Consider the following 45,616-nt stretch of genomic DNA (forward strand, 5'->3'; position numbering starts at 1 on the left):
ACCGTCAAGCGTCTGCAGGATCACGTCAAGGCCATGATCGCGCCCTACAAATATCCGCGTTCGGTAAAATTCATCGCCGCTTTGCCCAAGACGCAGACCGGCAAGATCCAGCGCTTCCGGCTGCGCGCGGAGAAGGTCAATTGAGCAAGCCCTACGACCCGTCCGCCGAGGGCGCGGAAATGTCGTTCAAGGAGCGCATGTCCTACAGCGACTATCTGCATCTGGAAAAGGTGCTCGAGGCGCAGGAGCCGCTTTCGTCAGCCCATGACGAGATGCTGTTCATCATCCAGCACCAGACATCGGAGCTCTGGATGAAGCTCGCGCTGCACGAAATCGGCGCAGCAATCCGCTCCATCCGCGCAGACCGTCTCGAACCGAGCTTCAAGATGCTTTCGCGTGTCGCCCGCATCTTCGAGCAGCTCAACAATGCCTGGGACGTGCTGCGCACCATGACGCCCAGTGAATACACCGAGTTTCGTGATGCGCTCGGCCAGTCCTCGGGCTTCCAGTCCTGGCAGTACCGTGCCATCGAGTTCGTGGCCGGCAACCGCAATCTCGCAATGCTCGGACCGCACAAGCACCGGCCGGACCTCAGCGAGAAACTGGAGGCGATTCTGGCGCAACCGTCGCTCTACGACGAGACGCTGCTGCTGCTCGCCCGCAACGGCTTCGACATCGGCGCCGACGCAAGGCGTACGGACTGGCGCGAAACCCGGACCGAGAACGAAGAGGTCCTTGTCGCCTGGCAGACCATCTACCGCGACCCGCAGCGCTACTGGATGTTCTACGAACTCGCCGAGAAGCTGGTCGACTTCGAGGATTATTTCCGCCGTTGGCGCTTCAACCACGTCACCACGGTCGAGCGCATCATCGGCATGAAGCGCGGCACCGGCGGCACATCGGGCGCGTCCTACCTGAAGAAGATGCTGGAGGTGGAGTTGTTCCCGGAGCTGTGGAAGGTCCGCACCCGGCTCTGACGTAGCTTTGCCGACTGCATATCGTTATCCCGAACCCACTGCGCTTTTCTGAGCGACAGGCTCTTAAGTCACCGCCGCCTTGACGGCGAAACGCGCCTCCTGCCACGCGTCCGTGCGCAAAATGTCTTCCAGCACCTCGACAGCCTGCCAGACATCGACATAGCCGACATAAAGCGGCGTAAAGCCGAAGCGAATCGTGGATGGCGCGCGGAAATCGCCGATCACGCCGCGCTCGATCAAGGCCCGCATCACCTGATAGCCATGCGGGTGGAGGAACGAAACCTGGCTGCCGCGCTCATTGCCATCGCGCGGGCTTTCGAGTTCGAGGCCGTAGGCGCCGCATTTTGCCTCGACCAGTTGGATGAACAGATCGGTCAACGCCATGCTCTTCCTGCGCACCTCTGCCATGTCGACGTCGTTCCAGACATCGAGCGCCCCTTTGAGCGCGCGCATCGACAGCACAGGCTGCGTGCCGCAGAGAAACCGGCGGATGCCTGTGCCGGCAGCAAAACCCTGTTCGAAGGCGAATGGCCGCGCATGGCCCCACCAGCCGCTGAGCGGCTGGCGGACATCGCCATGGTGGCGCTCGGCCGCGTAGATGAAGGCCGGGGCACCCGGGCCGCCATTGAGATATTTGTAGGTGCAGCCAACGGCGAAATCGGCATTCGAACGGTCGAGCTCGACGGGCAAGGCGCCGGCGGTATGGCAGAGATCCCAGACAATCAGCGCGCCGGCATCATGTGCCGTCCGCGTCAGCGCGGCCATGTCGCGTAACTGCCCGGATTTGTAGTTGACGTGGTTGACCAGGATGACCGCGACCCGCTCGTCGATCAGTTCTTCTATGGTCGGCGCATCGACACCCTCGAGCCGCAGCACCGTGCCCGGCCGCGTCGAGGCAACGCCTTCGGCCATATAGAGATCGGTCGGAAAGCTGTCCCCCTCGGCGACGATGACTGACCTGTCCGGCCGCATCCCGAGTGCCGCATGCAGCACCTTGTAGATGTTGATCGAGGTGGTATCGCAGACCACCGTCTGGCCGGCGGCGGCCCCGATCAGGCGCCCGAGTTGGTCGCCGAGTTCGACCGGCATGTCGAACCAGCCGGCGGTGTTCCAGGCGCGGATGAGATCCTGCGCCCACTCCTGCGTGGCGGCCTTCTGCAGCTCGCCGAACACGGCGGGCGAGGCGGCGCCCAGCGAATTGCCGTCGAGATAGATCACCCCCTGGGGCAAGGTGAAGCGGTCACGCATGGCACGCAGCGGATCCGCGGTGTCCATTGCCTCGATCGCTGCGAGATCGGGAATTTTGCTCATGGTCGCGATGTTCCTCGGTGAGAAGAGCGCCCTGGAAACGGGCCGGCTGTTTTGCCGCCCGGGCAAGGGCTGGCCGCATAGAGGCGCAAGAACAGGGTGAACGCCCGGTTCGATCTTTGCTCGATTTCCGCCCGAGGCAGTTCCTCGAGCACCCCAACGATCCGGCGAACCTGGAGATCGCCGATCAAAAGACTGATGTAGATGTCGGCGGCTTCGGCAGGATCGTCACAGGCGATCAGGCCGGCCCGACTTGCGGTTCGAAGCAGGTCGCCAACAAGCGGCATTATGGTATTGCGGCCGAATTGCGCGATCGATTGGCCAAGCGTGCCTGTATCGTTGACGTCGCCGGCCGCGGCGCGATTGAGCGCCACCGCCTTGTCGCCCGTCACGAGGGTCAGCAGGACTGGCCCGAGCAAGTTCAGGGTTTCGAGCGGATCGCGCGCCTGGTGAAGGGCGTCCTCCAGCAGCTTCCTTGCCTCTCCCGCATTGGCTTCGATCAAGGATCGAAACAGGGTCTGCTTGTTGCCGTACCAGTTGTAGAGGGTTTCGTTCGAGGCCGATGCCCGCTTGGCGATAGCAAGCAGGGAGGCGCTCTTGTAGCCGGTTTCCCGGAGCACCGCATAGGCGGCCTCCTCTATCCGTTCGCGTCGCGCGGCCTGCTTCGGCGTGGTCATTGGTGTTCCTCTTCGAAAACCGTACATTATTATACGGTTTCGTCAAGCGAACGGGAAGCAAGGAGCGAGCGAACGCAGCCCATCGCGACCAGTGGTGGTGCCTCGTCGTTTTCCGGCGGGAAGTTGGCATTTTGGTTTCGTTTCGTTCACGAGCCGCAGGGGTTTCTAATCCGCCCAAACGCACCCCGCACCTGCCGGTCACCCAGCTTGCAGGCATGTGCCAAGAGTGGAGACCGGTCGGGCCACAGGCCATTAACCAAAATAGTTTCAAAGGGCCCGGGAGCGCATTGACGACGGACCGCGCTGGCAGGATGCTGGCTGCGGGAGGGCATTTCGTTTCCGTCGCCTTAACAAATTCATTAAACTTTAAATGGTTGCGGAACACAACTGGAACAGATAGTGTTTGTTCTGGGTTTGTTTTCTGATTCTGGTTCCAGACCCTTTGTGCAATGCCTTTGGGGGCCGCCATGCTCACGCGCAAGCAACATGAACTCTTGATGTTCATCCATGAACGGCTGAAGGAAAGCGGCATTCCGCCGTCCTTCGACGAGATGAAGGAAGCGCTGGACCTCGCCTCCAAGTCGGGAATTCATCGGCTGATCACGGCGTTGGAGGAGCGCGGCTTCATTCGCCGCCTGCCCAACCGGGCGCGCGCGCTGGAGGTGCTGCGCCTGCCGGACTCGATCGCGCCGGGTCTTAACGCGGCAAAGAAGTTCTCCCCGAGCGTCATCCAGGGCAGCCTCGGACAGGGCAGCAGCCCTAGCCGGCAGATCAAGCCGGCGACGTCTTCGCGTCTGCCCGCTGCCGGCAATGACGACGATGCGGTTTCAGCGGTGTCGATCCCGGTCATGGGTCGCATCGCAGCGGGTGTGCCGATCGACGCCATCCAGCATCAGACGCATTCCATTTCAGTGCCGCCTGACATGATCATGGGCGGCGAACACTATGCGCTGGAGGTCAAGGGCGATTCGATGATCGAGGCCGGCATTTTCGACGGCGACACGGTCATCATCCGCAATGCCGACACCGCAAGTCCCGGCGAGATCATCGTGGCCCTGGTGGACGAGGAGGAAGCAACGCTGAAGCGCTTCCGCCGAAAGGGTGCTTCGATTGCGCTCGAGGCTGCCAATCCGGCCTATGAAACACGTATTTTCGGACCGGACAGGGTCAAGGTGCAAGGCAAGCTGGTCGGCCTGATCAGGCGCTACTGAGCGGGGTCGGCGGTGGGCTTTTCGGGTTTACGGTAAGGCGGCAGTCCCCTTGCCTCGCGTGAGAATTTCCGCTGTTCGTGCCAAGGCCGATATGGCCTGTCGACGGCAAAGCTGACCCGTGCCGGTGCCGTCGCCGATTGCTGGTCGAAGAAGACGGCGGCACTTCCCTTACGAGCGAGCTGCCGCTTGGTGATGACGAGAACCAGCGGATTGTGGCAGGGATCGTAGCCCGCGGGGTCGTTGATGACGATCAGATCCGCATAGGAGCAGGCCCTCCAGGCGTCCTTGCGATCCTCCACCTGCGCGATGATCGCCCCCGAGGTATGCCGGGCCATGCACAGGCCCGTGAAGCAATAGAAAGGCGCTCCCGCCGGAAGTTGCGCGGAATCGAAGATGTCGAACTGTCGGTCTCCGCTGTCGAACAGTTCCGGCGCAACGATGGTTTCGGACTTCAGCGCGCGTTTCCAATTATCGACGGTGAATTCGTTCGGGCGCGCCCGGTTGATCGCGAGCTCACCGCCGCCGATCGGCAGTGCCACCAGGCGGGCATCCTCCGAAATCAGCACGTCCGGCGTGCGCGTGTCCGAGACGGTCAACAGGCCGGCGAGCGCGAAGGGAAGTGCCGCCAGCCGCAGCCATGTCGTGGCCATCGTCGCGATGACCAGGGCGATCGCCACCAGAAGGACGGATTGCTGCGAAATCAACCCGACCGCGTCGACCGGCGAGCGTTGCGAGATCCATCCTGATATGGCGATCATCGCGGTCAGTCCCTTGCCCATCAGATAAAGGGATGGTCCATCGAACCCGAACGGCATCAGCAGCGCACTGGCAACCGCAAGGAACATCACGACCGAAACGATCGGCATGACGGCAAGATTGGCGAACAGGCTGAGCGGCGACACGCGCTGGAAATGCCAGATGGCGAAAAGCGCCGTGGCGCTTCCCGCGATAATCGAGGTCATCGCCAGCCCACCTGTCGCCAGCAGCAATTTTCGCGTCAGGAGGCCAGGCAAGGTCCGTTGCGGCGGCGGGGTCCGCGCTTTGTCGGCTTTGCGATCCGACCAGCCGGCATAGGCGCCCACCAGGGCCGCGGTGGCGGCGAACGACATCTGGAAGCTCGGCCCTACCACCTCGTGCGGCGACACCACGATGACGGCGATCGCGGAAATAGCCAGATTGCGCATGGTGAGTGCCGCCCGATCGAACAGAACGGCGATCAGCATCACCGCCAGCATGATGAAGCTGCGTTCGGCGGCAACGACGACGCCCGAAATGACGAGATAGGCTGCGATCGAGAAAAGTGCCGCCGCGGCCGCGTATTTCTTGACCGGCCGGCGGGAGGAAAAACTCGGGAACAGCGCGAAGCCGCCACGCAGCAGACCCATGACCGTGCCGGCGACCAGCGCCATGTGCAGCCCGGAAATTGAGATGATGTGGTAGATGCCGGTGCGTCGCATCGCTTCATTGATCTCGTCGGGAATCCCGGCGCGCACACCCACGATCAGCGCCGCGGCGATCTCGCCCTCGGCGCCGCCGATGCTGCCCCTGATATGGTCGGCAATGCTTTCGCGAGCACTCTCGATGGCGGCTGAAAGGGCGGCCCACAGCGGCCTGTCATCGGCTGAGACGATTTTGGGGTTGCCGAGAAAGAAGCCGCTGGCGCCTATGCCGGCGAAGTAGCTGTCGAAGGAAAAGTCGTAGCTGTCCGGCCGCACCGGTCCGGTCGGCGGCAACAGCCTGGCATAGCCGGTCACGAGCGAACCGGCCGTCACTTCAGCCGGCACCTTGCGTGCCGAAAGGCGAACGCGCTCCGGCGCGTAGAGTAGTTTCGGCCGCGCGGTCGATGTCACATCGATGGTCAGCCGGATGCGCCCGGTCTCCATCTGGTCGACCGAAACGACGCGGCCGGTGATTTGCGTGGAGATTTCCGAGCCCAGCATCCGCGTTCCCGCTCGCCACGTCTCGACTTTGCCGGCGAGCATGCCGAGCGCGCACAACAGCGCCGCCATGAAGCACAGATGCGTTTTCGGCCATGAGCGTGAAACGAGCGCGCACAGCGACATCAGGATCGCGACCGCGACAGGCTTGGCAAAGCCCGGCTCCGCCGCCAGCGAAAAATAGGCGATCGATCCGCATGCCAGGAACACCGGCACGAGCAGGAAGGCTATGCCCCGATCGAGTTCGAGCTCGGACGCTCTGGCCACGCCGTTGCGCAGACGAGGCCATGAAGCACGGCCGAACTCACGGCGCAGACGCACGGCCGCGCCGGCTGCGGGAATGCCGGGCGGCGTGGAAACATCCGCCGGCGGCGACTTGCTCGGCTGCTGTAGGGGCGACAACGCCAGCGGCAATGAGGCGGGCGCGGGCGTGGCAAAAAAAGAGCGTTCGCTGACGCCGGCAACGACGTCCTCGCCTTCCTCCGCGCCCCTGCCCGCTCCAGCCATCGGGTCTGCCCCTTGCGCCCTCGACACCCTATGCTACATGAACGCGCGACGCGCGAAAGTGCGTGTGATCCGCACCCCGCTCCAGACGTTTCCCGAGAGTTGTATGTCCGACAAGGTTGTCACCCGTTTTGCCCCCTCGCCCACCGGCTACCTGCACATCGGCGGCGCGCGTACGGCGCTCTTCAACTGGCTCTACGCCAAGCACACCGGCGGTACGATGCTGCTGCGCATCGAGGACACCGACCGCGAGCGCTCCACCGATGCGGCGACAGCAGCCATTCTCGAAGGACTGACTTGGCTCGGCCTCACCTGGGACGGCGACGCCGTCTCGCAGTTCGAGCGCGCGCCGCGCCATCGCGAGGTGGCCGAGGAGCTGGTGCGCATGGGCAAGGCTTACTACAGCTACGAGACCCCTGCCGAGCTTGAGGCAATGCGCGACGCGGCGCGGGCCAAGGGCTTGCCGCCGCGCTATGACGGAAGCTGGCGTGACCGCGACCCTTCGCAGGCGCCTCCTGGCGTCAAGGGCGCGATCCGCATCAAGGCGCCGACCAAAGGCGAGACGGTGGTGCATGACCGTGTCCAGGGCGACGTGCGCTTTCCCAACAAGGATCTGGACGACTTCATCATCCTGCGCTCGGACGGCAATCCGACCTACATGCATGCCGTCGTCGTTGACGACCACGACATGGGCGTCACCCACATCATCCGTGGCGACGACCACCTGACCAATGCCGCCCGCCAGACCGTGATCTACAACGCCATGGGCTGGGATGTGCCTTCAATGTCGCACATACCGCTGATCCACGGCGCCGACGGCGCCAAGCTGTCGAAGCGGCACGGCGCGCTGGGCGTGGAGGCCTACCGCGCCATGGGCTACCTGCCCGAAGCGCTGCTCAACTACCTGGCTCGGCTCGGCTGGAGCCACGGCGACGACGAGATCATGTCGATCCAGGACATGATCGCCTGGTTCGATATCGGCGATGTGAACAAGGGCGCCGCCCGCTTCGATTTCGCCAAGCTGGAGGCGCTAAACGGCGTCCACATGCGCCGCATGGGCGATGCCGAGCTGTTCGACATCTTCATCGCCACCTTGCCCTATCTCGAGGGCGGCCCGGCAATGGCCGCACGCCTCGACGACCGGAACAGGGCACAGTTGCTGGCAGCGTTGCCGGGGCTGAAGGAGCGCGCCAAGACGCTGGTCGAGCTTGTCGATGGCGCCGCCTTCCTGTTTGCCGCGCGGCCACTGCCGATCGACGAGAAGGCAGCCCTGCTGCTCAATGACGATGCGCGCAAGGTCCTGCGTGGCGCTCACGACGCCCTCGAGGCGGTTTCAGGCGACTGGACGGCGGCCTCGACTGAAGCCGCGATCCGGGACTATGCGACGGCCGGCGGCCACAAGCTCGGCGCCGTCGCCCAGCCCTTGCGCGCCGCCTTGACCGGCAAGAGCACCTCGCCCGGCGTGTTCGACGTTCTCGCCGTGCTTGGTCGCGAGGAGAGCCTGGCGCGCATCGCGGATCAAATCGATTAGGAGCAATCTGGCCCAAGAAGATTGGCATTGAAAGGCGCGTTTCGCAGTGCAACATTGAGCCTTGGCCCAATCTGGCACGCACTTCCTAAAATGCGGTCGCGAATACGCGCATTCGGTGACTTCGACGTGTCGCTTTGCAGAATTTGCCTTTGCCGGCATGAGGAAACAAGAAGGAGTTTGCAATGACCGAAGCTGCGACAAGACGGGAACTGGGCGGCAAGACCCAGGAAGCCACGGCAAAGCTGGAATTCGCCGGCAAGACGCACGAATTCAAGGTGCGAAGTGGTTCGGTCGGGCCTGACGTCATCGACATCGCCACGCTGTACAGCACCACCGGCGCCTTTACCTACGATCCCGGCTTCACTTCGACGGCAAGCTGCGAGTCCGAGATCACGTTCATCGATGGCGACGCCGGCATTCTCCTGCATCGCGGATATCCGATCGATCAGTTGGCCGAACATGGCGACTTCCTCGAAGTCTGCTATCTCCTGCTCTACGGCGAACTGCCGACCAAGGCGCAGAAGGACGATTTCGACTACCGCGTGACGCGCCACACCATGGTGCATGAGCAGATGTCGCGCTTCTTCACCGGCTTCCGCCGCGACGCGCATCCGATGGCGGTGATGTGCGGCGTGGTCGGCGCGCTGTCGGCCTTCTATCACGACTCCACCGACATCTCGGATCCTTACCAGCGCATGGTGGCGTCGATGCGGCTGATCGCCAAGATGCCGACGATCGCGGCCATGGCCTACAAATACCATATCGGCCAGCCCTTCATTTACCCGAAGAACGAACTGAATTTCGCCGCCAACTTCCTGCACATGTGCTTTGCCGTGCCGTGCGAGGAATACAAGATCAACCCGGTCCTGGCGCGCGCCATGGAGCGCATCTTCATCCTGCACGCCGACCACGAGCAGAACGCTTCGACCTCTACCGTTCGGCTCGCCGGCTCGTCTGGCGCCAATCCGTTCGCCTGCATCGCCGCCGGCATCGCCTGCCTGTGGGGCCCGGCGCATGGCGGCGCCAACGAAGCGGCGCTGAACATGCTGGGCGAGATCGGCCATGTCGATCACATTCCGGAATTCATCGCCCGCGCCAAGGACAAGGACGATCCGTTCCGGCTGATGGGCTTTGGCCACCGCGTCTACAAGAACTACGATCCGCGCGCCAAGATCATGCAGAAGACCGCGCATGAGGTGCTGGGCGAACTCGGCATCAAGGACGATCCGCTGCTCGACATCGCCATGGAACTGGAGAAGATCGCGCTCACCGATCCCTATTTCATCGAGAAGAAGCTCTACCCCAATGTCGACTTCTACTCCGGCATCACGCTGAAGGCGCTGGGCTTCCCCACCACCATGTTCACCGTGCTGTTCGCCGTCGCCCGCACCGTCGGCTGGATCGCGCAGTGGAAGGAGATGATCGAGGATCCGCGCCAGAAGATCGGCCGCCCCCGCCAGCTCTATACCGGTGCGCCGGAGCGAGACTATGTGCCGATCGCGAAGCGGTAAAAAGGAAGAAGTGAATAAGTGAGTAGTCAGTAGTCAGTAGGGAAAGAGCGGTAATCCTACTCACTACTCACTACTCACTCTCTTGATATACCCCATCACCACTTGCGCGGCGATGTCGCCTGACGGCTTGGCGGTTGTCATGCGCCGCGCGATCTCGGCGAACCCGTCCTTCTGCCATCTGCGCATGCCTGTGTCGGCGAACAGCGCTTCGAGTTGGCGGGCCAGATTGTTCGGCTTGACATACTCGTTGTAGAATTCCGGGATCAGCGCCCGATCCGATATCAGATTGGGTAGCAGCGCCGACCAGACCGAAACGAGATATGGCGCCACGATGCGCGCAACAGGGTCAAGCCGGTAGCAGGAGATCATCGGCACATCGGACAGCGCCAGTTCAAGCGAAACCGTGCCGGACGCGATCAGCGCCGCGTCAGCCTTGCCGAAGGCCTGCCACTTTCGCTCAGGGTCGAGGATGATCTCGGGCTTCTCGTCCCAGCGAGCGACCGCCGAGCGCACGACATCGGCGACATGCGGCACGGTCGGCAACATCAGCCGCAGGCGATGCCCGCGTGCCCGCAGCATCGACACGGTCTCCCCAAACGGCTCGAGCAGCCGCCGCACTTCGCTGCGTCGCGAGCCGGGCAGGACGAGCAGCGTCTTCAGGCGATCCGGCGAAAGATCCCGCGGTTGGGCCTGCGTCCTGGCTGCCGAGAGCACGCCCGCGTCATGGGTGAGGCGATGTCCGACATAGGTCCCTGGCGGTCCGCCGAGCCTGCCTAGCTCCTTCACCTCGAACGGCAGGATGCAGAGGATGTGGTCGACATAGGGCTTCATCGCCACCGCCCTGCCCGGCCGCCATGCCCAGACGCTGGGACAGACATAGTGGATAATCGGGATGGACGGGTTGGCCGCGCGCACTTTCCTGGCCACGCGCAGCGAAAAGTCGGGGCTGTCGATGGTGATGAGGCAGTCGGGCTTCGCATCCGCGACCGTGCTGGCCAGCTGGCCGATCCGCCGCATCAGCCGCGGCAGGTCACGCAAGATGGCGCTGAAGCCCATGAGGGCGATCTCTCCGGCGTCGAACGGCGAAACCAGCCCGAGCGCCTGCAGATGGCGGCCGCCGAGACCGACGATCTGCACCTCGCGCCCCGTCGACTGCTTGATCGAGCGCACGATGTCGGCGCCAAGCAGGTCGCCGGATTCCTCGCCGGCCACGATTGCGATCTTCAGCGCCTTGTCAGCCATGCGCCGGCTCCGCCGCTGGCAGGCCGACGATGAACAGACCGAGCGCGTTCGCCCGCGACAGCGTTGCCGACCCTTCCAGGATCAGCGAGCGCCCCGCTTCGACGGCAATGCCGGCAAGCCCCGCCGCATACGCTGCTTCCACCGTTTGCGGCCCTATCGACGGCAGGTCGGCCCGCAGCTCCTGGCCGGGTTTGGCGCATTTGACCAGCACTCCGCGGGTCTTTCCGGCAAGCCTGCCATGGCCGCGCAGCGCGCGCGCTCTTTCGAGCAGGCCGCTCGTGCCTTCGATGCCTTCCAGCGCGATGGCCCGGCCTCCGATCGCAATCGCCGCCTGCCCGATATCAAGCGCGCCGATGGCCTTGGCGGCCAGCCTGGCCGCCTCGATGTCGCGCCAGTCCGATTGCTTTGGTTTCGCAGCGGTCAGCGTGCCTTCGCCGGCGGCCAGTTCGGGAACGACTTCATGCGCGCCGACCACTTTGATGCCCCGCTTCTCCAGGCCGCGTGTCACCACCTTCAAAAGTCCGTCATCGCCGCGCGCCAGCGCCATGATCACCGACGGCACGATCGCCAGCAAGCCGAGGCTAGGACGGATGTCGGTCAGCCGGGGCCTGCGTCTGATTTCGCCGGCAAGGACCACATGAGTGATGCCGTGGCGCTTCAGCGTCGCCACCAGTGAACCGATCTGCTCAAGGGCGAGGCTGTCGTGTTCGTATCGGAGCAACTCCTGCCGGCGGTCGGCCTCACCTTCCATCAAGAGGATGAAGGGCGGGTAGCCATGCGCGGCCAGGCCTTGCGCGACTTCCACCGGCAGGCTGCCACCGCCGGCGACGATGCCGACCCTGGCCCCCGGCGAGAGAACGAAATCCGCTGCCGCCGCCTCAGTCTTCGTCATCGCCGTCATCGCCATCGCTCCCCTTGAGCGATGGCACAGCATAGTGCCGCTTGCCGCGACTGGAGATGAAATCGATGATCTTCATGGCGGTCGGTGACGTGGCGAATTCCGCCTTGGCGAATTCGATGTTCTCGCCAACGGTGCGCGAGCGGTCGAATATTGTCTTATAGACCCTGCGCAGCAGATAGATCTCGGATCTTGGCAGACCGGAGCGCTTGAGCCCGATGATGTTGAGGCCGCGCAGGCTGGCCCGATTTCCCGCCGCCATGGCATAGGGAATGACATCACCCACAAAAGCCGAGCACCCGCCAAGAAAAGCGTTGTCGCCTACCCGCACGAATTGATGAACGGCGCTGAGACCGCCGATATAGACGTTGTCGCCGATTTCGCAGTGTCCGCCCAGCGTCGCGCCGTTGGCGAAGGTGGCGTTCTTGCCGACGACGCAGTCATGGGCGATATGGGCGTAGGCGAGAAAATTCCCATTGTCGCCGACCGTCGTTTCGCCGCGGCTGGTATCGGTGCCGACATGCATGGTGACGCCTTCGCGGATCGTGCAGTTCTCGCCGATGACGAGCGTGGTGCGGCCGCCCTTGTGCTTGGTGTTCTGCGGCGGCCCGCCCAGTATCGCCATCGGATAGACCTTGGTCGACGCGCCGATCGTCGTCGCGCCTATCACCGAGACATGGCTGACCAGTTCAACGCCGTCGCCAATCACGGCATCTGCGCCGACATAACAGAGCGGTCCTATGCGGACGCCTTGGCCGATTTGAGCGCCTTCCTCCACGACGGAGGAAGGATGGATGGATGTCTTGATTTTCATAAGCATTCGATTGTCAGTCGCCGGTGACCATCATGGCTGAGATCTCAGCCTCGGCGGCCTTGTTGCCGTCGACCAGGGCTTCACAGGCGAATTTGAGCAGGTTGCCGCGTTTCTTGATTTTCTTGACATGGATCTTCAACTGATCGCCGGGAACGACCGGTTTGCGGAACTTGGCGTTGTCGATGGTCAGGAAATAGACCAGCGACGGCTTTTCAGTGCGAAGACTGCGGATGCAGATGGCCCCGGCAGTCTGTGCCATCGCCTCGACGATGAGCACGCCCGGCATGACCGGCTGCTCGGGGAAGTGACCCTGAAAATGCGGCTCGTTTATGGTCACGTTCTTGATGCCGGTGGCGGATTCGTCGCCATCAATGTCGACGATGCGGTCGATCATCAGGAACGGATAGCGATGCGGCAGGAGCTTCATCAGCCCCAATATGTCGACTGCTTCCAGCGTCGTCCCGGTGATGTCAGCCATTGCTCCCCTCGCCCTGTTTGCGGGTCCTGGCGAGCTTGCGCAGCATGGCTATCTCGCGCATGGCTTCCGCCATCGGCTGTGCCGGATAGCCGCCCCAGATCTCGCCCGCGGGCACATTGCTCATGAATCCGCTTCTCGCGGCAAGCTTCGCGCCCGACCCTATGGTCAGGTGATCCGCAAGCCCGACGCCGCCGCCCATGGTGACATTGTCGCCCACGACGACGGAACCGGAGATACCCGAAAGTCCGGCCACGATGCAGTTGCGGCCGATGCGGACGTTATGCGCGATCTGCACGAGATTGTCGATCTTGGTGCCCTGGCCGATGATCGTATCGGACATGGCGCCGCGGTCGACCGTGGAATTGGAACCGATCTCGACGTCGTCCTGGATGATGACGCGGCCGATCTGCGGAACACGTTCCGGCCCCTTGGCGCCGGCAACGAAGCCAAAGCCGTCCTGGCCGATCCGGGCGCCGCCATGGATGATGACGCGGTTGCCGATCAAGGCATATTGGACGCTGGCGCCCGGGCCGATATAGCCGTCACGCCCGATCTGGCAGGAACGGCCGACGACGGCGTGAGGCGCGATGACGGTGCCGGCGCCTATGGACACCGCAGGACCGATCACCGCGCCGGCTTCGACGACGGCACCTTCCTCGACATGTGCGCTCGGATCGATATGGGCATGCGGCGAGATACCGGTTTCACCGGTCATTGGCCCCGGGGTCGCCGCCGTCGGAAACAGCAGTCGTCCGACCAGCGCGAATGCCTGTTGCGGACGGGGATGTACAAGGACGGCGATGGCGGCAGGCGCCTTGCCGGCGAACTCCGCCGGGCACAGCACAGCGGCAGCCCGCAGCGACGGCATCAGCACGGAATTGCGTTTGCCATCGACGAAAACGAGCGCATTCTCGCCGCCTTCGTTGGCAGGCGCCAGCGCGTCGATGAAAACGCCGGACTGGCCGGAATCGACAAGCACCGAGCCGGTCAGATTCGCGACTTCGCCCGCCGTATACCGGCGTGATGGCGCGAAGAACACCGGATCGGTCATTCCAGAAGCTATATCCAGCTAGATCGGAACATTTTCTCCCGGATCTCAACGACCCGGGAGCATCGTCATCCGCCGGTCAGAAGCGGGTCGATATGCCGAAGTTGAATTCCTGCACGTCGTCCCTCGCTTCCTTCTTGACCGGGATCGCATAGTCGATACGGATCGGACCGAACGGCGAAGCCCACATCAGGCCGACACCGACCGAGGCGCGCCATTTCATGCCCACGGATGATTGGTCAACCAAATCATTGGCAACCTTGCTGCCATAGAGTGTTGCCGCGTCTGCAAAGACCGCGCCGCGCAGACCGAAGCTTTCTGGAACGACCGGCAGCGGGAATTGAGCCTCTGCCGACGCGTTGAAATAAGTGGTGCCGCCAAGGTGGTCACCCGCACCGTCGCTGTCGACTGGGCCGATGCCGCCATAAGCGAAACCGCGGATCATGCGATCGGTGCTCTGGAAGTGATCGAAGATGCGCAGATCGCCGTCGCCGCCGTAGCCTTCGACATGGCCGGCGCCGCCCGAAATGAGGCCGACAAGATCGAACTGCTCGGACAGCGTCTGATAGACGCTGCCGCGTCCGGTGACCTTCACGAACTTGGCGTCGCCACCGAGGCCGGCCACTTCAACCGTGGAGGTGGCATAGATACCCTCATGCGGGTTCTTCATGTCGTCGATGGTGTTATAAACCAGTCCCAGACTGACCGACGACTTGATCCAAGGGCTTTGCTCGATGCCATCCAACACGGCTCTGGAAATGTCGCAGGTGCCGCTGGGATCTACATCGGTGGCATCGCAACCGTCGTCTACCTCATACTTCTCCCGGGAGATATTGTAGGCCAGCTGGGTCGAGATGCTGTCTGTGATCGGCAGGCCGAAGCGCACCGTCGCGCCCACAGTATCGCTGTCGTAGTCGTCGTATTCCCTGGTCCGCTTGTAGATGTCGAAGCCGGCGGCGATACGGCGCCCGAGGAAATAGGGCTCGGTGAACGAAAGGCTGTAATCGCGCGAGTTCTTGCCGCCACCCGCCGACACCTTGATGAACTGGCCGCGGCCGAGGAAGTTGCGCTCTGTGATCGATCCTTCGACGGACGGACCGGCGGTGTCGCCACCGGTCGAATAGCCGGCGCCGACAGAGAATTCACCGGTCGACTTTTCGACCACGTCGACCACCAGCACGACCTGGTCCGGCGCCGAACCGGGCACCGTCGAAACCTCGACTTTGTCAAAGTAATTGAGATCTTCCAGCCGCTTCTTCGCGCGCTGGATCAGCACTTGGTTGAACGCATCGCCTTCGCTGACGTCGAACTCGCGGCGGATGACATAGTCGCGCGTGCGGTCATTGCCGCGGATCTCGATGCGCTCGACATAGGCCTTGGTGCCCTGGTCGATGGTGTAGACCACCGAAATCGTATGATTCTCGAAATTGCGGTCGCCACGCGGCGTGACCTGCGCGAAGGCGTAGCCGGAGCCGGCCACCTTCTCAGTCAGGGCAATGATGGTGTCCTCGACGTTCTTGGCGTTGTAGACGTCGCCCTTGTGGGTCTCGACCACCGATTCCAGCGCCTTCGAGTCGACTTCCGGAATCGTGCTTTCGACGCTGATGTCGCCGAACGTATAACGCTCGCCTTCCTGGACGGTTATGGTGACCGTGTACTTGTTGGTCGCGTTGTCGAGTTCGCCGACAGCGGACACGACCTGGAAGTCGGCATAGCCGTGATTGTAGTAGAAGCGCCGCAGCAGCTCCTGGTCGGCGCGCAGCTTGTCGTCGTCATAGACGTCGTCGCGCAGGATGAACGAAACCCAGGACGAGCGCTTGGTCGTGATCACATCTGACAGGCGGCGGCTCGAATAAGCGCTGTTGCCGACGAAATTGATCGCCGCGATCTGCGTGCGATCACCTTCATTGACATGGAAGACCACGTTCACGCGGTTGTCGCCGAGCTGCATGACCTCGGTGGTCACGGCGGCATCGTCACGGCCGATACGCCTGTAGGCGGCCTTGACCGACTCTACATCGGCGTCGAGCGCCGCCTGCGAGAACGTGCCGCGCGGCTTCAACTGCACGGCAGCCGCAAGCGCGTTGTCCTTGAGCTTCTTGTTGCCCTGGAACAGCACCTGGTTGACGACCTGGTACTCGGAAACCTTGACCACCAACGTCGAACCGACCTGATTGATCTGCACATCCGAGAACAACCCGGTTCCGAAGAGCGCCTTGACCGCGCTGTCGATGTCGGAGCTGGAGAAGGATTTGCCCGGCTTGATGGTGATGTAATTGCGGATGGTATCGGCGTCGACACGTTGGTTGCCGCTCACCTCCACCCTGCTGACGACAGCGGCTTCGGCCGCCGATATGGCAACGAACTGCACTGCGAGCGCACCTGGCACGACCAAAGCCGCGGACAGGGCTGCCGCGGAAGCGGCGCTCAAAAACTTGGATGCTGCCTTCATCGGGCTTAATAACCTTTTCTCGTAGTCCCCACGGCGAGAAAACCGGACGTGCGGTAATTTCTCGTACCGTATTAACCGGATTTTCCCTACACGCAAGGCTTCTGGTTAATTTGTATTTACTTAACCCTGGTGCGTGGCTTTCGCGTCACTCATATCCCCGTGCATGGTAAACGGCGTCTCAACATCGACCATCCCGAAGCCAAATTTCTTCATGATTTCAGCATCCAAACAGATCGTTCCAGAATACGAAACCCATGAAGCCCAAAACCAGAAGCAGACCGGCCCGATAGGCCATTTCCATCATCCGTTCCGACACCGGCCGGCGGATGACGGCCTCCACGCCGTAGAACAGGAGATGGCCGCCGTCGAGGGGGGGAATCGGCAAAAGATTGAGGATGCCGATGCCCACGGACAGCAGCGCAACGAGCTGCACGAGCCATTCGAAGCCGAGCTTCGCCGCCTTGCCGGCCATGTCCGCGATCTTCACCGGGCCGCCGAGCTGGCACTTGTCCTCGCGCCCGACGACGAAACGCTGCAGGAACTGGCCGGTGCGCTGGATGACGTGCCCGGTTTCCTCCACCGCCGCGGCCAACGCGCCGGCGGGGCTGTAGGTGATCAGCCTGGGCTGGCCGAGTTCCTGGTTGTTGACGACGCCGATCACGGCCACCTTGACCTTGTTGCCAAGCGCGTCCTGCTGCTCCATCAGCTGCGGCGTGGCCGTCACGGTCACTTCCTTGCCGTCGCGCAGCATGACGAAGGTGATGCTGTCGCCGGCCCGGCCCGAAACCAGGCGTTGGACGTCACCGAAGGTTTCGATCTTGCTGCCGTCGACGCTGACGAAGCGGTCGCCGGGCAGGATGCCGGCTTTCGCCGCCGGACTGCCGGCGGTCACCTCGGCCACCATGGGTTCCGCGACATAGCGGCCATAGGCTGAAAACAGCACCGAAAAGACGACGATCGTCAGCAGGAAATTGAACAGCGGCCCGGCCACCACCGTCGCCGCCCGCTTCCAGATCGGCTGGGTGTGAAAGGCGACCTTGCGTTCCTCGTCGGTCAGCGTTTCGATCTCTTCCGTCGACGGCTGGCTGGAGGTGGCGTTCATGTCGCCGACGAATTTGACATAGCCGCCAAGCGGTATGGCGCAGAGCTTCCAGCGCGTGCCGTGCCTGTCGTTGAAGCCGAAGAGTTCCGGGCCGAAACCGATCGAAAAGGCCCTGACGCCGATGCCGCACCAGCGGCCAACGAGATAGTGGCCCATCTCGTGGACGAACACGACCACGGTCAGCACGAACAGGAAGGGCACGAGCGTGCCGAGAAGGAAGCCTTCCATGCCGAAGATCGCGTGAAGAATCTCGTTCAACTCAAATCCTCAGTTCTTCCGCGACACCGTTGCGCCGCGACTGTGACATCAATCCAGGCGAATCCAAGGCGCGCCCGCATCGATCGTGGAACGATGCCGTTCAAATGGGAAACAGCCCCTGTGCCGGCTGATCGGCGCCCGCCGAAATCCAGCCGATGACGTATAGGGCGAAAGCCGCCGCGACAAGCCCGTCGACACGGTCCATGACGCCGCCATGGCCCGGAATGAGCGCGCCCGAATCCTTGCGGCCGTGGCGGCGCTTGATCCAGGATTCCAGGAGGTCGCCAGCCTGGGAGACGATTGAAAGCGCGAGCGCGACGAGACCGAGCATTGGCAGGTTGCCCGCACCGGCGGCGGCGGCCAGGATGAGCCCCGCAACGACCCCGCCCACGGCGCCGCCGAGCGCGCCACTCCGTGTCTTGCCGGGAGAGATGGACGGCGCCAGCCGCGGGCCACCGACGGCCCGGCCGACGAAATAGGCAAAGATATCGGTCGCCCAGACCACCGCGAACAGGAACAGGATGGCGACGAGGCCGGAATGGTCGCCGTCACGCAGAAGCGCAAGGGAAAGACCCGAGACGGCTGCATAGGCAAGGCCGGACGCATCCCACTGCCCGGCCCCGCGCAGTTGGGCGGCAATGGCCGTGACGGCGACCAGTGCAGCCACCAACAGCAGCAACCACAAGGCTGGCAGGCCGGCGATCATGGCGCCGAGGAACACCAGCAGCAGCGCTTCCGGCAAAAAACCCAGCCCGGTCGTCCCGGAGGGGCGGGACATGCGCGTCCATTCGTAGAAGATCACCGCCGAAATCGCGGCTGAAAGCAGCCGGAACGGCAGGCCGCCGAACCAGGTCAGGCCAAGCGTCGCGATGGCAAGCACGACCGCCGAAAGAACGCGAAGCTGAAGGTTGCTCATCCCGCGGCCGGCCGCGAAGCGACATCTTGCGGATCCAGCCCGCCAAAACGGCGTTCGCGCCCGGCGAACTCGCGCAAGGCCTCGGCGAGATGCTCTCGGCTGAAATCGGGCCAATAGCAGGGCAGGAAAACAAGCTCGCTATAGGCAGCCTGCCACAGAAGAAAATTGGAAAGGCGAAGCTCACCGCTGGTGCGTATGACCAGTTCGGGATCGGGAATGCCTTGTGTGTCGAGGCAGCCGGCAAAGGATTCGGCGGTGATCGCCTCGCTGTCGAGCTCGCCGCGCGCGACGGCCGAGGCAAGCTTGCGCGCCGTGCGCACGATCTCGTCGCGTCCGCCGTAGTTGAAGGCGATGATCAGCGTCAGCGCCTCGTTGGCCGAGGTCAGCGCTTCGGCTTCTTCCAGCAGGAGCCCGATATCCGGCTGCAGCCCAGCCCTGTCACCGATGATCCTCACGCGCACGCCGCTGCGGTGCAGTTCGGCGAGATCGCGGCGGATGAACAGCTTCAACAGACCCATCAGGTCGCTGACTTCGGATTTCGGCCGCGACCAATTTTCCGAAGAGAAGGCATAGACAGTCAGGTAGGAAATGCCGAGATCGGGCGCGGCGCGCACCGTCTTGCGCAGTGCTTCTACGCCCGCGCGATGGCCGGCGAGCCGCGGCATGCCGCGCGCCTTGGCCCAGCGTCCGTTTCCATCCATGATGATCGCGACATGCGCGGGCGTTGCCATGATCTCGCTTTCGGGCCAGCCGCCGGCCAGACCCTAAACCTGCATGATTTCAGCTTCCTTGTCGGAAAGCAGGTGGTCGATGGTGCTGATCGTTTCGTCGGTAAGCTTCTGGACCTGGTCGGAGCGCTTGCGCTGATCGTCCTCGCTGATGACGCCGTCCTTCTCCGCCTTCTTCAGGAAGTCCATGCCGTCGCGGCGCACATGGCGCGCTGCGACACGGGCGTTCTCGGCGTAGCCATGCGAGATCTTGACGAGTTCCTTACGGCGCTGCTCGTTGAGTTCCGGAAGCGGAATCCTGAGATTGGTGCCGTCCACGATAGGATTGAAGCCCAGATTGGATTCGCGAATGGCGCGATCGACCGCGCCCACCATCGACTTGTCCCAGACCGACACCGAAATCATGCGCGGCTCAGGCACCGTGACATTGGCCACCTGGTTGATCGGCATGCTGGTGCCATAGGCCTGCACCTGGATAGCGTCGAGCAGGTTGCTGGAAGCGCGACCGGTCCGCAGCGAAGCCAGGTCATGCTTGAACGCGGCGATTGCCCCATCCATGCGCCGCTTGAGATCGTCGTACTCACCACTCATCTTAGTCTCCTCGACCCGTCTGACGCGGGTTCACTGCTTTCGGGGCAAGGCCCCGTGTTCGAGCCTGATTTCGAAACCGGTTTTCGCCTTTTCCGCGATCAGGCCCCGGATCAATCGTCCGCGACGACCGTGCAGCGGCCGCCGCCCCTTAGAATATCGCCGAAACCACCTTTTTCGTGGATCGAATAGACGATTATCGGAATGTTGTTTTCGCGCGCAAGTGCAATCGCTGCCGTATCCATGATGGAAAGGCCGCGATTTATCACTTCGGCATGGCTGATGCGCTCGAAACGCGTCGCGTTCGGGTCCTTCTTCGGGTCGGCAGAATAGACGCCGTCGACCTGTGTGCCCTTGAACAGCGCGTCGGCGCCGATTTCAGCGGCGCGAAGTGCCGCGGCCGAATCAGTGGTGAAGAACGGATTGCCGGTGCCGCCGGCAAAGATCACCACCTTGCCCTGGTTCATGTAGGCGGTTGCCTGGCGCTGCGAAAAGCTCTCGCAAAGCTCAGGCATGGCGATCGCGGAAAGAACCACCGCATCGACGCCGATCTTGTTCAGCGAGGTGCGCAGCGCTAGCGAATTGATGACGGTGGCGAGCATACCCATATGGTCGCCGGTGACGCGGTCGCCACCCTTGGAGGCAACCGCCACACCGCGAAAGATATTGCCGCCGCCGATGACGACGCCAACCTCGATGCCGAGCGCGCGGGCTTCGGCGATGTCGCCGGCGATGCGGTCGACGACCGAGACGTCGATGCCGAAATGCTGTTCGCCCATCAACGCTTCACCAGACGCTTTCAGCAAGACACGTCGGTAGAGGGGCTTCACCGTCATCTGGTCCTCGAAAATCTCGGCGCGGCAAATCAGGAGGCGAAACTGCCCCGCTTCGCCTGGCGGCGCTGGCATGATGGTTCGACCCGATACACGAAGGGCGCGGCGATGTCACGCCGCGCCCTTGCGCAAAATCCCAGGCTTTTTCGATCAGTTGCTGCTGATGCTGACCGCCTCGCCTTCCACCAGAACCTGCGGCGAATAGCCGGAGGGCTTGTCGCCGGTCACGACACCGCCGGCCACCCTGACCTGGATCTCGGGCCCGAAATAGGAATGCGGGAACGGCGCCGGCATGCTGCTCACCGAATCCAGCCGCTTGCGGAGTTCGGGGGCAATCGAAAAATCCAGCGCCGCGAGGTTGTCCTGCAGTTGCGCGAGCTTGGTCGCGCCCAGGATGACGGTTGCGACGCCGGGCTGCGTCGCCACCCAGTTGAGTGCCACCTGGGCCATGCTGCGGCCGAGTTCGGCGGCCACCTTTTCGAGCTCGGCCACGATCGCCCAATTGCGGTCGCTGAATTTCCGGAAGCTCGGATGCGTGGTGTTGCGGAAACCGTCGAGCCGGCCGGCATTGCCGGCTTGCGTCGGGCGATATTTGCCGCTGAGCAAGCCGCTGGCCAGCGGGCTCCAAACCATGACGCCGGCGCCATGATGCGTGGCGAAAGGCACGAACTCATGCTCGATCGAGCGTTCGGCCAGCGAATATTCGAGCTGCAGGGCCGAGATCGGCTCATAGCAGCGCAATTCTGCGATCGCCTGCGCCCGCCCCGCATACCAGGCCGGCACATCGGAAAGGCCGACGTGGCGCACCTTGCCCGCGCGCACCAGGTCGTCCAGCGTGCGCAGCACCTCCTCGGCCGGCGTCAGCCTGTCCCACACATGCATGAGATAGAGGTCGATATAGTCGGTTCCGAGCCGCTTCAGAGAGGCGTCCACGGCGCGCATTATGTTCTTGCGGCCATTGCCGCCGGCGTTCGGATTGCCCGGTTCTGAATTGAAGGTGAATTTAGTGGCGATCACCGCCTTGTCGCGCAATCCGCGCTCGGCGACGAATTCGCCGAGCCAGGTCTCGGCGGTGCCGCCGGTATAGAGATCGGCCGTGTCGAAGAAATTGCCGCCCGCCTCGACATATTCGTCGAAGATTGCGCGGGCTGTATCCCTATCAGTGCCCCAGCCCAATTCGGTGCCGAAGGTCATGGTGCCCAGCGCCAACCGGCTGACGCGCAAGCCGCTATTGCCAAGCGTGTAGTAGTTCATGGTCATGATATTCTCCGATCGAGTTTGATGTTGGGTTATTGGCCGGGTGTCGTCTTGACCCAGGGATTGCCGCGCTCATGGGTCACGCGGAAGGTGAAGCCGTCGACCTTCCAACCCGCGCCGGAGCGGGTCAGGTGGTGCTCATATGTGCCCCAGACTTCCCAAAGCGGGTCGCCATCGCCTTCCATCCGGTTCCAGGCATAGCCGTTCGACAGGACGGTCGCCGTGTCCGCTTCGAGAACGACCTGGTGATTGGTGCGCAGATGCAGGCTGGTCTTGCTGCCCTTGAGGTTGCCGGCCCAGGCGCCGATCAGGTCGTCGGAGGCAATGTTGGCCGCCGGCTGTCCGGACAGGCTGCTGAAATCTGCGGTAACCCGATCCGCGAAATAGCTGCGGGCAAGTTTCCAGTCCTGTGCATCGACGGCGCGGTCGATGGCATCGGCGATGCGGATGACCGCGCGCTCGTCGGCAAGCACCTGCCATCTGGCCGGTTCGGCGCCACCGGCATCGATCGGCGCCAGCGCCAATCCTGCGGCGAAGGGAACGTGTTTCAAAGCGTTCATGTCTCGTCTCCAGGAAATCAGCCCGCCCGCTGTGTCGAGGACAATGTGGGTCAACGGGCCGCCATCGATAAGATTGCATTGTTCGCAAAGACTATGCGATATCATTCATGAATGGACCGGGACCTGCTTACCCACCTGCCCGTCATCGTTGCCGTGGCGCGACGGGGCGGCTTCGCGCTTGCCGCGGCCGAGCTCGGCATGAGCCCGTCGGCGGTCAGCCATGCTGTGCGGCTGGTGGAAGAGCGCATCGGCCAGCCGCTGTTTGCACGCACGACGCGCAGCGTCTCGCTGACCGAAGCCGGCAAGGCACTGGTGGAGACAACGGGCCCTGCCCTCCAGGACATCGCGGAGCGGATGGACCGCATCCGCGGCGTCAAGGGGCGGCCCTCTGGCCTGCTCAGGATCAATGCCTCCAACATCGCGATCCCTTTGGCGGTGACGCCTGTGATCGCAGCCATGGCCGATCGCTATCCGGATGTGACGGTCGAGGTTTTCGCCGATCAAGCCCTGGTCGATATCGTCGGGGAAGGTTTTGACGCCGGCATTAGGCTGGGCGAGATGATCGCGCAGGACATGACCGCCATACGGCTGACGCAGCCCTTCAAGGCCGTGCTCGTCGCCTCGCCGGACTATATCGGAAGGCACGGCCGTCCCTGCGACGTGGCCGACCTCGCGAACCATAATTGCATAGGCTACAGGCTTCTCCGCTCCGGCGCGTTCTATCGCTGGGATCTGAACGACAATGGCAAGGAGGTCGTCGTCGAGACGCGTGGCACGGCCGTCGTGACCGATTCGCTGGCGGCGATCGATCTTGCGCTTGCAGGGGTCGGGCTCGCCTATGTGTTCGAGCCGCTTGTACGCGCCGATCTTGCCGCAGGACGCCTCGTCCAGGTCCTGCCAAAGACGGCAATCGAGGAGCCCGGCCTTTTCCTTTACTTTCCGCGCCGGGCTTCGATGGCGCCGAAGCTGAGGGCCTTCATCGACGCCGCACAAGAAATCGGCCGGGCATCCATGCGGACACCCGGCCGAGTTGCCTGAGCCGTTTAGCCTTACTTGTTCTTCGGGCTATTTCTTGACCGCCGCCGCGACTTCCGCCGCGAAATCGGTCGCTTCCTTCTCGATGCCTTCGCCGAGCGCGAAACGCAGATAGGCCGAGATCTTGGCCGGAGCGCCGATCTCCTTCTCGGCATCCTTCAGCGCCTTCTCGACGGTAATGTCGGGATTGAGCACGAAGGCCTGCTTCAGAAGCACGACTTCCTCGTAGAACTTGCGCAGCCGACCCTCGACCATCTTCTCGATGATCGCCTCCGGCTTGCCGGACTGGCGCGCCTGGTCGGCGAAGATCGCCTTCTCGCGCTCGACTGCCGCGGGATCGAGTTCCTCGGTGGTCAGCGCCATCGGGTTGGTGGCGGCGACATGCATGGCGACCTGGCGGGCGAATGCATTGGCCGCGTGCTCGTTGCCCGTGGTCTCGATAGCGACCAGGACGCCCAGCTTGCCAAGGCCGTCGGCAACCGCGTTGTGAACATAGGTCGCGACGGCGCCGTGCGGAACGGTGAGCTTGGCCGAACGGCGGAAGCCCATGTTCTCGCCGATGGTACCGACGGCGTCCTTGATGGTGTCGGTGACCGACTTGTCCGAACCCGGGTACTTCGCGGCAGCCACGGCCTCGCTCGTGCCATAGGCCAGTGCCACCTTGGCGACGTTGGCGACGATCTCCTGGAAGGCGGCGTTGCGGGCGACGAAGTCGGTCTCGGAATTGACCTCGACGACCGCGGCCTCGCGCACGCCGGAATCGACGCCGATCAGGCCCTCGGCCGCGGTGCGGCCTGCCTTCTTGTCGGCCTTGGAGATACCCTTCTTGCGCAGCCAGTCGACGGCTTCTTCCATGTTGCCGTTGGTCTCGTTCAACGCCGCCTTGCAGTCCATCATGCCCGCGCCGGTCAAGTCGCGGAGTTCTTTGACCTGTGCAGCCGAAATGCTCATTGTCGCCTCTTTGTTCAAATGCGCCGACGCACCATCGAATCTCGACGGTGCGTCCGTTTAACGCGTCAAAATATTAGAAAGATGAAGGCCGTGACCGGCCCTCGCTATCACGCTTCCGGAGTTTCCGCCGCCGGAGTTTCGCCGAGCACCGGCTCGACCGGAGCTTCCACCGAAGCGCCGATGTCGACACCCAGCGCGCCCTGCTGGCGGGCGATGCCGTCGATGGCAGCCTTCGCGATGAGGTCGCAATAGAGCTGGATGGCGCGCGCGGCGTCGTCATTGCCGGGGATCGGGAAGTCGATCTTGTCCGGATCGCAGTTCGAATCGATGATGGCGACGACCGGAATGCCAAGGCGCTTGGCCTCGAGGATGGCGATCGCTTCCTTGTTGGTGTCGATCACGAACATCAGGTCGGGCGTCGAGCCCATGTCCTTGATGCCGCCGAGAGCCTTGTCGAGCTTCTCGCGCTCGCGGTCGAGATTGAGACGCTCCTTCTTGGTCAACCCTTGCGCCTCGCCGGCCAGCATCTCGTCGAGCTTGCGCAGGCGCTGGATCGAGTTCGAGATCGTCTTCCAGTTGGTCAGCATGCCGCCCAGCCAACGCGAGTTGACATAGTACTGGGCCGAACGCTGCGCGGCATCGGCGACGATGTCGGACGCCTGGCGCTTGGTGCCGACGAACAGCACGCGGCCGCCCTTGGCGACGGTGTCGGAAACCTGCTTCAGCGCCTGGTGCAGCAACGGCACCGTTTGGCTGAGGTCGATGATGTGGATGTTGTTGCGGGCGCCGTAGATATAGGGCGCCATCTTCGGGTTCCAGCGGTGGGTCTGGTGGCCGAAGTGAATGCCAGCTTCCAAAAGCTGGCGCATGCTGAAATCAGGCAGAGCCATTCTCATTTTCCTTTCCGGTTAGCCTCCACGGACACAGGCATTTTCGGACGAAGTCCTCGACGCCACCGGAGGTTTCAGCCGGATTTCTCCCGGGCAGACACCAAAGTCCGTGTGTGGAATGAGCGCGCATATAGAGGGGAAGTGCTCCAAACGCAAGCGCAACGACGCATTGCGGTGCGCCTGCGGCGATCCGCGCGTGCCCTCAACGCTTTATCTTACCCTTTGGCACCCTCACCCGCCGGAAGATCGCGACGATCTCCTCGCGGCTGCACTCGATGGCGCCGAGCCGCACCGCGCGGTCGCGCTCGAAACCGGTTATGTCATAATGCGGCGCCGATGTCTTCGGCGGCCCCTGGTAGGATGAGCGCTTGATACCGAGTTGCGTGGCGAAACGATGCAGTTCATCGGTGTCGTCGGCCATCAGATGGCACCAGCGATGGCCAACCCATTTCCAGATCGCCGCGTCGACATAGACCGCCATGAGGCTCGCCGCATTCCTTCTTTCGCCGACAGGTGCCCGCGACGAGCGATGATAGAAGGGATTCGCACAGAAGATGAAGCGGCCGGCGGCCTCGAGAAGATGAGAAGCCGCCTCGGCGCCGTCAAGCCGTGGACACGACGGCGCTGCGTCGAGGCAAATCGGAGCTTATTTCGTCGGGCAGGCCTTCGTCTGGTCGAACAGCGACAGATTGACCAGCTTGCCGGTCATGGAGAAATCGCCATAGTCCATGGTTAGATCGCGGGTGATGCCGTTCTCGTGCAGCTTGAAGCTGATCCGGTATTCCGGCGTTTCTTCTCCGTTCTTGGCACTGTCGTCGAAATAGGCGATGTCGACCGGCCAGTATTTGTCGGTGGCAAGCTTGGCCAGCGCCGGTGCTTCCGGATCGGCCTTGTCGGCATCGGTCCTCTTGCCGACGACGACGGTGGTGGACATCACCTTGTTGGCGTCCTCGGAGCCGTCGAACAGATTGGTTTGATAGAAGTTTTCACCTTTCTCGGCCTTGTCTATCAATTCGACCAGATGCTGGGTCGGAAACTGGGTGGCGGCAAGTTCCAGGCTGCTCTTCTCGGGCTTGTCGATGTCGACCTTTAGCCCTTGCGTTTCTTTCGTGGCGACACCCTTGACCTCCTTGTCGAGGTTCTGGTCGACGAAGGATTTGGTCACGAACGAGAAGGTCTTGCCTTCGGCGTCTTCGAACGTCGTCGTCTGCTGGTCGGTCAGCTTGGTGTTGTCGCTGGTGGCAATCTGGGTGACAAAGCGGAATTTCACCGTATAGCCTTCGCAGGCCGAGCCGTTGAATTCATAGACCATGCGGCCGGTAATGCCGGTGATCCCGGAGCGGTCGTCCGCCTTCTTGAGCGTAAGGTCGTAAACGGCGCGATGCGCCTGCAGCGCCGGCACGGCGAAAGCGGGACCTATCGAAAAGACCGCCGACAACAGGACGGCATGGAATACAAGGCGCGTTGCGCGCATGAGAGGCTCCGATCATCGCGGCTGATGGCAGGCCGCAGGGAAAGATGGTCCAGCTTAAAAAAAGTCGTGGCGGAAGCGAGGCAAAAATAGCAATTTCGGCCCGGCCGGCGCGGCACCTTCCAGCAATAGGGAAAAGCAATGAGTGAAACAATCGAAAAGCGGCTAAGCGACCTCGGGGTCACCATTCCCGCGGCCGCGGCGCCTGCCGCCAACTACGTGCCCTATTGCAGGACCGGAAACCTGCTTTTCACCGCCGGACAGTTGCCGCTCAAGGACGGCAAGCTGCAGGCGAGCGGACTGCTTGGCCTGGACGTCGACACAGCAACCGGCAAGGAAGCGGCAAAATACTGCGCGATCAACATTCTGGCGCAGGCCAAGGCGGCACTTGGCGATCTCGAGAAGATACGCCGGCTGGTCAAGATCACCGTCTTCGTCGCCTCGGCGCCGGATTTCCTCGAGCAGCATCTGGTCGCAAACGGCGCCTCCGATTTCCTGGTGGCGGCGCTCGGCGAGCGCGGCAAGCATGCCCGTTCCGCCGTCGGCACGGCTTCGCTGCCGCTTAATGCCGCGGTGGAAATCGAAGCGATCTTCGAAGTCGAGTGAGCGAGCCTGACATGACCGACCTTTCCTGGCTGATTGCCCGGCCTGTCGCCCATCGCGGCTTTCACGACATGAACAAGACGCGCTGGGAAAACACCCTCTCCGCCTTTGCCGCCGCGGCCGAACGCGGCTATGCCATCGAATGCGACGTGCACCTGTCGTCGGACGGAGTTCCCGTCATTATCCATGATGGCGACTTGCAGCGGCTGACTGGGCACGACGGTTTCGTCTGGCAGCGCACGGCGGCCGAACTGGCAGCGCTCAAGGTCGGCGGCACGTCTGATCATGTGCCGACGCTGCGCGAGGCGCTCGATCTGATCGACGGGCGGGTGCCGCTGGTGGTCGAACTAAAAGGCGTGGCTGGATACGACAATGGCCTTGTGGCGAGCGTCGGTAGGCTGCTCAAGCGCTACAAAGGCAAGGTGGCGATCATGTCGTTCGACCACTGGCTGATCCGCGATTTCGCCAGGGATGCGCCGGGCATCCCGGCTGGATTGACCGCCTATGGCAAGGACGACAGGCTGATTGAAGCGCATTTCGCCATGCTGGCGCATCAGATCGCCTTCACCTCCTACGCAGCGGGCGACCTGCCGAATCCATTCGTCAGCTTTGTCCGTGAACGGCTCAAAATGCCGGTCATCACCTGGACGGTGCATGACCAGCCGGCGGTCGATCTTACATTCAAATATGCGGACCAGATGACGTTCGAAGGGTTCGAGCCCGATCTGGTCAAGGTCGCTTGATATGGGTGCCTAGAACGTGACTTGTAGCGGTCCGGATGGAGCTTAAATAAGCCTCATGGATCAGGGCGACGACGGCGACGGGCAAACGGTTGATGCGGAGTATGCGATCCGCATTGCGGCGGGCATCGGCGCCTTCACCTGCGAAGAGTGGGACGGTTTCGCCGGGACTACGCGCAGTGATGCCGAAAACGGTTATAACCCCCTCGTTTCATATGCTTTCCTGAGCGCACTCGAGGATTCCGGCTGCGCCGTGCGGCGCACTGGCTGGCAAGGTCATCATCTCAGGCTGGAGAATGGTCAAGGCACGCTGCTCGGCGCGGTCCCTTGCTATCTCAAGTCACACAGCCAGGGCGAATATGTGTTCGATCACGGCTGGTCGGATGCCTTCGAGCGCGCCGGCGGCCGTTATTATCCCAAGCTGCAATGCTCGGTACCGTTCACGCCGGTCACCGGCCCTCGCCTGCTGGTGAGCAGGGGCCAGCATTCCGGCACCGTCAAGGCCGGGCTCGCCGCGGGATTGAAGGCGGTGGCGGAAAAGCTCGGCGTCTCTTCCGCGCATGTCACCTTCGCGCAGGAGAGCGACGTGGACGTGCTGGAGGCGGCGGGCTTCCTGCATCGCACCGACCAGCAGTTCCACTTCGTCAACGAGGGCTTCTCGACCTATGACGATTTCCTCGCCACGCTGGCCTCCCGCAAGCGCAAGGCCATGAAGAAGGAGCGCCGCGAGGCGCTTGCCGACGGCATCTCCATCGACTGGCTTACCGGCAAGGACCTCACCGAACGGGCCTGGGACGACTTCTTCGCCTTCTACATGGACACCGGCAGCCGCAAATGGGGCCGGCCCTATCTGAACCGCGAATTCTTCTCGCTGATCGGCGAGCGCATGGCCGAGGACATCCTGCTGGTGATGGCCAGGCGCAACGGCCGCTACATTGCCGGCGCTATCAACTTCATCGGCTCCGATGCGCTCTACGGCCGCAACTGGGGCTGCATCGAGGATCATCCGTTCCTGCATTTCGAGGTCTGCTATCACCAGGCCATCGACTTCGCCATCGAACGCAAGCTGAAGGTGGTCGAGGCGGGCGCACAGGGCGAACACAAGCTGGCGCGAGGCTACCGGCCGGTGACCATGCATTCCGCGCATTACATCGCCCATCCCGGCCTGCGCAACGCCGTCGCCGATTATCTCAGGCGCGAACGGCGCGAGGTTGAACGCATGGGCGAATACCTGGAAGAGCACACACCGTTCCGCAAGGATCTCGAGGAGTAGGCCCATCCTGCAGGGCAGGAGCATATGTCAGGTTCGGCATCCCTGGGTTGGCAGTGCACGCCTGTCGAGATCGGCTTCATCGATCTCGCCCGATCGTCTTGCCGCTCACGAGAGGCTTCGCTACACCAATTAGCGAGGCACAATCCGGAGCGTTCGCCATGGCCGAAACCGCCTATGACACCGACAACATCTTTGCCAAGATCCTGCGCGGTGAAATTCCCTCGCACCGCGTCTACGAGGACGAAGCGGTCGTTGCCTTCATGGATGTGATGCCGCAGGGAACGGGCCATACGCTGGTGGTGCCGAAGGCGCCGTCGCGCAATCTGCTCGACGCCGATCCGGCAACGTTCGGCCCGCTTTTCACGGTCGTGCAGAAGGTGGCGCTCGCCGTCCGCGAGGCATTCAAGGCCGATGGTGTCACCGTGATGCAGTTCAACGAGCCGGCTTCCGGGCAGACCGTCTATCACCTTCACGTCCACGTCATTCCGCGCTTCGAAGGCATCGCGCTGAAGCCGCATACGGGCCAGATGGAGAAACCCGAGGTGCTGGCCGAGAATGCCGGCCGGATAAAGGCGGCCATGCCACTATCCTGACGCCTGGCTTTCAGTGGTTCCCAGCAGCTGCGGCCGTCTGGGAAGGTTACGCGGTTGCGCATCGAAAATCATGGATCCGAGCCGCCGGGACATCAGCGTGATCGCCATTCCGCCGAGCACATCAATCAGATTATGCCCGCCGTAGATGAGGAGCGGGCCGCGCGGCTGAGATTCATTCTCATCGCCGCTGAGCGCGCGATCAGGACAGCTTGTTTGCGGAGAACGCCAAAAGCCTCTCAAACGCCGTCGGAGGCTCTACATTTTGCCTGAGCCGCCCGCGGATCGCATCCGCACATTGTGCCGGCGTCAGCAGCGATGTGTCCACTTCCAGATCATACACGCCAGGCCGGTGTACCTCCTCCTGCCACAGACGCACCGCCAACGGTACAGGGTCGTCAGGCGATCCCGTCACATATCCCCTCCCCGCCGGACTGTCGGCGCGCCTCTGCATGATGATTTCGATCGGGCAGCGGACACCGACAAACAGAACCGGCAGGCCTGCGAGGCGCCGGGCGCAATCGACAAGGCAATCAAGGGGTCGCGAATAGCTGTCGTGATGACCGAGATCGGCCACGACATTCAACCCCACTCGGCTGTGGGCGGCGATCGATTCGTAGAGCGCGGCGTAGAACCTCGGCACGAGACCCTCGATATCCGGGCGCTCGCCGCCGGGCCGCAAACCTATCCCCGGGCGACAGCGCAGCGGCGTGACCTGCTCATAGGTGTCGACCCCCAGGTTCATCCATGGGCCCTCGAAGCTCTCCTGAACTGCCTGGACGATGCTCGATTTCCCCGATCGCGGTGCGCCGTTGAGGATGATGATCTGGCCTGGTCCGGACATAAAATTCCCCATCCCATGGAAATGAACGCACGCAGCCATCTGGCGAACGGCTGTTGTTCGCAATGCTGCTGTAATCCTGACGGATGACAAGGCACCGGCGAGACGTGGACGTGCAATGCGGGTTCTGTTGATCGAGGACGAAAGAGAAATGGCTGACGCGCTCACCAGGGCGCTTGGCAAACAAGGCGTCGTTGTCGATCACACCATGCTGCTTGGCGATGCTATCGAACTGTCGTGCCAGCACGTCTATGAGGGCAATCCTGCTCGACCGAACATTGCCGGATGGAGAGGGACTGAGCTTCATTCCCAGGCTGCGGGCGGCAGGTGTCGATGCGCCGGTAATCGTCCTGACGGCCCGCAACGAGCCGAAAGAGCGCATTGAGGGGCTCGATGCCGGCACCGACGACTATCTGGGCAAACCCTTCCTGATCGATGAACTGATGGCGCGGCTGCGGGCGGTGTTGCGCAGGAGCCGCGGATTACCGTTGGCATGGTCACCATCGACCCGCTGAATTTCAGCGTGACGGTCGGGTCCAGCTCCGTCGATATACCGAGACGCGAACTGTCCGTCCTGCTCGCCTGGCAAGCGGCGCGGAAAGACCGTCATCCGAGATCGGCGATGCGTACAGTCTGGGCGCTACTTTCGGAAACGACTTTTCGCGCATGCTCGTCACCGGCAAGGCGCCGTCGGGATTGCATATCTCGATACCGTCAGGCCAACGCATAAAATCGTTCCTCGGCGGCAAGCCGAAATACGCGGCCTGCGAGGTCTTTGGCCGCGCGCCCGGCCTGTTCGGCATGGTCGGCGCCAACGTGGGAGCACCACCGTCCTGGACGGACAAATCAGCCAAAACCCGCCCAACGCCGCTTGCTGTCCAGGGGCCGACAGCAGCGCTTCAGTGATCGTCGCTTTGTGCCAATGAAAAAGCCCCGTCTCCGGGGCTTTTTCGAGGGAGTGACTATCAGCTCTTGCGCGGCAGTTGCGGCACCAGGCTGCGCTTGCCACCGTCCTTGCCCTTGGGCTCGGGCTTCTGCGCGACGGCCTTCTTGGCCGCCGGCTTCTTGGCCACTGCCTTGCGCGGCTTGGGGGCGTCTTCCGGTTCTTCCTTCTTGGGCTTCACCGGTGCCTCGTCGGCGAGCGATTCGAGCTTCAGGCCGGTCTCGCCGGTTTCCTTCTTCTCGACGCTGACGCGCACCGTGCCGCCCTTCTTGAGCTTTCCGAACAGCACTTCGTCTGCCAGCGGCTTCTTGATGTGCTCCTGGATCACGCGGCCGAGCGGACGCGCACCCATGCGCTCGTCATAGCCCTTGTCGGCGAGCCAGGCGATCGCATCCGGCGACAGGTCGAAGGTGACGCCACGCTCGGAGAGCTGGGCCTCCAGCTGCATGACGAACTTCTGCACCACCTGATGGATAACCGGCACCGGCAGCGAGCCGAACGGGATGATCGCATCGAGACGATTGCGGAACTCCGGCGTGAACAGCCGGTTGATCGCCTCGACATCGTCGCCTTCGCGCTTGGTCGACCCGAAACCGATCGCCGCGCGCTGCGCATCCGACGCGCCCGCATTGGTGGTCATGATCAGGATCACATTGCGGAAGTCGATCTGCTTGCCGTTGTGGTCGGTCAGCTTGCCATGGTCCATCACCTGCAACAGGATGTTGAACAGGTCCGGATGCGCCTTCTCGACTTCGTCCAGCAGCAGCACGCAATGCGGATGCTGGTCGACGCCGTCGGTCAAAAGGCCGCCCTGATCGAAACCGACATAGCCGGGAGGCGCGCCGATCAACCGAGAGACCGTGTGGCGTTCCATATATTCCGACATGTCGAAACGGATCAGCTCGACGCCGAGCGAAGCGGCCAATTGCTTGGCGACTTCGGTCTTGCCGACGCCGGTCGGACCCGAGAACAGATAGGAGCCGATCGGCTTCTCCGGTTCGCGCAGGCCGGCACGCGCCAGCTTGATCGCCGAGGTCAGCGCGGTGATCGCAGTGTCCTGGCCGTAGACGACGCGCTTCAGCTCGATGTCGAGACCCTGCAGCACCTTCTCGTCATCGGCCGAAACAGTCTTCGGCGGGATGCGCGCCATGGTGGCGATCGTCGCTTCGATCTCCTTGATGCCGATGGTCTTCTTGCGCTTGGCCTCCGGCACCAGCATCTGCGAGGCGCCGGTCTCGTCGATCACGTCGATCGCCTTATCCGGCAGCTTGCGGTCGTTGATGTAGCGCGCCGACAGCTCAACCGAAGCCTTGATGGCTTCCGTCGTGTAGCGGACCTTGTGGAACTCCTCGAAATAGGGCTTCAGGCCCTTCATGATCTCGATGGCGTCCTCGATGGTCGGCTCGTTGACGTCGATCTTCTGGAAGCGACGTACGAGCGCGCGGTCCTTCTCAAAGAACTGGCGGAACTCCTTGTAGGTTGTCGAACCGATGCAGCGGATCGCACCCGAAGACAGTGCCGGCTTCAACAGGTTGGACGCATCCATGGCGCCGCCCGACGTCGCGCCGGCGCCAATGACGGTGTGGATCTCGTCGATGAACAGCACAGCGCCCGGATAATCCTCGAGCTCCTTGACGACCTGCTTCAGCCGCTCCTCGAAATCGCCGCGATAGCGCGTGCCGGCCAAAAGCGTGCCCATGTCGAGCGCGAAGATGGTGGCGTTGTGCAAGACTTCCGGAACATCACCCTCGACGATGCGCTTGGCGAGGCCCTCGGCGATCGCCGTCTTGCCGACGCCGGGATCGCCGACATAGAGCGGATTGTTCTTGGAACGGCGGCACAGCACCTGGATGGTGCGGTTGATCTCGGACTCGCGCCCGATCAGCGGATCGATCTTGCCGGCCTTGGCCTTGTTGTTGAGATTGACGCAATAAGCGGTCAGCGCGTCCTGCTGCTGCTTCTTCTTGCCGCCTTCCTCTTGCGGCTCGGCGCCGTTCGCGCCACCCTGCTCGTCATCGGCGCCGCGCGGCGAACGCGTCTCCGACGCGCCCGGACGCTTGGCGATGCCGTGCGAGATGTAGTTGACCGCGTCGTAACGGGTCATCTGCTGTTCCTGCAGGAAATAGGCGGCATGGCTCTCGCGCTCGGCGAAGATGGCGACGAGCACGTTGGCGCCGGAGACCTCTTCGCGGCCGGACGACTGCACATGGATCACCGCACGCTGAATGACGCGCTGGAAGCCGGCGGTCGGCTTGGAATCCTCGTCATAGCCGGTAACCAGATTGTCGAGCTCGGTGTCGATATAGGTGAGAACAGTGTGCTTCAACTCGTCGAGATCGACATTGCAGGCGCGCATGACGGCGGCCGCCTCGGTGTCGTCGATCAGGGCGAGCAGCAGATGTTCAAGGGTTGCATATTCATGGTGCCGCTCGTTGGCGAGCGTCAGCGCTTGGTGAAGCGCCTTTTCCAGGCCTTGGGAGAAAGCCGGCATGTTACCTCACTTCTTCTCCATCACGCATTGCAGCGGATGCTGATTTTGTCGGGCGAAATCCATGACCTGGGACACTTTGGTCTCGGCCACCTCGAATGTATAGACCCCGCACTCGCCCACTCCATGATTGTGAACATGAAGCATGATGCGTGTGGCGGCTTCGCGGTCCTTCTGGAAAAAACGCTCCAGCACGTGAACCACGAACTCCATCGGTGTGTAGTCGTCGTTCAGGATGAGGACCCGATAGAGGCTGGGTTTCTTGGTCTTGGTCTTTGTGCGCGTGATGACCGCCGTGCCGCGGCCGGCCTCATTGCCGTCGCCGCTGCCGTTCTGCATCCGTGCCCTGGTGGCAGTCAAACCGATCGTCACGTAATCCTGCCTCTTTCGAATCCTCATGCGAGTTCGACATGTAGGTGTTCGATGGACGATTTTAAGCCCTTCTGGTTAGCTGACAATATGGCTAGGTGCCCAACTTGGCGGATTTTCGCAATCGTGAAGGCGAGCCAGGCCCCTGATCGGAAATTGACATGAAAAAACCCGGCCACGCTGGCGCGGCCGGGCTCTGTCTTGGCCCAATGGGCCCAGATCTCGTACTGCCGAACGAAATTACTTCGCCTTGGCAACGATCGATTCGAACGGCTTGTAGGCTTCCTTGGCGAGTTCGGCATAGAGGTCGCCGATCTTGGTGGCCTCGGCGACGAACGCCTCATAGGACTGCTTGGCATAGTCGGACTGGACCTCGATCGCCTTGTCGAGCGACTTGGCCGAGACAATCTTCTCGAAAGCGGCGCTGCCGGCTTCGAAGCTCTTCTTGGTGTATTCGCCGGCCTCGGCCGCAATTGCCTGCGCGCCCTTGGACAAGGAGGCGAAGCTCTTCAAGCCGGTGTCGGCGAACTCTTTGCCGTATTTGCTGAAGTCCTCATAGGTCTGCGTCATTTCAATTCTCCCTGGACGGTTGATGCGCCCTGCCCCGAGCGCCTTGTGCAATGCACTCGAATATATTGTGCGACGCACAAAAGTCAAGAAATCGCCAGCTTCCGTCCTAGCCGGTGTGGGCAATGGCTAAAATTCGAATAAACAGAGGCTCAAACCACCAGAAAATGGTGAACGCGGCGGTTACCATAAACGGATTGGTAACGCTGCCCCGATAGCTTGCCCGGAAGTGAGGCAGGATCCCTTTGCCGCCTCCAGCGCAACAAGAAATTCAAAGGAACTATCAGTGCGTCAGGCGTTGTCGGGCATCGTTTCCAAATCCGCGTCCCCTTTCAAAACGGTCATGATCATCGCCGTGGCGATGACCATCGTCGTTGCAAGTGCGGCCTCGTCGCTCGCCGCGAAGTCCGCGGCCATCGTGGTCGACGCCAAGACCGGCAAGGTGCTCTACTCCTCGGATGCCAACGCCCGGCGTTATCCCGCCTCGCTCACCAAGATGATGACGCTTTATTTGACTTTCGAGGCTCTGGCCAAGGGCAAGATCAGCCGGAACTCGCCGGTCGTCTTCTCGGCTCATGCCGCGGCAGAGCCGCCGACGAAGCTCGGCGTGAAGCCGGGCGGATCGGTGGCGGTCGAGACCGCCATCCTGTCGATGGTGACCAAATCGGCCAATGATTCGGCCACCGCGCTCGGCGAAATGCTCGGCGGCAACGAGACCAACTTCGCCCGCATGATGACTGCCAAGGCGCGGCAGCTCGGTATGAACGGCACCGTGTTCCGCAACGCCAACGGCTTGCCCGATCCCGGCCAGTTCACCACTGCGCGCGACATGGCAACGCTCGGCATCGCGCTGCGCGAACATTTCCCGCAATATTACGGCTATTTCTCGCAGCGCTCCTTCCTCTATGGCCGCCAGCGCATCAACGGCCACAACCGCCTGCTTGGACGCATCAAGGGCGTCGACGGCATCAAGACCGGCTACACCCGCGCTTCGGGCTTCAACCTGGTTTCGTCGGTTTCCGACGGCAACCGTCGCATTGTCGGCGTGGTCATGGGCGGCACCTCGGGCAGCAGCCGCGACAATCAGATGGCGGCCTTGATCAACACCTATCTGCCGCGGGCATCGACCCGGGGCGGCGGCGATCTGGTCGCAAAGGCCGATAGCGGCAACCCGGTGACGGCATTGGCCAGAGTGCTGTTGCCCAAGCACGACGCACCGACTCCGGACGAGAAGCCGGTGGCGGTGGCAAGCGCCGATGACGCGGACGAGGCCGTTGCCGACGACGCGACGGTAGCCCAGGGCGACAGCGAGGACGCCGACGATAACGCAGCCGAAGAAACCAAAGTGGTTGTTCCGGCAAAGAAGGTGAAGACGGTTATCGTCTCCGCCCCCAAGGTCGCCACGGCACAGGTGGTGTCCGCTTATGCCGAGCCCGCGCCGGCCGTCGACCCGGTCAATACCGCGTCGGTGCCGTCGGGTTGGGCCATTCAGGTCGCCTCGTCGCCGAAACAGTCCGAAGCCCAGGCCTTCCTCGACAAGACCACCAAGCAGGCGCCCAAGGTGCTGGCAGATGCCTCCGGCTTCACCGTCGCCTTCGACAAGGACGGCGTCACCTACTACCGCGCCCGCTTCGGCGGCTTCGGCTCCAAGACCGCTGCCTGGAAGGCCTGCACCGCCCTGAAGAAGAAGAAAATCGAGTGCTACGCCGTCCAGCAGTAGGGACGGCGTGGAAGATATCTCCCGGAAATTTCTGCGTCGAAGGAGACTAATCGTGATTGGAGAGCAAGACGTCCTTGGCTTCGTTGATCCGCGCCGCCAGGAAAGACGTGCCGCCGATATCGGGGTGCAGGCGCTGCATCAGGCGGCGGTGCGCCTTGCGGACATCCGCCGCGGCGGCCCCCGCTTCAAGACCAAGGACCTTGTAGGCCTCCTCCTTAGTCATGGCGCCCGGACCTGGCGCAATACCCAGCCCTTCGCCACCGTGCGCCTCAGCGTTTTTGCGCCAGACGGGAAATCTGCCGTCAAGATACGTCTCTAGCAGTTGCCGGCTCTCCGGGTCACCGGAGAGTTCGCGAAACAGCTGCAGCAATTCGGCTTTGCCCATCGCACCAAGCATCTTGCCTTCATGGCGGCCTGCCAGGACAAGGCCTTCAAGGCCTCCTGTATCGTGATCGAGGTCCATTTCCAGCGCCGCCGTGCGTACGGTCGAGCGTCTCCGCGCCGGCATCACGGCTCGCCGGTTCAGCCGCATCGAGCCGTACCAGGCGATCGCTGCGAGCAGGATGATGCCGCCGAGACCGCCGCGCCCGACCAGCAGCACGGCGCCGCCGACCAATGCCAGCAAAACCGGCCCAACCTTCCTCATGTCGCCTGCCAGCCTGCTCGGGTCGGCCCGCACGAAAGCCGTTGCCAGGCCCATCAGCACCAGCAGCAATGCGACGACAGCGATGATCGCGCCTATCATATTCCACTGCCCCGTGAATGCCCGGCGATCGGCCGGTTTTCCAAACTACTCCTGAACACGAGCATGCCGCCACCGGGTGTTATTTCTGCGCCGCAAATCATGACCTTGCGCGACACATGGTCCGCATCCCACCACGCCGCGGCGCGATGTGGTCGGCGCGAATGCGTCAGATATCGAAACCGGATGGTTCCTATCGCTCATGATTTTCAAGATGTGGCGTTGTCGCGACGCTTGCAAGTCCAACGGACAGCAACATTGAGGGCCAGCAACCGCAGTCCGCCCATGCGGGCCGGCCATGCCGCCAGATTGCCCCGGAGCAAGCCAACTGGCGGCTCGGAACAAGCCGATTGTGACTTAGAGCAGGCCGAGATCGGCGAGCTCGCGCCGGAGTTTCGGCGGCATTTCGACCTGCCCCGGCTTGCCCTTGCCGAGATCGGCAGGTGCATCCGATGGCTTTAGATAGCGCCAGCCCTGAAAGGCGCGGCGCGGCTGCCAGGCGGTGCGCACCACTTGCGGATCCAGCATCAGATGGCAGCGGCCGATGCCCTCGTCATCGGTGAATGGCCGGATCTCGGTGATCAACTGCCGGCATTGCACACTTCCCTTGATCACCCAGTAGAGCGAGCCGCCGTCGGTAACCTCATCGGCGCGCGTCGGCACCATGCGGGTGGTGTGCCAATGCTCGGCCGGTTCGCCGGCACGGCGCCGCTCGTCGAGGCGGAACGCGATCCATTCTTCGAGATCCTCGACGCTGTCGCAGCCGACGCAGAGCTTTAGGAGGTTGAGAGCCATTGCCCAAGATTTAATCCGTCGCACGGATGCGTCAACGGCCTGAGCAAGTTCTCCACAGTGCCAGCGGGCTGAAGCTGTGCCTGACGCTCCTGCCTATGGCCAGGATGGGAGTGAGTGTCATAGGCGCGCGGAGCTATTCAGCAGGGACGGATTGGGTCGCGTCTGTCACCAGTCGGATGAGGCCAAGCGTTTTCAGCCGATACTCCATCGCTAGCCGGGAAACATCAAAACGCAATGCTAAGTCGTGGATTGTCGTCACGCCTTCATTCAAAAGCCGTTCGATCGTAACCTTCGGCATGAGAAGGCTGGACGCAAACTGGTTGGCCTGAACCTCATGCTTGTAGTCGAGGGGGCGCTCTGGATTGCGGTTGGCCGCTTCGTCAAAAAGACGGTCCAGGTGCTTGTGCTTCTTGAGGAGATCTCGGTGCATCATGAAATGGCCGAGTTCGTGAGCGGCAGTGAAGCGCTTACGTTGTGGTCCGTCGTTGATGTTGACAGCAATCGTGCAATGCCACCCGTCATACTCGATGTAACCGGACTCGCCTGGCGGCATGTCGCGTTCAACGTAAGTAAGCCCGATCTCGCCGATTATGGCCTTTACATTCACCGGCGCCACTAGCGCGTATTTTTGAACGATCGCGTTAACATTTCCGTAATTGATCATGGCTCGTCTCCGTCGAGACTGTTCACAATAGCTTGAGCATCGTCAGTAACCCTACTTGTAGTTCCAAGAGAGTTTTTCAACGCCAACTGGTCTGCCATCTCGCGGCTCACCATTGCAGGCAGTTCCGATCTTACCAGATTCTCCGCGGTTTTGCGTGCAATTTCGCCGGACAACGAGTGGAGTGACTGATAGCCCCAAACGGCCAGCATAGCGATGAAAATGCCAAGCGCCGTCAGAAGCACACCCAAGGCGGCAAGGACGATCGTTACGACCTCAACCGACGTAAACCCCGACACTACATAATAGCCGCGCCCGATGAACAGGTACGCCAGACAAAAGAACATCGCGATGTTCATAACGAACATGATACCAAATATGAATCGGCGAGCGCCTCGCATACTTACCCCTCCCAGGCCATAAATTGGTGATGACACAGCGCGCTCTACCGAAAACATGCACCGCGAGGTGGTATATCATCAAAAGCAGATGCTGATGCCGAAGTTTGATCTAAGTTGCGGCGCCCAATGTGCGCCAGCCCTCAACACTCCACCACATTGACCGCCAGCCCGCCGAGGCTGGTCTCCTTGTACTTCTCGTTCATGTCAAGGCCGGTCTGGCGCATGGTTTCGATCGCGGCGTCCAGCGGCACGAAATGGGTGCCGTCGCCCTTGATGGCAAGCGAGGCGGCCGTCACCGCCTTGACCGCGCCTAGCGCATTGCGCTCGATGCAGGGCACCTGCACCAGCCCGCCGACCGGATCGCAGGTCATGCCCAGATGGTGCTCCAGCGCGATCTCGGCGGCGTTCTCCACCTGTTCGGGCGTGCCGCCCATGACCGCGCACAGGCCGGCCGCCGCCATGGCCGAAGCCGAGCCGACTTCGCCCTGGCAGCCGACCTCGGCGCCGGAGATGGACGCATTGGACTTGATGATGCCGCCGACGGCGGCTGCCGTGAGCAGGAAATCGCGAATGCTGGGCTGGTCGGCCTCGGGATGGAAATGCAGCCAGTAGCGCAGCACTGCCGGCAAGGTGCCGGCCGCGCCGTTGGTCGGCGCGGTGACCACGCGCCCGCCGGCCGCATTCTCCTCGTTGACGGCCATGGCATAGATCGACAGCCAGTCATTGGCGAGCAGCGGATTGGGCCGGTTCTGCTGCCACTGCTCCTGCAGCTTGTCGTGCAATTGCCTGGCCCGGCGGCGCACCTTCAGCCCGCCCGGCATGATGCCGTCCTGCGACAGGCCGCGCTCGATGCAACTCTTCATGGCACCCCAGATGGCGTCGAGGCCGTCGTCGAGCTCATCGCGCGACATTTGTGTTTCCTCGTTGACCCGCTTCATCTCGGCAATGGAAAGGCCGCTCTTGCCAGCCATCTTCAGCATCTCGAGGGCGTTCTTGAAGGGATAAGGGACTTTTTTGCCTTCGGTCGTCACCGAACCCTTGGCTTTCATGCGCTGCAGCTCTTCTTCCGAAACCACGAAGCCGCCGCCGATCGAATAATAGATCCGCTTGAGCAGCAGGCGGTCGCCAGCGTCATAGGCATAAAACGCCATGCCGTTGGCGTGGCCGGGGAGCGGCGTCTTGCGATCGAGCACCAGATCGCTGGCCGGATCGAAACGGTAGGAAGGATGACCGCGCGGTGAAACCAGCTTGTCGGCGGTGATGCGAGCGACAATGCCGTCCGCCTGGTCAGGGTCGACCGTCTGCGGCGTCTGGCCGGCAAGGCCGAGAATGACGGCACGGTCGCTGCCATGGCCGATGCCCGTATAGGCGAGCGAGCCGTGCAGGCTGGCGCCGATGCGAGCGACCTTGGCGCCGACCGGACGCGGCCAGTCGTCTCCGGCGATCTCGTCGAGGAAACGGCGGGCGGCCGTCATCGGTCCCATCGTGTGCGAACTCGATGGTCCGATGCCGATCTTGAACAGGTCGAAAACCGAAAGGAACACGCGCCACAATCTCCCGAAGCCGCTCTGGGACTACATATAGGAACTCCCGCGATGTTTCCGCTGTTTTGAACGGCGCGGCGCAGCGCCCGCCGACCTTGTTTGCTCCGGCAGCGACATGACCGTCGCTGCCGGCGGACGATCGAAGCAATCGCACTGGATGTGATAGGTTCCGCCAATGGGCGATTCCCTCGATCTTTCGACAGCCGATCTCGCGGCGTTGGCGTTCTTCCTCATTGCGTGGGTTCTGCATACGCTCGCCTCGGACGGCGTGCTAGTCAGCCGCATGTCGCTGACAACGGCGATGAATGCGCAGCGTCAGGCCTGGATGCACCGGATGGCCGAGCGTGAGATCCGCATCGTCGACACAGCCATCATGGGTGGCCTGCAGCAAGGCACCGCCTTCTTCGCCTCCAGTTCCCTGATCGCGCTTGGCGGCTGCTTTGCCTTGCTCGGTGCCTCCGACCGCGTCCTCGAGGTGTTGAGCACCCTGCCTCTGGGCGGCGCCTCGTCGCGCCCGGCTTTTCAGATCAAGGTGCTGGGACTGGTGCTGATCCTGGCGTTTTCGTTCTTCAAGTTCGGCTGGGCCTACCGTCTGTTCAACTATTGCTCGATCCTGATCGGTGCTGTGCCGATCCCGCATGGCGAAGCCTCGCGCAACCCGGTCACCGAAACGGCGGTGTGGAGGGCGGCGCAGATGAACATGCTGGCAGGCAAGCATTTTAATTCCGGCCTGCGCGGCGTGTTCTTTTCGATCGGCTATCTCGGCTGGTTCGTCGATCCGGTGGTGTTCGTGCTGTCGACGCTTCTGCTCCTGGCCGTTCTGGTGCGGCGCCAGTTCTTCTCGGCGGCGCGCCGCGCCGTGATCGGTCAGCCGCCAGGTGCGGGAAAAGGCCGATCGATGCGGCCGGACAGCCAATAGGCGAACAGCCCTATCCATTCGCGGATCGCCATGGTGGCCGCCTGCAGCGCATCGGCCGGATTGTCGCGGAACAGGCCGATGCCTTCGCGTCCCGACGTTCGATAGTCGACCGGCCACGGGACGGTCACGAAGCCGGCCTTGTCGAACAGCGCCTTGGCGCGCGGCATATGGTAGGCCGAGGTGACCAGCAGCCAGGTTTCGCCCGGCTTCGGCGCTATCAAGGCCTTGGTGAAGACGGCATTCTCATAGGTGTTGCGCGATTTGCCCTCGAGGATCAGGCGCTCCGGCGTCACGCCAAGCGCGCCAAGCAGGCGCGGCGCGGTGGCGGCATCGCCCTCGCCGTCGAGGAACAATTCGCCATTGCCGCCGGAGACGACCACCTTGGCGTCGGGAAAGCGCCGCGCCAGCACGGCCGTCTCGACCATCCGGTCGCCGCCGCTGTTCAGCTCATAACCGCCGCGCACCAGATTGATGCCGCCCTCGAAGCCGCCGCCGAGCACGACGATGCCATCGACTTTTTGCGGCAGCGGCGGGCGCGGAAAGCGTTCCTCCAGCGGGTTGAGCAGCAATGCGCCGAGCGAGGTCCAGGCCGAAAGCGCCAGAACCAAAAACGCCAGCACGCCGCCGGTGGCTGCCAGCCGCGGGCGGCCGAAAAATGCCGAGACCAGCCCCGCCAGCAGCAGGAAGATCGTCAGGTTGAGCGGCTGGATAAAGAACCAGAAGATTTTCGAAAGATAAAAGAACATCCCTCACCCCTTAGATGAGAAACGATCCTACCACCACTTCTCCGGCTGGAACGTTCCGGCCGCCTGCTCGATGACGGCAGCGGTCTGGAACAGCGTCTCTTCTTCGAACGGCCTGCCGATCAGTTGCAGGCCGAGCGGCAAGCCCTTGGGGTCTAGGCCGGCGGGCACCGCAATGCCCGGCAGGCCCGCCATGTTCACGGTGACGGTGAAGATGTCGTTCAGGTACATCTTCACCGGATCGGAAGCCATGTCCTCGTCTGCAATGCCGAAGGCGGCAGATGGCGTCGCCGGTGTCAGGATGACATCAACGCCGGCGGCAAAGACGTTCTCGAAGTCCCGCTTGATCAGATTGCGCACCTTCTGCGCCTGCAGATAGTAGGCGTCGTAATAGCCCGCCGACAGCACATAGGTGCCGATCATGATCCGGCGCTTGACCTCGCGGCCAAAGCCGGCGGCGCGGGTCTTCTCATACATCTCGACGATGTCCTTGCCCGGCACGCGAAGGCCGTAGCGGACGCCGTCATAGCGCGCAAGGTTGGACGAGGCTTCGGCGGGCGCCACGATGTAATAGGCCGGTAGCGCGTATTTGGTGTGCGGCAAGGAGATGTCGACGATCTCGGCGCCAGCATCCCTGAGCCAGGCAATGCCCTTCTGCCAAAGGGCCTCGATCTCCTCCGGCATGCCGTCGACGCGGTATTCCCGGGGAATCCCAACCTTCATGCCCTTGATCGGCTTGCCGATCGCCGCCTCGTAGTCCGGCACCGGCCGGTCCACCGAGGTCGTATCCTTCGGATCGACGGAGGCCATCGATCTGAGCAGGATCGCGGCATCGCGCACGTCGCGCGCGATCGGCCCGGCCTGGTCGAGCGACGAGGCGAAGGCGACGATACCCCAGCGCGAGCAGCGGCCATAGGTCGGCTTGATGCCGACCGTGCCGGTGAACGCGGCCGGCTGGCGGATCGAGCCGCCAGTGTCGGTGGCCGTGGCGCCCGCGCACAGGAAAGCCGAGACGGCGGAGGCCGAGCCGCCCGACGAGCCACCCGGCACCAGCTGCGCATTGTCCAGGGTGCGCGCGGTCCTGGTGCCGCCGGCCGAAACGAAGCCGCCATCGCCCTGATGCGTGGTCGGCATCACCATCGTATCGACGCGCGAACGCCGCCACGGGTTGACCACCGGCCCGTAATAGGACGTCTCGTTGGACGAGCCCATGGCGAACTCGTCCATGTTGAGCTTGCCCAGCATGACCGCCCCGTCAGCCCACAGATTGGAGGTGACGGTCGATTCGTAATGCGGCTTGAAACCGTCGAGCACATGGCTGCAGGCCTGGGTGTGCACGCCCTCGGTGCCGAACAGGTCCTTAATGCCGAGCGGAATGCCTTCCAGCGCACCGCCCTCGCCTTTGACCAGCCTGGCGTCGGAGGCCTTGGCCATGTCGCGCGCCTTGTCGCCGGTCACCACGACGTAGGCGTTGAGCGCCGGATTGGCGCGCTCGATCGCAGCAAGATAGGCGTCGGCGATCTCGGTCGCGGTGATTTCCTTGGCGCGCAGCTTGGCGCGGGCCTGCGAAATCGTCAGTCGGGTCAGGTCGCTCATCAGGCAAGGCTCTTTTCGTAAAACACCGACCACTCGGAATCGGGATAATCCAGCACCGGACCGCAACGCGAGAAGCCGGAACGTTCATAGACAGCCCAGGCGGCAGGATGGCGATCGCCCGTCTCCAGCACCAGACGCTTCAATCCTTCCTCGCGCGCCAGCGCTTCGACACGCTCCACGATCCTGGCGCCGATTTTCTGGCCGCGATGCGTGGGCCGCGTGTACATGCGCTTGACCTCGCCGACGGCGCCGTCATGGCGCTTCAGCGCCCCGCAACCGATTGCAAAACCGTCGTCGCGGACGACGAAGACCGTGGTGTCCGGGCCGGCCATCTGCTCGACGGTCAGGTGATAGCAGTGTTCCGGCGGCGTCAGTTCGAGCAGCGTCTCGTTGAGCTCCGCGACCAAGCCGCGCACATCGTCCTGCAGCGGCGTCTCGATGGCGATTTCGATGGCCATCGGCCTGTTACTCCACGACCTTCGGCACGAGGAAGAAGTTCTCTTCCGTGGCAGGCGCGTTGGCGACGATGTCGGCAGCCTTGTTGCCGTCGGTGACGACGTCCTGGCGCTTCTTCATCCCCATCGGAGTTACCGAAGTCATCGGCTCGACCCCGGAAACATCGACCTCGTTCAGCTGTTCGACGAAGCCCAGTATGGCATTCAGCTCGCCGGTCATGCGTTCGGCATCTTCCTCGCTCACCGCAATGCGGGCGAGACGCGCGACGCGCTTCACTGTCTTGACGTCAACGGACATGTTTGTGCCTCGGGAAAACCAGCCCCGGCCTATAGCGGCGCCGCGCGCGGCGCGCAACATGTGCATGCCCACAATGTCGTAAGCACATGAGTTGTCCGGATTAGGTAGCACGTGAGTTGTCCGGTTTTATCGCCAGCGGATGGAGGCTGGG

Annotated in this window: 45 protein-coding genes and 2 pseudogenes (1 of these 47 only partly in view); 14 read left to right on the forward strand and 33 right to left on the reverse strand. The window is 62.7% G+C overall.

Annotation, left to right across the window (positions count from 1 at the left end; translation table 11 throughout):
* Both FJ490_RS06825 and kynA read left to right on the forward strand, forming a co-directional pair.
* A protein-coding gene (locus FJ490_RS06825; RefSeq protein WP_140729156.1) for an AMP-binding protein crosses the window boundary here: on the forward strand, positions 1-144 show its end. The gene continues 1,482 nt to the left of window position 1, outside the view; 144 of the gene's 1,626 nt are visible here — the last part of the coding sequence; its start codon lies off the left edge, out of view; the stop codon is at positions 142-144.
* Entirely contained in the window at positions 141-977 is an 837-nt protein-coding gene (kynA, locus tag FJ490_RS06830) for a tryptophan 2,3-dioxygenase (RefSeq protein ID WP_140729157.1), read from the forward strand. The genes FJ490_RS06825 and kynA overlap by 4 nt, the downstream gene beginning before the upstream one ends.
* A 63-nt stretch (positions 978-1,040) precedes the next feature.
* Here the strand turns inward: kynA and kynU are convergent, their stop codons facing one another.
* Together kynU and FJ490_RS06840 are read right to left on the reverse strand one after the other, a co-directional pair.
* On the reverse strand, positions 1,041-2,288 hold the full coding sequence (gene kynU / locus FJ490_RS06835) for a kynureninase (RefSeq protein ID WP_140584437.1): 1,248 nt from the start codon (positions 2,286-2,288) through the stop codon (positions 1,041-1,043).
* Complete coding sequence (locus tag FJ490_RS06840; protein WP_140762088.1) at positions 2,285-2,962, reverse strand: TetR/AcrR family transcriptional regulator C-terminal domain-containing protein; 678 nt, start codon at positions 2,960-2,962, stop codon at positions 2,285-2,287. The genes kynU and FJ490_RS06840 overlap by 4 nt, the downstream gene beginning before the upstream one ends.
* Before the next feature lie 467 nt (positions 2,963-3,429).
* Between FJ490_RS06840 and lexA the strand changes: the two genes are divergently transcribed.
* Complete coding sequence (lexA, locus tag FJ490_RS06845) at positions 3,430-4,173, forward strand: transcriptional repressor LexA (protein WP_140498674.1); 744 nt, start codon at positions 3,430-3,432, stop codon at positions 4,171-4,173.
* On the opposite strand, the gene FJ490_RS06850 is transcribed toward lexA, so the two are convergent.
* Positions 4,167-6,617, reverse strand: a complete 2,451-nt coding sequence (locus FJ490_RS06850; RefSeq protein WP_140729159.1) for a ComEC/Rec2 family competence protein — start codon at positions 6,615-6,617, stop codon at positions 4,167-4,169. The genes lexA and FJ490_RS06850 overlap by 7 nt on opposite strands.
* Before the next feature lie 103 nt (positions 6,618-6,720).
* Between FJ490_RS06850 and gltX the strand changes: the two genes are divergently transcribed.
* The gene (gene gltX, locus FJ490_RS06855; RefSeq protein WP_140515358.1) at positions 6,721-8,145 is read left to right on the forward strand and encodes a glutamate--tRNA ligase; all 1,425 of its coding nucleotides are present in this window, start codon (positions 6,721-6,723) and stop codon (positions 8,143-8,145) included.
* Positions 8,146-8,327: 182 nt separating this feature from the next.
* Entirely contained in the window at positions 8,328-9,656 is a 1,329-nt protein-coding gene (gene gltA, locus FJ490_RS06860) for a citrate synthase (protein WP_140498678.1), read from the forward strand.
* A 63-nt stretch (positions 9,657-9,719) separates the two neighbouring features.
* Here the strand turns inward: gltA and lpxB are convergent, their stop codons facing one another.
* The 13 genes from lpxB to FJ490_RS06925 form a co-directional block, all read right to left on the reverse strand.
* Positions 9,720-10,898, reverse strand: a complete 1,179-nt coding sequence (gene lpxB / locus FJ490_RS06865) for a lipid-A-disaccharide synthase (RefSeq protein ID WP_140729160.1) — start codon at positions 10,896-10,898, stop codon at positions 9,720-9,722.
* A complete protein-coding gene (locus tag FJ490_RS06870) occupies positions 10,891-11,805 on the reverse strand; it encodes an LpxI family protein (RefSeq protein WP_140729161.1) in 915 nt (304 codons plus the stop codon). The genes lpxB and FJ490_RS06870 overlap by 8 nt, the downstream gene beginning before the upstream one ends.
* Positions 11,777-12,610: an acyl-ACP--UDP-N-acetylglucosamine O-acyltransferase gene (gene lpxA / locus FJ490_RS06875; protein ID WP_140498684.1), complete on the reverse strand. Its 834-nt coding sequence runs from the start codon at positions 12,608-12,610 to the stop codon at positions 11,777-11,779. The genes FJ490_RS06870 and lpxA overlap by 29 nt, the downstream gene beginning before the upstream one ends.
* Before the next feature lie 13 nt (positions 12,611-12,623).
* Positions 12,624-13,088 (reverse strand): 3-hydroxyacyl-ACP dehydratase FabZ, encoded by a 465-nt coding sequence (gene fabZ / locus FJ490_RS06880; protein ID WP_140498686.1) that lies wholly within the window; start codon positions 13,086-13,088, stop codon positions 12,624-12,626.
* Positions 13,081-14,139 (reverse strand): UDP-3-O-(3-hydroxymyristoyl)glucosamine N-acyltransferase, encoded by a 1,059-nt coding sequence (gene lpxD, locus FJ490_RS06885; protein WP_140498688.1) that lies wholly within the window; start codon positions 14,137-14,139, stop codon positions 13,081-13,083. Before lpxD ends, fabZ begins: the two co-directional genes overlap by 8 nt.
* 76 nt (positions 14,140-14,215) lie before the next feature.
* On the reverse strand, positions 14,216-16,588 hold the full coding sequence (gene bamA / locus FJ490_RS06890) for an outer membrane protein assembly factor BamA (RefSeq protein ID WP_140729162.1): 2,373 nt from the start codon (positions 16,586-16,588) through the stop codon (positions 14,216-14,218).
* Positions 16,589-16,805: 217 nt separating this feature from the next.
* Complete coding sequence (rseP, locus tag FJ490_RS06895) at positions 16,806-17,948, reverse strand: RIP metalloprotease RseP (protein ID WP_140498692.1); 1,143 nt, start codon at positions 17,946-17,948, stop codon at positions 16,806-16,808.
* A 100-nt stretch (positions 17,949-18,048) separates the two neighbouring features.
* The gene (locus FJ490_RS06900; RefSeq protein WP_140729163.1) at positions 18,049-18,864 is read right to left on the reverse strand and encodes a phosphatidate cytidylyltransferase; all 816 of its coding nucleotides are present in this window, start codon (positions 18,862-18,864) and stop codon (positions 18,049-18,051) included.
* Positions 18,861-19,595, reverse strand: a complete 735-nt coding sequence (locus FJ490_RS06905; RefSeq protein WP_140729164.1) for an isoprenyl transferase — start codon at positions 19,593-19,595, stop codon at positions 18,861-18,863. The genes FJ490_RS06900 and FJ490_RS06905 overlap by 4 nt, the downstream gene beginning before the upstream one ends.
* Positions 19,596-19,628: 33 nt before the next feature.
* Positions 19,629-20,183: a ribosome recycling factor gene (gene frr, locus FJ490_RS06910; RefSeq protein WP_140498698.1), complete on the reverse strand. Its 555-nt coding sequence runs from the start codon at positions 20,181-20,183 to the stop codon at positions 19,629-19,631.
* A 110-nt stretch (positions 20,184-20,293) separates the two neighbouring features.
* On the reverse strand, positions 20,294-21,016 hold the full coding sequence (pyrH, locus tag FJ490_RS06915; protein ID WP_140498986.1) for a UMP kinase: 723 nt from the start codon (positions 21,014-21,016) through the stop codon (positions 20,294-20,296).
* A 147-nt stretch (positions 21,017-21,163) separates the two neighbouring features.
* Positions 21,164-22,273, reverse strand: coding sequence for an aldo/keto reductase (locus tag FJ490_RS06920; protein ID WP_140498700.1), 1,110 nt, complete (start codon positions 22,271-22,273; stop codon positions 21,164-21,166).
* 29 nt (positions 22,274-22,302) lie between these two features.
* Entirely contained in the window at positions 22,303-22,830 is a 528-nt protein-coding gene (locus FJ490_RS06925) for a nuclear transport factor 2 family protein (RefSeq protein ID WP_140729165.1), read from the reverse strand.
* A 111-nt stretch (positions 22,831-22,941) separates the two neighbouring features.
* Between FJ490_RS06925 and FJ490_RS06930 the strand changes: the two genes are divergently transcribed.
* Complete coding sequence (locus tag FJ490_RS06930) at positions 22,942-23,868, forward strand: LysR family transcriptional regulator (RefSeq protein WP_140498704.1); 927 nt, start codon at positions 22,942-22,944, stop codon at positions 23,866-23,868.
* A 27-nt stretch (positions 23,869-23,895) separates the two neighbouring features.
* Here the strand turns inward: FJ490_RS06930 and tsf are convergent, their stop codons facing one another.
* The 4 genes from tsf to FJ490_RS06950 all read right to left on the reverse strand — a co-directional run bounded on the left by tsf (position 23,896) and on the right by FJ490_RS06950 (position 27,180).
* Positions 23,896-24,816: a translation elongation factor Ts gene (gene tsf, locus FJ490_RS06935; RefSeq protein WP_140498706.1), complete on the reverse strand. Its 921-nt coding sequence runs from the start codon at positions 24,814-24,816 to the stop codon at positions 23,896-23,898.
* Between the two features lie 107 nt (positions 24,817-24,923).
* Entirely contained in the window at positions 24,924-25,706 is a 783-nt protein-coding gene (rpsB, locus tag FJ490_RS06940) for a 30S ribosomal protein S2 (RefSeq protein ID WP_140498708.1), read from the reverse strand.
* 202 nt (positions 25,707-25,908) lie between these two features.
* Entirely contained in the window at positions 25,909-26,187 is a 279-nt protein-coding gene (locus FJ490_RS06945; RefSeq protein WP_140584613.1) for a DUF4031 domain-containing protein, read from the reverse strand.
* Between the two features lie 165 nt (positions 26,188-26,352).
* Positions 26,353-27,180: a cell envelope integrity EipB family protein gene (locus FJ490_RS06950; RefSeq protein ID WP_140557709.1), complete on the reverse strand. Its 828-nt coding sequence runs from the start codon at positions 27,178-27,180 to the stop codon at positions 26,353-26,355.
* A gap of 138 nt (positions 27,181-27,318) precedes the next feature.
* Here FJ490_RS06950 and FJ490_RS06955 point away from each other — a divergent pair, with 138 nt between their 5' ends.
* The 4 genes from FJ490_RS06955 (at position 27,319) to FJ490_RS06970 (ending at position 30,386) form a co-directional block, all read left to right on the forward strand.
* Positions 27,319-27,783 (forward strand): RidA family protein, encoded by a 465-nt coding sequence (locus tag FJ490_RS06955; RefSeq protein ID WP_140515352.1) that lies wholly within the window; start codon positions 27,319-27,321, stop codon positions 27,781-27,783.
* A gap of 11 nt (positions 27,784-27,794) precedes the next feature.
* Complete coding sequence (locus FJ490_RS06960) at positions 27,795-28,523, forward strand: glycerophosphodiester phosphodiesterase (RefSeq protein WP_140515351.1); 729 nt, start codon at positions 27,795-27,797, stop codon at positions 28,521-28,523.
* Positions 28,524-28,578: 55 nt separating this feature from the next.
* Positions 28,579-29,793 carry a GNAT family N-acetyltransferase gene (locus tag FJ490_RS06965; RefSeq protein WP_140633226.1) on the forward strand — a complete coding sequence of 405 codons (1,215 nt, stop codon included), beginning with the start codon at positions 28,579-28,581 and terminating at the stop codon, positions 29,791-29,793.
* Between the two features lie 158 nt (positions 29,794-29,951).
* Entirely contained in the window at positions 29,952-30,386 is a 435-nt protein-coding gene (locus FJ490_RS06970) for an HIT family protein (RefSeq protein WP_140498719.1), read from the forward strand.
* A gap of 199 nt (positions 30,387-30,585) precedes the next feature.
* Here the strand turns inward: FJ490_RS06970 and FJ490_RS06975 are convergent, their stop codons facing one another.
* On the reverse strand, positions 30,586-31,227 hold the full coding sequence (locus FJ490_RS06975) for a chloramphenicol phosphotransferase (RefSeq protein ID WP_140584615.1): 642 nt from the start codon (positions 31,225-31,227) through the stop codon (positions 30,586-30,588).
* A 115-nt stretch (positions 31,228-31,342) separates the two neighbouring features.
* Here FJ490_RS06975 and FJ490_RS06980 point away from each other — a divergent pair.
* Together FJ490_RS06980 and FJ490_RS32615 are read left to right on the forward strand one after the other, a co-directional pair.
* Positions 31,343-31,807, forward strand: a pseudogene (locus FJ490_RS06980) (response regulator); the annotation flags it as partial.
* A 26-nt stretch (positions 31,808-31,833) separates the two neighbouring features.
* A pseudogene (locus FJ490_RS32615) lies at positions 31,834-32,130 on the forward strand (hypothetical protein); the annotation flags it as partial.
* Positions 32,131-32,189: 59 nt separating this feature from the next.
* On the opposite strand, the gene clpA reads toward FJ490_RS32615, so the two are convergent.
* From clpA to FJ490_RS06995, 3 genes are all read right to left on the reverse strand, one after another.
* Complete coding sequence (gene clpA / locus FJ490_RS06985; protein ID WP_140525247.1) at positions 32,190-34,658, reverse strand: ATP-dependent Clp protease ATP-binding subunit ClpA; 2,469 nt, start codon at positions 34,656-34,658, stop codon at positions 32,190-32,192.
* Positions 34,659-34,664: 6 nt separating this feature from the next.
* Positions 34,665-34,994, reverse strand: coding sequence for an ATP-dependent Clp protease adapter ClpS (gene clpS / locus FJ490_RS06990; protein ID WP_027051901.1), 330 nt, complete (start codon positions 34,992-34,994; stop codon positions 34,665-34,667).
* Between the two features lie 270 nt (positions 34,995-35,264).
* A complete protein-coding gene (locus tag FJ490_RS06995; protein ID WP_140498728.1) occupies positions 35,265-35,594 on the reverse strand; it encodes a phasin family protein in 330 nt (109 codons plus the stop codon).
* A gap of 283 nt (positions 35,595-35,877) precedes the next feature.
* Here FJ490_RS06995 and FJ490_RS07000 point away from each other — a divergent pair, with 283 nt between their 5' ends.
* Entirely contained in the window at positions 35,878-37,311 is a 1,434-nt protein-coding gene (locus FJ490_RS07000) for a D-alanyl-D-alanine carboxypeptidase (RefSeq protein WP_140729166.1), read from the forward strand.
* Positions 37,312-37,357: 46 nt separating this feature from the next.
* Here the strand turns inward: FJ490_RS07000 and FJ490_RS07005 are convergent, their stop codons facing one another.
* The 5 genes from FJ490_RS07005 to FJ490_RS07025 form a co-directional block, all read right to left on the reverse strand.
* The gene (locus FJ490_RS07005) at positions 37,358-38,056 is read right to left on the reverse strand and encodes a DnaJ domain-containing protein (RefSeq protein ID WP_181165338.1); all 699 of its coding nucleotides are present in this window, start codon (positions 38,054-38,056) and stop codon (positions 37,358-37,360) included.
* 354 nt (positions 38,057-38,410) lie between these two features.
* Entirely contained in the window at positions 38,411-38,848 is a 438-nt protein-coding gene (locus FJ490_RS07010) for a DUF1489 family protein (RefSeq protein WP_140729167.1), read from the reverse strand.
* A 133-nt stretch (positions 38,849-38,981) separates the two neighbouring features.
* Positions 38,982-39,512 carry an ImmA/IrrE family metallo-endopeptidase gene (locus FJ490_RS07015; RefSeq protein ID WP_140560940.1) on the reverse strand — a complete coding sequence of 177 codons (531 nt, stop codon included), beginning with the start codon at positions 39,510-39,512 and terminating at the stop codon, positions 38,982-38,984.
* Positions 39,509-39,868: a hypothetical protein gene (locus FJ490_RS07020; protein ID WP_140560939.1), complete on the reverse strand. Its 360-nt coding sequence runs from the start codon at positions 39,866-39,868 to the stop codon at positions 39,509-39,511. The genes FJ490_RS07015 and FJ490_RS07020 overlap by 4 nt, the downstream gene beginning before the upstream one ends.
* Before the next feature lie 182 nt (positions 39,869-40,050).
* Entirely contained in the window at positions 40,051-41,454 is a 1,404-nt protein-coding gene (locus FJ490_RS07025) for an L-serine ammonia-lyase (RefSeq protein WP_140729168.1), read from the reverse strand.
* A 175-nt stretch (positions 41,455-41,629) separates the two neighbouring features.
* Here FJ490_RS07025 and FJ490_RS07030 point away from each other — a divergent pair, with 175 nt between their 5' ends.
* Positions 41,630-42,373 (forward strand): DUF599 domain-containing protein, encoded by a 744-nt coding sequence (locus tag FJ490_RS07030; protein ID WP_140557715.1) that lies wholly within the window; start codon positions 41,630-41,632, stop codon positions 42,371-42,373.
* Here the strand turns inward: FJ490_RS07030 and FJ490_RS07035 are convergent.
* The 4 genes from FJ490_RS07035 to gatC are packed head-to-tail and all read right to left on the reverse strand — an operon-like array spanning position 42,322 to position 45,465.
* Entirely contained in the window at positions 42,322-43,119 is a 798-nt protein-coding gene (locus FJ490_RS07035; RefSeq protein WP_140729169.1) for a YdcF family protein, read from the reverse strand. The genes FJ490_RS07030 and FJ490_RS07035 overlap by 52 nt on opposite strands.
* A 27-nt stretch (positions 43,120-43,146) precedes the next feature.
* On the reverse strand, positions 43,147-44,712 hold the full coding sequence (locus tag FJ490_RS07040; protein ID WP_140525252.1) for an amidase family protein: 1,566 nt from the start codon (positions 44,710-44,712) through the stop codon (positions 43,147-43,149).
* On the reverse strand, positions 44,712-45,170 hold the full coding sequence (locus FJ490_RS07045; RefSeq protein ID WP_140525253.1) for a GNAT family N-acetyltransferase: 459 nt from the start codon (positions 45,168-45,170) through the stop codon (positions 44,712-44,714). Before FJ490_RS07045 ends, FJ490_RS07040 begins: the two co-directional genes overlap by 1 nt.
* Before the next feature lie 7 nt (positions 45,171-45,177).
* Positions 45,178-45,465, reverse strand: a complete 288-nt coding sequence (gatC, locus tag FJ490_RS07050) for an Asp-tRNA(Asn)/Glu-tRNA(Gln) amidotransferase subunit GatC (protein ID WP_140498745.1) — start codon at positions 45,463-45,465, stop codon at positions 45,178-45,180.
* Between the last annotated feature and the right edge of the window lie 151 nt (positions 45,466-45,616).

The organism is Mesorhizobium sp. B2-5-11 (assembly GCF_006440835.1).
GTDB lineage: Bacteria > Pseudomonadota > Alphaproteobacteria > Rhizobiales > Rhizobiaceae > Mesorhizobium.

What these genes read in the sequence shown, in the direction of transcription:
- kynU (WP_140584437.1), bottom strand. Translation starts at nt 2,288, where the DNA reads ATGAGCAAAATTCCCGATCTCGCAGCGATCGAGGCAATGGACACCGCG.
- FJ490_RS06840 (WP_140762088.1), bottom strand. Translation starts at nt 2,962, where the DNA reads ATGACCACGCCGAAGCAGGCCGCGCGACGCGAACGGATAGAGGAGGCC.
- lexA (WP_140498674.1), top strand. Translation starts at nt 3,430, where the DNA reads ATGCTCACGCGCAAGCAACATGAACTCTTGATGTTCATCCATGAACGG.
- FJ490_RS06850 (WP_140729159.1), bottom strand. Translation starts at nt 6,617, where the DNA reads ATGGCTGGAGCGGGCAGGGGCGCGGAGGAAGGCGAGGACGTCGTTGCC.
- gltX (WP_140515358.1), top strand. Translation starts at nt 6,721, where the DNA reads ATGTCCGACAAGGTTGTCACCCGTTTTGCCCCCTCGCCCACCGGCTAC.
- gltA (WP_140498678.1), top strand. Translation starts at nt 8,328, where the DNA reads ATGACCGAAGCTGCGACAAGACGGGAACTGGGCGGCAAGACCCAGGAA.
- lpxB (WP_140729160.1), bottom strand. Translation starts at nt 10,898, where the DNA reads ATGGCTGACAAGGCGCTGAAGATCGCAATCGTGGCCGGCGAGGAATCC.
- FJ490_RS06870 (WP_140729161.1), bottom strand. Translation starts at nt 11,805, where the DNA reads ATGGCGATGACGGCGATGACGAAGACTGAGGCGGCGGCAGCGGATTTC.
- lpxA (WP_140498684.1), bottom strand. Translation starts at nt 12,610, where the DNA reads ATGAAAATCAAGACATCCATCCATCCTTCCTCCGTCGTGGAGGAAGGC.
- fabZ (WP_140498686.1), bottom strand. Translation starts at nt 13,088, where the DNA reads ATGGCTGACATCACCGGGACGACGCTGGAAGCAGTCGACATATTGGGG.
- lpxD (WP_140498688.1), bottom strand. Translation starts at nt 14,139, where the DNA reads ATGACCGATCCGGTGTTCTTCGCGCCATCACGCCGGTATACGGCGGGC.
- bamA (WP_140729162.1), bottom strand. Translation starts at nt 16,588, where the DNA reads ATGAAGGCAGCATCCAAGTTTTTGAGCGCCGCTTCCGCGGCAGCCCTG.
- FJ490_RS06900 (WP_140729163.1), bottom strand. Translation starts at nt 18,864, where the DNA reads ATGAGCAACCTTCAGCTTCGCGTTCTTTCGGCGGTCGTGCTTGCCATC.
- FJ490_RS06905 (WP_140729164.1), bottom strand. Translation starts at nt 19,595, where the DNA reads ATGGCAACGCCCGCGCATGTCGCGATCATCATGGATGGAAACGGACGC.
- frr (WP_140498698.1), bottom strand. Translation starts at nt 20,183, where the DNA reads ATGAGTGGTGAGTACGACGATCTCAAGCGGCGCATGGATGGGGCAATC.
- pyrH (WP_140498986.1), bottom strand. Translation starts at nt 21,016, where the DNA reads ATGACGGTGAAGCCCCTCTACCGACGTGTCTTGCTGAAAGCGTCTGGT.
- FJ490_RS06920 (WP_140498700.1), bottom strand. Translation starts at nt 22,273, where the DNA reads ATGACCATGAACTACTACACGCTTGGCAATAGCGGCTTGCGCGTCAGC.
- FJ490_RS06925 (WP_140729165.1), bottom strand. Translation starts at nt 22,830, where the DNA reads ATGAACGCTTTGAAACACGTTCCCTTCGCCGCAGGATTGGCGCTGGCG.
- FJ490_RS06930 (WP_140498704.1), top strand. Translation starts at nt 22,942, where the DNA reads ATGGACCGGGACCTGCTTACCCACCTGCCCGTCATCGTTGCCGTGGCG.
- tsf (WP_140498706.1), bottom strand. Translation starts at nt 24,816, where the DNA reads ATGAGCATTTCGGCTGCACAGGTCAAAGAACTCCGCGACTTGACCGGC.
- rpsB (WP_140498708.1), bottom strand. Translation starts at nt 25,706, where the DNA reads ATGGCTCTGCCTGATTTCAGCATGCGCCAGCTTTTGGAAGCTGGCATT.
- FJ490_RS06945 (WP_140584613.1), bottom strand. Translation starts at nt 26,187, where the DNA reads ATGGCGGTCTATGTCGACGCGGCGATCTGGAAATGGGTTGGCCATCGC.
- FJ490_RS06950 (WP_140557709.1), bottom strand. Translation starts at nt 27,180, where the DNA reads ATGCGCGCAACGCGCCTTGTATTCCATGCCGTCCTGTTGTCGGCGGTC.
- FJ490_RS06955 (WP_140515352.1), top strand. Translation starts at nt 27,319, where the DNA reads ATGAGTGAAACAATCGAAAAGCGGCTAAGCGACCTCGGGGTCACCATT.
- FJ490_RS06960 (WP_140515351.1), top strand. Translation starts at nt 27,795, where the DNA reads ATGACCGACCTTTCCTGGCTGATTGCCCGGCCTGTCGCCCATCGCGGC.
- FJ490_RS06965 (WP_140633226.1), top strand. Translation starts at nt 28,579, where the DNA reads ATGGATCAGGGCGACGACGGCGACGGGCAAACGGTTGATGCGGAGTAT.
- FJ490_RS06970 (WP_140498719.1), top strand. Translation starts at nt 29,952, where the DNA reads ATGGCCGAAACCGCCTATGACACCGACAACATCTTTGCCAAGATCCTG.
- FJ490_RS06975 (WP_140584615.1), bottom strand. Translation starts at nt 31,227, where the DNA reads ATGTCCGGACCAGGCCAGATCATCATCCTCAACGGCGCACCGCGATCG.
- clpA (WP_140525247.1), bottom strand. Translation starts at nt 34,658, where the DNA reads ATGCCGGCTTTCTCCCAAGGCCTGGAAAAGGCGCTTCACCAAGCGCTG.
- clpS (WP_027051901.1), bottom strand. Translation starts at nt 34,994, where the DNA reads ATGCAGAACGGCAGCGGCGACGGCAATGAGGCCGGCCGCGGCACGGCG.
- FJ490_RS06995 (WP_140498728.1), bottom strand. Translation starts at nt 35,594, where the DNA reads ATGACGCAGACCTATGAGGACTTCAGCAAATACGGCAAAGAGTTCGCC.
- FJ490_RS07005 (WP_181165338.1), bottom strand. Translation starts at nt 38,056, where the DNA reads ATGATAGGCGCGATCATCGCTGTCGTCGCATTGCTGCTGGTGCTGATG.
- FJ490_RS07010 (WP_140729167.1), bottom strand. Translation starts at nt 38,848, where the DNA reads ATGGCTCTCAACCTCCTAAAGCTCTGCGTCGGCTGCGACAGCGTCGAG.
- FJ490_RS07015 (WP_140560940.1), bottom strand. Translation starts at nt 39,512, where the DNA reads ATGATCAATTACGGAAATGTTAACGCGATCGTTCAAAAATACGCGCTA.
- FJ490_RS07020 (WP_140560939.1), bottom strand. Translation starts at nt 39,868, where the DNA reads ATGAACATCGCGATGTTCTTTTGTCTGGCGTACCTGTTCATCGGGCGC.
- FJ490_RS07030 (WP_140557715.1), top strand. Translation starts at nt 41,630, where the DNA reads ATGGGCGATTCCCTCGATCTTTCGACAGCCGATCTCGCGGCGTTGGCG.
- FJ490_RS07035 (WP_140729169.1), bottom strand. Translation starts at nt 43,119, where the DNA reads ATGTTCTTTTATCTTTCGAAAATCTTCTGGTTCTTTATCCAGCCGCTC.
- FJ490_RS07040 (WP_140525252.1), bottom strand. Translation starts at nt 44,712, where the DNA reads ATGAGCGACCTGACCCGACTGACGATTTCGCAGGCCCGCGCCAAGCTG.
- FJ490_RS07045 (WP_140525253.1), bottom strand. Translation starts at nt 45,170, where the DNA reads ATGGCCATCGAAATCGCCATCGAGACGCCGCTGCAGGACGATGTGCGC.
- gatC (WP_140498745.1), bottom strand. Translation starts at nt 45,465, where the DNA reads ATGTCCGTTGACGTCAAGACAGTGAAGCGCGTCGCGCGTCTCGCCCGC.